At 59.2% G+C, this 57,671-nt stretch carries 43 protein-coding genes (2 of these 43 only partly in view); 25 read left to right on the forward strand and 18 right to left on the reverse strand.

The annotated features are described in order from the left end of the window. On the forward strand, positions 1-257 hold the 3' portion of the coding sequence (bfr, locus tag JUI81_RS16685; RefSeq protein ID WP_019581554.1) for a bacterioferritin. 217 nt of this gene lie to the left of the window's left edge; 257 of the gene's 474 nt are visible here — the last part of the coding sequence; the start codon falls outside the window, past its left edge; the stop codon is at positions 255-257. A 174-nt stretch (positions 258-431) separates the two neighbouring features. Here the strand turns inward: bfr and grxD are convergent, their stop codons facing one another. From grxD to JUI81_RS16700, 3 genes are all read right to left on the reverse strand, one after another. After that, a complete protein-coding gene (grxD, locus tag JUI81_RS16690; RefSeq protein ID WP_007938922.1) occupies positions 432-773 on the reverse strand; it encodes a Grx4 family monothiol glutaredoxin in 342 nt (113 codons plus the stop codon). 97 nt (positions 774-870) lie between these two features. After that, positions 871-2,979 carry a molybdopterin oxidoreductase family protein gene (locus tag JUI81_RS16695; protein ID WP_204124680.1) on the reverse strand — a complete coding sequence of 703 codons (2,109 nt, stop codon included), beginning with the start codon at positions 2,977-2,979 and terminating at the stop codon, positions 871-873. 135 nt (positions 2,980-3,114) lie between these two features. Further along, positions 3,115-3,393 carry a hypothetical protein gene (locus JUI81_RS16700; RefSeq protein WP_007938924.1) on the reverse strand — a complete coding sequence of 93 codons (279 nt, stop codon included), beginning with the start codon at positions 3,391-3,393 and terminating at the stop codon, positions 3,115-3,117. A gap of 406 nt (positions 3,394-3,799) precedes the next feature. On the opposite strand from JUI81_RS16700, the gene argF reads away from it, so the two are divergent. Both argF and JUI81_RS16710 read left to right on the forward strand, forming a co-directional pair. Continuing rightward, on the forward strand, positions 3,800-4,720 hold the full coding sequence (argF, locus tag JUI81_RS16705) for an ornithine carbamoyltransferase (protein ID WP_019581556.1): 921 nt from the start codon (positions 3,800-3,802) through the stop codon (positions 4,718-4,720). Then, positions 4,717-5,826, forward strand: a complete 1,110-nt coding sequence (locus JUI81_RS16710; RefSeq protein WP_019581557.1) for an ABC transporter ATP-binding protein — start codon at positions 4,717-4,719, stop codon at positions 5,824-5,826. Before argF ends, JUI81_RS16710 begins: the two co-directional genes overlap by 4 nt. A gap of 120 nt (positions 5,827-5,946) precedes the next feature. Here the strand turns inward: JUI81_RS16710 and JUI81_RS16715 are convergent, their stop codons facing one another. Both JUI81_RS16715 and ybaK read right to left on the reverse strand, forming a co-directional pair. Continuing rightward, positions 5,947-6,729 (reverse strand): PhzF family phenazine biosynthesis protein, encoded by a 783-nt coding sequence (locus JUI81_RS16715; protein ID WP_019581558.1) that lies wholly within the window; start codon positions 6,727-6,729, stop codon positions 5,947-5,949. Between the two features lie 116 nt (positions 6,730-6,845). Continuing rightward, the gene (gene ybaK / locus JUI81_RS16720; RefSeq protein WP_007938929.1) at positions 6,846-7,316 is read right to left on the reverse strand and encodes a Cys-tRNA(Pro) deacylase; all 471 of its coding nucleotides are present in this window, start codon (positions 7,314-7,316) and stop codon (positions 6,846-6,848) included. A 369-nt stretch (positions 7,317-7,685) separates the two neighbouring features. On the opposite strand from ybaK, the gene JUI81_RS16725 reads away from it, so the two are divergent. The 11 genes from JUI81_RS16725 (at position 7,686) to JUI81_RS16775 (ending at position 20,186) form a co-directional block, all read left to right on the forward strand. Next, a complete protein-coding gene (locus tag JUI81_RS16725; RefSeq protein ID WP_019581559.1) occupies positions 7,686-8,537 on the forward strand; it encodes an MIP/aquaporin family protein in 852 nt (283 codons plus the stop codon). Positions 8,538-8,613: 76 nt separating this feature from the next. After that, complete coding sequence (glpK, locus tag JUI81_RS16730) at positions 8,614-10,119, forward strand: glycerol kinase GlpK (RefSeq protein ID WP_018926616.1); 1,506 nt, start codon at positions 8,614-8,616, stop codon at positions 10,117-10,119. 95 nt (positions 10,120-10,214) lie between these two features. Then, positions 10,215-10,970 carry a DeoR/GlpR family transcriptional regulator gene (locus JUI81_RS16735; RefSeq protein ID WP_007938932.1) on the forward strand — a complete coding sequence of 252 codons (756 nt, stop codon included), beginning with the start codon at positions 10,215-10,217 and terminating at the stop codon, positions 10,968-10,970. 320 nt (positions 10,971-11,290) lie between these two features. Then, positions 11,291-12,829 (forward strand): glycerol-3-phosphate dehydrogenase, encoded by a 1,539-nt coding sequence (gene glpD / locus JUI81_RS16740; protein WP_204124681.1) that lies wholly within the window; start codon positions 11,291-11,293, stop codon positions 12,827-12,829. Between the two features lie 429 nt (positions 12,830-13,258). Next, positions 13,259-14,173 (forward strand): glutamate/aspartate ABC transporter substrate-binding protein, encoded by a 915-nt coding sequence (locus JUI81_RS16745; protein ID WP_204124682.1) that lies wholly within the window; start codon positions 13,259-13,261, stop codon positions 14,171-14,173. A gap of 164 nt (positions 14,174-14,337) precedes the next feature. Then, positions 14,338-15,084 carry an amino acid ABC transporter permease gene (locus JUI81_RS16750; RefSeq protein ID WP_018926619.1) on the forward strand — a complete coding sequence of 249 codons (747 nt, stop codon included), beginning with the start codon at positions 14,338-14,340 and terminating at the stop codon, positions 15,082-15,084. Next, entirely contained in the window at positions 15,084-15,755 is a 672-nt protein-coding gene (locus JUI81_RS16755; protein WP_018926620.1) for an amino acid ABC transporter permease, read from the forward strand. The genes JUI81_RS16750 and JUI81_RS16755 overlap by 1 nt, the downstream gene beginning before the upstream one ends. Continuing rightward, positions 15,752-16,486: an amino acid ABC transporter ATP-binding protein gene (locus tag JUI81_RS16760; RefSeq protein WP_019581562.1), complete on the forward strand. Its 735-nt coding sequence runs from the start codon at positions 15,752-15,754 to the stop codon at positions 16,484-16,486. Before JUI81_RS16755 ends, JUI81_RS16760 begins: the two co-directional genes overlap by 4 nt. Before the next feature lie 135 nt (positions 16,487-16,621). After that, entirely contained in the window at positions 16,622-18,523 is a 1,902-nt protein-coding gene (locus JUI81_RS16765; protein WP_204124683.1) for a sensor histidine kinase, read from the forward strand. Further along, entirely contained in the window at positions 18,520-19,848 is a 1,329-nt protein-coding gene (locus tag JUI81_RS16770; protein ID WP_204124684.1) for a sigma-54 dependent transcriptional regulator, read from the forward strand. The genes JUI81_RS16765 and JUI81_RS16770 overlap by 4 nt, the downstream gene beginning before the upstream one ends. An 8-nt stretch (positions 19,849-19,856) precedes the next feature. Further along, positions 19,857-20,186, forward strand: a complete 330-nt coding sequence (locus JUI81_RS16775; RefSeq protein ID WP_172901245.1) for a GlpM family protein — start codon at positions 19,857-19,859, stop codon at positions 20,184-20,186. A 77-nt stretch (positions 20,187-20,263) separates the two neighbouring features. On the opposite strand, the gene JUI81_RS16780 is transcribed toward JUI81_RS16775, so the two are convergent. The 4 genes from JUI81_RS16780 to metE form a co-directional block, all read right to left on the reverse strand. Beyond that, positions 20,264-21,172 (reverse strand): hypothetical protein, encoded by a 909-nt coding sequence (locus JUI81_RS16780; protein ID WP_019581566.1) that lies wholly within the window; start codon positions 21,170-21,172, stop codon positions 20,264-20,266. Then, positions 21,169-21,864 (reverse strand): hypothetical protein, encoded by a 696-nt coding sequence (locus JUI81_RS16785; RefSeq protein ID WP_105345038.1) that lies wholly within the window; start codon positions 21,862-21,864, stop codon positions 21,169-21,171. The genes JUI81_RS16780 and JUI81_RS16785 overlap by 4 nt, the downstream gene beginning before the upstream one ends. Positions 21,865-22,088: 224 nt before the next feature. Further along, the gene (locus JUI81_RS16790) at positions 22,089-23,123 is read right to left on the reverse strand and encodes an alpha/beta fold hydrolase (RefSeq protein ID WP_204124685.1); all 1,035 of its coding nucleotides are present in this window, start codon (positions 23,121-23,123) and stop codon (positions 22,089-22,091) included. A 247-nt stretch (positions 23,124-23,370) separates the two neighbouring features. Further along, the gene (gene metE, locus JUI81_RS16795) at positions 23,371-25,683 is read right to left on the reverse strand and encodes a 5-methyltetrahydropteroyltriglutamate--homocysteine S-methyltransferase (protein ID WP_204124686.1); all 2,313 of its coding nucleotides are present in this window, start codon (positions 25,681-25,683) and stop codon (positions 23,371-23,373) included. 119 nt (positions 25,684-25,802) lie between these two features. Here metE and metR point away from each other — a divergent pair, with 119 nt between their 5' ends. Further along, positions 25,803-26,720, forward strand: coding sequence for a transcriptional regulator MetR (gene metR, locus JUI81_RS16800; RefSeq protein WP_018926627.1), 918 nt, complete (start codon positions 25,803-25,805; stop codon positions 26,718-26,720). A 9-nt stretch (positions 26,721-26,729) separates the two neighbouring features. Here the strand turns inward: metR and JUI81_RS16805 are convergent, their stop codons facing one another. The 4 genes from JUI81_RS16805 to JUI81_RS16820 all read right to left on the reverse strand — a co-directional run bounded on the left by JUI81_RS16805 (position 26,730) and on the right by JUI81_RS16820 (position 29,920). Beyond that, positions 26,730-27,239, reverse strand: coding sequence for a GNAT family N-acetyltransferase (locus tag JUI81_RS16805; protein WP_028939462.1), 510 nt, complete (start codon positions 27,237-27,239; stop codon positions 26,730-26,732). A 2-nt stretch (positions 27,240-27,241) separates the two neighbouring features. Further along, the gene (locus tag JUI81_RS16810; RefSeq protein ID WP_019581569.1) at positions 27,242-27,880 is read right to left on the reverse strand and encodes a LysE family translocator; all 639 of its coding nucleotides are present in this window, start codon (positions 27,878-27,880) and stop codon (positions 27,242-27,244) included. A gap of 36 nt (positions 27,881-27,916) precedes the next feature. Continuing rightward, positions 27,917-28,351 carry an NUDIX domain-containing protein gene (locus JUI81_RS16815; RefSeq protein WP_019581570.1) on the reverse strand — a complete coding sequence of 145 codons (435 nt, stop codon included), beginning with the start codon at positions 28,349-28,351 and terminating at the stop codon, positions 27,917-27,919. Positions 28,352-28,567: 216 nt separating this feature from the next. Beyond that, on the reverse strand, positions 28,568-29,920 hold the full coding sequence (locus JUI81_RS16820; RefSeq protein ID WP_204124687.1) for an HD domain-containing phosphohydrolase: 1,353 nt from the start codon (positions 29,918-29,920) through the stop codon (positions 28,568-28,570). A gap of 257 nt (positions 29,921-30,177) precedes the next feature. Here JUI81_RS16820 and JUI81_RS16825 point away from each other — a divergent pair, with 257 nt between their 5' ends. From JUI81_RS16825 to JUI81_RS16850, 6 genes are all read left to right on the forward strand, one after another. Beyond that, a complete protein-coding gene (locus tag JUI81_RS16825) occupies positions 30,178-32,484 on the forward strand; it encodes an EAL domain-containing protein (protein ID WP_204124688.1) in 2,307 nt (768 codons plus the stop codon). Continuing rightward, positions 32,481-34,343 (forward strand): bifunctional diguanylate cyclase/phosphodiesterase, encoded by a 1,863-nt coding sequence (locus JUI81_RS16830; protein ID WP_204124689.1) that lies wholly within the window; start codon positions 32,481-32,483, stop codon positions 34,341-34,343. The genes JUI81_RS16825 and JUI81_RS16830 overlap by 4 nt, the downstream gene beginning before the upstream one ends. 44 nt (positions 34,344-34,387) lie before the next feature. Continuing rightward, positions 34,388-35,347, forward strand: a complete 960-nt coding sequence (locus JUI81_RS16835; protein ID WP_019581574.1) for a cytochrome-c peroxidase — start codon at positions 34,388-34,390, stop codon at positions 35,345-35,347. Beyond that, positions 35,344-37,155 carry a DAHL domain-containing protein gene (locus JUI81_RS16840; protein ID WP_204124690.1) on the forward strand — a complete coding sequence of 604 codons (1,812 nt, stop codon included), beginning with the start codon at positions 35,344-35,346 and terminating at the stop codon, positions 37,153-37,155. The genes JUI81_RS16835 and JUI81_RS16840 overlap by 4 nt, the downstream gene beginning before the upstream one ends. Then, a complete protein-coding gene (locus JUI81_RS16845) occupies positions 37,152-38,558 on the forward strand; it encodes an ATP-binding protein (RefSeq protein ID WP_204124691.1) in 1,407 nt (468 codons plus the stop codon). The genes JUI81_RS16840 and JUI81_RS16845 overlap by 4 nt, the downstream gene beginning before the upstream one ends. Before the next feature lie 280 nt (positions 38,559-38,838). Further along, complete coding sequence (locus JUI81_RS16850) at positions 38,839-40,458, forward strand: FMN-binding glutamate synthase family protein (protein WP_204124692.1); 1,620 nt, start codon at positions 38,839-38,841, stop codon at positions 40,456-40,458. On the opposite strand, the gene JUI81_RS16855 is transcribed toward JUI81_RS16850, so the two are convergent. The 3 genes from JUI81_RS16855 to JUI81_RS16865 are packed head-to-tail and all read right to left on the reverse strand — an operon-like array spanning position 40,436 to position 44,473. Then, positions 40,436-42,025 (reverse strand): glycosyltransferase family 39 protein, encoded by a 1,590-nt coding sequence (locus JUI81_RS16855; RefSeq protein ID WP_204124693.1) that lies wholly within the window; start codon positions 42,023-42,025, stop codon positions 40,436-40,438. The two genes, JUI81_RS16850 and JUI81_RS16855, sit on opposite strands and share 23 nt — an antisense overlap. Further along, positions 42,022-43,530, reverse strand: a complete 1,509-nt coding sequence (locus tag JUI81_RS16860; protein WP_204124694.1) for a glucosyltransferase domain-containing protein — start codon at positions 43,528-43,530, stop codon at positions 42,022-42,024. Before JUI81_RS16860 ends, JUI81_RS16855 begins: the two co-directional genes overlap by 4 nt. A 1-nt stretch (position 43,531) precedes the next feature. Next, complete coding sequence (locus JUI81_RS16865; RefSeq protein ID WP_018926640.1) at positions 43,532-44,473, reverse strand: glycosyltransferase family 2 protein; 942 nt, start codon at positions 44,471-44,473, stop codon at positions 43,532-43,534. Positions 44,474-44,730: 257 nt separating this feature from the next. On the opposite strand from JUI81_RS16865, the gene JUI81_RS16870 reads away from it, so the two are divergent. Next, the gene (locus JUI81_RS16870; protein ID WP_204124695.1) at positions 44,731-45,855 is read left to right on the forward strand and encodes an OpgC family protein; all 1,125 of its coding nucleotides are present in this window, start codon (positions 44,731-44,733) and stop codon (positions 45,853-45,855) included. Positions 45,856-45,909: 54 nt separating this feature from the next. Here JUI81_RS16870 and JUI81_RS16875 read toward each other — a convergent pair whose 3' ends face one another. Then, on the reverse strand, positions 45,910-47,331 hold the full coding sequence (locus tag JUI81_RS16875) for an amino acid permease (protein ID WP_204124696.1): 1,422 nt from the start codon (positions 47,329-47,331) through the stop codon (positions 45,910-45,912). Positions 47,332-48,019: 688 nt separating this feature from the next. Between JUI81_RS16875 and JUI81_RS16880 the strand changes: the two genes are divergently transcribed. From JUI81_RS16880 to JUI81_RS16890, 3 genes are all read left to right on the forward strand, one after another. Then, positions 48,020-48,478 carry a transposase gene (locus JUI81_RS16880; protein WP_204124697.1) on the forward strand — a complete coding sequence of 153 codons (459 nt, stop codon included), beginning with the start codon at positions 48,020-48,022 and terminating at the stop codon, positions 48,476-48,478. Positions 48,479-48,812: 334 nt separating this feature from the next. Next, on the forward strand, positions 48,813-51,923 hold the full coding sequence (locus JUI81_RS16885) for a transglycosylase domain-containing protein (RefSeq protein ID WP_096481009.1): 3,111 nt from the start codon (positions 48,813-48,815) through the stop codon (positions 51,921-51,923). A gap of 151 nt (positions 51,924-52,074) precedes the next feature. After that, positions 52,075-57,135, forward strand: coding sequence for an NEL-type E3 ubiquitin ligase domain-containing protein (locus JUI81_RS16890; RefSeq protein ID WP_204124698.1), 5,061 nt, complete (start codon positions 52,075-52,077; stop codon positions 57,133-57,135). A 47-nt stretch (positions 57,136-57,182) separates the two neighbouring features. Here JUI81_RS16890 and JUI81_RS16895 read toward each other — a convergent pair whose 3' ends face one another. Next, positions 57,183-57,671 carry the end of a hypothetical protein gene (locus JUI81_RS16895; protein WP_204124699.1) on the reverse strand. 729 nt of this gene lie beyond the right edge of the window, so only the last 489 of its 1,218 coding nucleotides appear in the window; its start codon lies beyond the right edge, outside the window; it ends in the stop codon at positions 57,183-57,185.

Here is a 57,671-nt window from a genome sequence, read left to right on the forward strand (position 1 = left end):
ACCTGGGCAAGCTGCACATCGGCGAACACACCAAGGAAATGCTTGAGTGCGACTTGAAGATCGAACGCGACGGCCATGCCGACCTGAAAGTCGCTATCGCTCATTGCGAAACCGTCGGCGACTTCGGTAGCCGTGAACTGCTCGAAGACATTCTTGAATCCGAAGAAGAACATATCGACTGGCTGGAAACCCAGCTGGGCCTGATCGATAAAGTCGGCCTCGAGAACTATCTGCAATCGCAGATGGGCGAAGAGTAAGTTCTACGCCGCTAACCCCGACGCAATAAAAAGCCCCGCTCTCTTTACAGAGGCGGGGCTTTTTACGTGCGCTCTTGTAGGAGCGAGGCTCGCCCGCGAAGAACGATGACGCGGTGTATCTGCAGAAGCGCGGCGCCTGCTTCGCGGGCAAGCCTCGCTCCTACAGGTACCGAATCAGGCTTCGGTCTTGGCAGCGGCGGCTTTGGCGGCGGCGTCTTTGATCAGTGCCTGCAACGAACCGTCGGCAGACATTTCAGTCATGATGTCGCTACCACCAACCAGCTCACCGGCAACCCACAGTTGTGGGAAGGTTGGCCAGTTGGCGTACTTTGGCAGGTTGGCGCGGATTTCCGGGTTCTGCAGGATATCCACATAGGCAAACTTTTCACCACAGGCCATCACAGCCTGGGCGGCTTTCGCGGAAAACCCACACTGCGGGGCATTCGGCGAGCCTTTCATGTAAAGCAGAATGGTGTTGTTGGCAATCTGCTCTTTAATCGTTTCGATGATATCCATGGAGCACCTCGGCTGAACTTTCCGACTCAGTGGTCGGCACGGTGGCGCATTGTAACGGAAACCCGAGCGCCATGCTCGGCCTCCCCGACAGACATGTTCACGCCGCCGCCACGGTCACCGGCACGCCGTTCAATGCCGCATTGCCCGACAACTCATCGAGTTGACATTCGTCAGTCAGGTCATTGGCGCTGGAACCTGGCTGGCCACTGGCAATCGTCATCTGCACGCCCGGTCGCGCATGGCCCCAACCGTGGGGCAGGCTGACCACTCCTTTCATCATATCGAGGCTGGCGACCACTTCAACCTCGATCACGCCGACCCGTGAACTGACGCGCACCCGCTGCCCATCGCTGAGCCCGCGGCTGGCCAGGTCGTCCGGGTGCATCAACAGTTGATGGCGCGGCTTGCCCTTCACCAGGCGGTGATAGTTGTGCATCCATGAGTTGTTGCTGCGCACATGGCGGCGACCGATCATCAGCAACTGATCGGCGGCTGGTGCTTGCAACGCCGCAAAGCGCGCCAGATCGGCGAGGATCTCCACAGGCGCCGCCTGGACGCGCTGATTGGCCGTCTTCAGACGAGGCGTCAAATTGGGCTTGAGCGCGCCGAGATCGACACCGTGAGGGTGATCGAACAAGGTCGCCAGCGACAGTTTGTGCTCTGAAGCATCGCCATACAGGCCCATCCGCAGCCCCCGGTCGATCATCTGCGCCGGCGCAATGGTCGGTTTCAGCTCCTTGCCGGTCTTCGCCGCAAAGGCCTTGGCCAGCCCCACGAAGATCTCCCAGTCATGCAGCGCGCCTTGCGGCTTGGCGAGAATCGCCCGGTTGAAACGGGTGACGTTGCGCACCGCGAACATATTGAACGTGGTGTCGTAATGATCGTTTTCCAGCGCCGAAGTCGACGGCAGGATCAGGTCGGCATAACGCGTGGTTTCATTGATGTACAGGTCGACGCTGACCATGAACTCCAGCCCGTCCAGCGCCTGCTCCAGCTGTCGGCCATTGGGCGTGGACAACACCGGATTACCCGCCACGGTGATCAGCGCACGGACCTGCCCTTCCCCTTCGGTGAGCATCTCTTCGGCCAGCGCCGACACCGGCAACTCGCCACCGTATTCAGGACGCCCGGACACGCGGCTTTGCCACAGATTGAAATGGCCGCCCGACGTGGACGCCACCAGGTCCACCGCCGGCTCGGTGCACAACGCACCGCCGACACGATCAAGGTTGCCGGTCACCAGATTGATCAATTGCACCAGCCAATGGCACAAGGTGCCGAAGGCCTGGGTCGAGACGCCCATGCGGCCATAGCAGACCGCCGTCGGGGCTGCCGCGAAGTCCCGCGCCAGTTGACGGATCTGTTCGGCGGGTACTGCGCACAGCGGGCTCATGGCCTCGGCAGTGAAACCTGCGATCGCCTTACGCACTTCATCCAGACCATCGACCGGCAAATGACTGTCGCGGGTCAGGCCTTCAGCGAATAACGTATTGAGCAGCCCGAACAACAGCGCCGCATCGCCGCCGGGGCGCACGAACAGATGCTGATCGGCAATCGCCGCCGTTTCGCTGCGACGCGGATCGACCACCACCACTTTGCCACCCCGGGCCTGAATCGCCTTGAGGCGCTTCTCCACATCCGGCACGGTCATGATGCTGCCGTTGGAGGCCAGCGGATTGCCGCCCAGGATCAACATGAAATCGGTGTGATCGATGTCCGGGATCGGCAATAGCAAGCCGTGGCCGTACATCAAATGACTGGTCAGGTGATGGGGCAACTGATCGACCGACGTCGCGGAAAACCGGTTACGGGTTTTCAACAGGCCGAGGAAGTAATTGCTGTGGGTCATCAACCCGTAGTTGTGCACGCTGGGGTTGCCCTGATAGACCGCCACCGCGTTCTGCCCGTGACGCTCCTGAATCGCCGCCAGGCGTTCGGCTACAAGGCTGAACGCATCTTCCCACTCGATAGGCTGCCACTCGCTACCCACTCGCTGCATCGGCTGACGCAGGCGATCCGGGTCGTTCTGAATGTCTTGCAGGGCCACCGCCTTGGGGCAGATATGCCCACGGCTGAAGCTGTCCTGAGGGTCGCCCTTGATCGAGGTGATCTGCACGCCGCTGCCTTCGACTTCGGTGGTTTCGATGGTCAGGCCGCAGATAGCTTCACACAGGTGGCACGCACGGTGATGGAGAGTCTTGGTCATGGCCAGTCTCTGTTTTGTTCTGGGCGGGCAATGTCGGCCGCGGGAACAAAACTATGGCGCGTGACTTGCCACCGCGCCAGCGACGTTCGTCTTGTGAATCGACGACCATCAGGCAGGCCGATGGCAGCAAGGGGATCAGTTCGGCGGCGCCTGCAACTGGATTTCCTCAATGGTTTCTATCTGCTCGTGGGCGACATGCACGCCGGTGAGTTCGCCGATCAGCCGCCAATGCTCGTCGAGCCCGGCGCTGATGGTGGCCATGCGGTCGATCATGCGCCGGCCAGCCGCCTTCGTGACTTCGTCCTCACTGCGCATCAACTCGAAAGACATCGAGGTCATGGAAGCCGTGAGGTGGGTCAGAGAGCGTGCCGTAAGGCCAAGTAGCTCCATCAATAGCTGTTCTTTCGATTCCATTCCTGAGGCTTCCTGCGTCGCTCGTGCTTTAGTTATAACCCAGCACTTTGCATTAGCAAATGTTTCAGACCAGACACATTGCCCGCCAAAAGCTCGAATGACAGGTCAAAAACCGACTGCCAATATGTCGCCCACGCCCTGTCTGATTGCCAAGCCCGGCGAGCCCAGTGTACAAATGGTGAGCTGCTGTCAGGACACAGGCTTCAAAAGCGCTACCGCGGTCACCCCGTAGCCTCTCTGAAATCCTCTAAACACCGTAGCCTATTGGAAAAACGCGACATTTAATGTCAATATCGCGCCTCCCCCTATTTCGTCGCCCCGTGCGGCTTACGCCGCAGGTCTCGCCCGTTTTTCAGTTAAACAAGGCTTTGAGTATCTGCGGTCTGTTGCAAAAAGGTAGTCAATGATGAGCGCAAGGCACTTTCTCTCCCTGATGGATTGCACGCCCGAAGAGCTGGTCAGCGTGATCCGTCGAGGCGTTGAGCTCAAAGACCTGCGTAACCGCGGCGTACTGTTCGAGCCTTTGAAAAACCGCGTCCTGGGGATGATTTTCGAGAAGTCCTCGACCCGTACCCGTATTTCGTTCGAAGCCGGCATGATCCAGCTCGGTGGCCAGGCGATCTTCCTGTCGCCGCGCGACACTCAGCTGGGCCGTGGCGAACCGATCGGCGACGCCGCCATTGTCATGTCGAGCATGCTCGATGCAGTGATGATCCGTACGTTTTCGCACAGCACCCTGACCGAATTCGCCGCCAATTCGCGAGTCCCGCTGATCAACGGCCTGTCCGATGACCTGCACCCGTGCCAGTTGCTGGCCGACATGCAAACCTTCCTCGAACATCGCGGTTCGATCCAAGGCAAGACCGTGGCCTGGATCGGCGACGGCAACAACATGTGCAACAGCTATATAGAAGCGGCGATCCAGTTCGACTTCCAGTTGCGCATCGCCTGCCCGGAAGGTTACGAACCCAACCCTGAGTTCGTGGCCAAGGCCGGCGATCGGGTAAGCATCGTCCGCGATCCGCAGGAAGCCGTGCGCGGCGCGCACCTGGTGAGCACCGACGTCTGGACCTCCATGGGCCAGGAAGAGGAAACCGCCAAGCGCCTGAAGCTGTTCGCACCGTTCCAGGTCAACCGTGCCCTGCTCGACCTGGCCGCGCCGGACGTGCTGTTCATGCATTGCCTGCCGGCCCACCGTGGCGAGGAAATCAGCCTCGACCTGCTCGACGACCCGCGTTCGGTGGCTTGGGATCAAGCCGAAAACCGTCTGCATGCACAAAAGGCCCTGCTCGAGTTTCTCGTCCCACCTTCGTACCATCACGCATGAGCCAGCCATTACTGCTGAACCTGCGCAATCTGGCCTGTGGTTATCAAAACCAGCGGGTTGTGCAGAACCTCAACCTGCATTTGAATGCCGGCGATATTGGTTGCCTGCTGGGCTCTTCGGGTTGCGGCAAAACCACCACTCTGCGGGCCATTGCCGGTTTCGAACCGGTGCACGAGGGTGAGATCCAGTTGGCGGGCGAGACCATCTCCAGCGCCGGTTTCACCCTCGCCCCGGAGAAACGCCGGATCGGCATGGTGTTCCAGGATTACGCGCTGTTTCCGCATTTGAGCGTGGCCGAGAACATCGCCTTCGGGATCCGCAAGCACCCGCAAAAGGATCGTGTCACCGAAGAATTGCTCGAATTGGTCAACCTGAAAAACCTCGGCAAGCGCTTTCCCCATGAACTGTCCGGTGGCCAGCAGCAGCGGGTTGCACTGGCCCGCGCCCTGGCGCCGGAACCGCAACTGTTGTTGCTCGACGAACCGTTCTCCAACCTCGACGGTGAACTGCGACGCAAACTCAGCCATGAAGTGCGCGACATTCTCAAGGCTCGCGGCACCAGTGCGATTCTGGTGACCCACGATCAGGAAGAAGCCTTCGCGGTCAGCGACCATGTCGGCGTTTTCAAGGAAGGTCGCCTGGAGCAGTGGGATACACCCTACAACCTCTATCACGAACCGCTGACACCGTATGTGGCCAGTTTCATTGGCCAGGGTTACTTCATTCGCGGTCAGTTGAGCAGCCCGGAGTCGGTGCAGACCGAGTTGGGTGAATTGCGCGGCAACCGTGCCTACACCTGGCCGATCGGTGGCGCCGTGGACGTATTGCTGCGTCCGGACGACATCGTCTATGCACCGTCCAGCCCACTGAGGGCGCAGATTGTCGGCAAGAGCTTCCAGGGTGCATCAACGCTGTACCGCTTGCAGTTGCCTACGGGCGCACAGCTGGAGTCGATTTTTCCGAGTCATGCCGATCATCTGGTCGGTGCTGAAGTCGGTATTCGGGTAGCGGCGGAACACCTGGTACTGTTCCAGGCCTCCGGCAGTACAGCGGCGCAGATTCCGACGATCGAGTCCGGGGTTCGGCGCTACGGCGCCGCCAGCTGACACCTGAATCCGTAGGAGCAGGGGGGCGCCTAGCCCTTGCCCACGAAGGCGTCATCCCAGTCAATGATGATGTCGACCGGGATGACGCCTTCGCGGGCAAGCCTCGCCCCTACCAAAAAATTATCCGAGCAATAATTTTCCGCTCGCGACCAGCGTCGCATTCCCGCCAATACTCACCCGATCCCCTTCCAGCTGACAAAACAACTCCCCGCCCCGCGCCGAGCACTGATAAGCCGTCAGATTCGACTTGCTCAAGCGTTTCGACCAGTACGGAATCAGGCTGCAGTGGGTTGAACCGGTCACCGGATCTTCGTTGATGCCGATCGCCGGAGCAAAGTAGCGCGACACAAAGTCATGTTTGTTGCCTTTGGCTGTGACGATGGCGCCCGGCCACGGCAGTTTCGCCAGGGCAATCATGTCCGGCTGACAATCGAGCACCGCCTGCTCGGACTCCAGCACCACGAACAATTCTTTCGAGCCCAGCACATCGACTGCCTCAACGCCCAAGGCGCGCTCGACATCCCGGGTCATCCCCACTTCCGACGGCACGACTGCCGGGAAATCCAGCCACAAGCGCCCACCCTCTCGGGTGACACTCAACGGGCCGGACTTACAGATGAAGTCCAGTCGCTCGACCGGTTCTTTATAGAGTTCAAAGAGCACGTAGGCGCTGGCCAGGGTCGCATGGCCGCACAATGGGACTTCAGTGATCGGGGTAAACCAGCGGATGCGCCAGACAGAACCCTCACGCACCAGGAACGCGGTTTCGGCGAGGTTATGTTCGGCGGCGATTTTTTGCATCAACTCATCGTCAAGCCAGGCATCGAGCCGGTACACCATCGCCGGATTGCCACTGAACGGCCTATCACTGAACGCATCGATCTGATGAAACTCAAGCTCCATGACACTGCTCCTTTTTCCAGGTCGCCGAGCATGAAACCATGGACAACGCTTCACCAGTGACAGAACGAATCAATTTTCACCATACAGCGCCAGGATGAAAACCCAAGCCCCTCTATTCAGGCACGACCGATATCGGCGAACTTCGCCTGGGTGTGTTCGGCCAACACGGCAGGCGCCAGCTCGACTTCCAGACCGCGCCGCCCGGCGCTGACGAAGATGCTGGAAAACGGCTGGGCCGAATGATCGATAAAAGTGCGCAGGCGCTTCTTCTGCCCGAGCGGGCTGATACCGCCCAACAGATACCCCGTCGAACGCTGCGCAGCGGCTGGATCGGCCATTTCGACTTTTTTCACGCCTGCGGCCTGTGCCAGCGCCTTCAAGTCCAGACTTCCGACGACCGGCACCACCGCCACCAATAACTCACCCTTCTCACTCGCCGCCAGCAATGTCTTAAACACCTGCGCGGGGTCCAGGCCCAGTTTTTCCGCGGCCTCCAGACCATAGGACGCTGCCTTCGGATCATGTTCGTAACTGTGCACGCGATGTTCGGCACGAACTTTTTTCAACAAATCCAATGCGGGGGTCATGACAGCTCCAGACTTGGCGGCAGAAGAAAAATACTGCGCAGGATTCTAGGTCATTGATCGATAAAAGGCTCTATTGCGCTGCTATTTCCAAGGCCTGGCCGGGCTTTCGGCCGGTCGTCCACACGCTTCTCGCCAGATGAACGATGCGATCATTCACAGGACTAATAGTTTAAATATGACTGATGGTTCACTTTCGACCTTTGACAGCAGTGCTTCTTGTCTATATTTTTTCGAATGTGAACACTGTACGAATGTCTCACCGCAGCACCCGGCAGTAAGCCGAGCACAGGATGGGGATCCTGCCTCGGTGAAAATCGCGCTTTGACCTCGATGGAAAAGCGCCAGACAACAACAAAAACGAGGTTTTCAATGACAACTGCGTTACAACAACCGTCGCTCTCGAGCCAATGCATGGCCGAGTTTCTGGGTACTGCACTGCTGATCTTTTTCGGTACCGGCTGCGTTGCCGCGCTCAAGGTGGCGGGTGCCAGCTTCGGGCTGTGGGAAATCAGCATCATCTGGGGGGTTGGCGTCAGCATGGCGATTTACCTCACCGCCGGCGTTTCCGGCGCTCACCTCAACCCTGCCGTGAGTATCGCGCTGAGCATTTTCGCTGACTTCGAAAAGCGCAAACTGCCTTTCTATATCTTCTCCCAGGTCGCCGGTGCCTTCTGCGGGGCATTGTTGGTTTACACGCTGTACAGCAACCTGTTCTTCGATTTCGAACAAACTCACCAAATGGTTCGTGGCACCGAAGCCAGCCTTGAATTGGCCTCGGTGTTCTCCACCTTCCCGAACCCTGCCCTGTCCACGGGCCAGGCCTTTCTGGTTGAAGTGATCATCACCGCCATTCTGATGGGCGTGATCATGTCGCTTACCGACGACAACAATGGCCTGCCCAAAGGGCCATTGGCGCCGTTGCTGATCGGTCTGCTGATTGCCGTGATCGGCAGCTCGATGGGCCCGCTGACCGGTTTCGCGATGAACCCGGCCCGCGACTTCGGTCCTAAACTGATGACTTTCTTCGCAGGCTGGGGTGAAATTTCCTTCACTGGCGGACGCGATATCCCGTACTTCCTGATTCCGGTTTTTGCACCGATTGTCGGTGCCTGTCTCGGTGCTGCAGCTTATCGGGGGCTGATTGCCCGTCATCTGCCCAGCGCCATACCTGCTACAAAGGACGCAGCACTGGCCATTGACGGCAAACCAAGAACGTCTTGAAACCGTTGGCGCGTGATCCTGCCCATTTTGATCCCGCGCCTGACTTCACTTCCTTATTTCGTCCAAGGCAATCGACATGACCGACATTCAGAATAAGAACTACATCATTGCCCTCGATCAGGGTACGACCAGCTCCCGCGCGATCATTTTCGATCGCGACGCGAACGTGGTTTGCACCGCCCAGCGTGAATTCGCACAGCATTACCCGCAAGCCGGTTGGGTCGAACACGACCCGATGGAAATCTTCGCCACCCAAAGCGCCGTGATGGTCGAGGCCCTGGCTCAAGCCGGCCTGCATCACGACCAGGTCGCGGCCATCGGCATCACCAACCAGCGCGAAACCACCGTGGTCTGGGACAAGACCACTGGCCGCCCAATCTACAACGCGATCGTCTGGCAGTGCCGCCGCAGCACCGAAATCTGCCAACAGCTCAAGCGCGACGGCCACGAGCAATACATCAGCGACACCACGGGCCTGGTCACCGACCCGTACTTCTCCGGCACCAAGCTCAAGTGGATCCTCGACAATGTCGAAGGCAGCCGTGAGCGGGCGCGCAAGGGTGAACTGCTGTTCGGCACCGTCGACAGCTGGCTGATCTGGAAATTTACCGGTGGCAAGGTGCACGTCACCGACTACACCAACGCCTCGCGCACCATGCTCTTCAACATCCACACGCTGGAGTGGGACGCGAAGATGCTGGACGTCCTCGACATCCCGCGCGAGATGCTGCCGGAAGTTAAGTCCTCGTCCGAAATCTACGGCCACACCAAAAGCGGCATCGCCATTGGCGGTATCGCCGGCGACCAACAGGCCGCCCTGTTCGGCCAAATGTGCGTCGAGCCAGGCCAGGCGAAAAACACCTACGGCACCGGCTGCTTCCTGCTGATGAACACCGGCGACAAAGCAGTGAAGTCCAAACACGGCATGCTGACCACCATCGCTTGCGGCCCGCGTGGCGAAGTGGCCTATGCGCTGGAAGGCGCGGTGTTCAACGGTGGCTCCACCGTGCAGTGGCTGCGTGACGAGTTGAAAATCATCAACGACGCCCACGACACCGAATACTTCGCCAACAAGGTCAAGGACAGCAACGGCGTGTACCTGGTGCCAGCCTTCACCGGCCTGGGTGCTCCGTATTGGGACCCGTATGCCCGTGGCGCGTTGTTCGGCCTGACCCGTGGCGTACGCGTGGATCACATCATTCGTGCCGCGCTTGAGTCGATTGCCTACCAAACCCGCGACGTTCTGGACGCCATGCAGCAGGATTCCGGCGAACGCCTGAAAGCCCTGCGCGTGGACGGCGGTGCAGTGGCGAACAATTTCCTGATGCAATTCCAGGCCGACATCCTCGGCACTCAAGTCGAGCGCCCGAAAATGCGCGAAACCACCGCGTTGGGCGCCGCTTACCTGGCGGGTCTGGCCTGCGGTTTCTGGGGCAGCCTGGACGAGTTGCGCGGCAAGGCGGTGATCGAGCGCGAGTTCGAACCAGCGCTGGACGAAACCGCGAAGGAAAAACTCTACGCCGGCTGGAAAAAAGCCGTCAGCCGCACTCGCGATTGGGAACCGCACGAAGGCGCTGAATAAGCCACCGACCGGACTCGTATCCGGTTGTAACTGGTAGGGAGCGGATTCCTGCGGCATCATGGGCAAATTTTGCACGGCAGCCCAAAGGAAGCCCCATGAATCTGCCTCCCCGTCAGCAGCAAATCCTCGAACTGGTCCGCGAACGCGGCTATGTCAGCATCGAGGAAATGGCCCAGCTGTTCGTCGTTACACCGCAAACCATCCGCCGTGATATCAATCAACTGGCGGAAGTGAATCTGTTGCGTCGCTATCACGGTGGCGCAGCCTACGACTCCAGCGTCGAAAACACCGCCTACGCCATGCGCGCCGATCAGATGCGCGATGAAAAGCAGCGTATCGGCGAAGCCATTGCGGCGCAGATTCCCGATCACGCCTCGCTGTTCATCAATATCGGCACCACCACCGAATCCATTGCTCGGGCGCTGCTCAACCACAGCCACCTGAAAATCATCACCAATAACCTGCATGTGGCCTCGATGCTCAGCGCCAAGGACGACTTCGACGTCCTGCTGACCGGTGGCAACGTACGGCGTGACGGTGGCGTGGTCGGTCAGGCCAGCGTCGACTTCATTAACCAGTTCAAGGTCGACTTCGCCCTGGTCGGCATCAGTGGTATTGATGAAGACGGCAGCTTGCTGGATTTCGACTATCAGGAAGTGCGGGTGTCCCAGGCGATCATCGCCAACGCCCGACAGGTGATTCTCGCGGCGGACTCCAGCAAATTCGGGCGCAACGCCATGATTCGCCTGGGTCCGATCAGCCTGATCGATTGCCTGGTCACCGACCAGCCGCCTTCGCCGGCCCTGGCGCAGTTGTTGAGCCAGCACAAGATTCGGCTGGAGGTCGTGTAAGCACATCCCCCCTGTGGCGAGGGGGCTTGCCCCCCCCGTTCGGCTGCACAGCAGACGCCAATCAGACAACATGTTCTTCCTGAGATACCGCGGTAGCCGGTTTTAGGGCCGCTTCGCAGCCCAGCGGGAGCAAGCTCCCTCGCCACAAAAGCACTCCCAACCATCATTCAATGTTCGAAAATTTTCCTTTAACGGCCCTTCGATCAGTATTTTCAATCGAAGCACGCTGGCTGTGGGCGTCTTTATGGGCTAGTATTTTCGCAAATGAACATTAATGTTCGAATTCAAATATAGAAATCCAAAAAGCCCGAGGCCAGCCGATGCCCACTTCTACCTTGCCTACGCCCCCTCTCGCCGAGGTCTACGATATCGCCGTCATTGGTGGTGGGATCAATGGCGTGGGGATCGCAGCGGATGCCGCCGGTCGCGGCCTTTCGGTGTTCCTTTGCGAAAAGGATGATCTGGCCAGCCACACCTCATCGGCCAGCAGCAAGCTGATCCACGGTGGCCTGCGCTACCTGGAGCACTATGAATTCCGCCTGGTGCGCGAAGCCCTGGCCGAGCGAGAAGTGCTGCTGGCCAAGGCGCCACACATCGTCAAACAGATGCGCTTCGTGCTGCCCCACCGCCCGCACCTGCGTCCGGCCTGGATGATCCGCGCCGGCCTGTTCCTTTATGACCACCTCGGCAAACGGGAAAAACTCGAAGGCTCGAAAAGCCTGAAGTTCGGCCCGGACAGCCCGCTGAAAAGCGAAATCACCAAAGGCTTCGAATATTCCGATTGCTGGGTCGATGACGCACGCCTCGTCGTACTGAACGCCATGGCTGCCCGCGAGAAAGGTGCCCACGTTCATACGCAAACCCGCTGCGTCAGCGCTCGTCGCACCAAGGGCCTGTGGCACATGAACCTGGAACGCGCCGATGGCAGCCTGTTTTCGATCCGCGCCAAGGCACTGGTGAATGCTGCTGGCCCATGGGTCGCCCAGTTCATTCGTGATGACCTGAAGATGGAATCGCCGTACGGCATCCGTCTGATCCAGGGCAGCCACCTGATCGTGCCAAAACTGTACGAAGGCGAACACGCGCACATTCTGCAAAACGAAGATCAGCGCATCGTCTTCACCATTCCGTACCTGAACCACTTCACCCTGATCGGCACCACCGACCGCGAGTACACCGGCGACCCGGCAAAAGTGGCAATCACTGAAGGCGAAACCGATTACCTGCTGAAAGTGGTCAATGCCCACTTCAAGAAACAACTCAGCCGCGCGGACATCCTGCACAGCTACTCCGGCGTTCGTCCGCTGTGCAACGACGAATCCGACAACCCGTCGGCCGTCACCCGCGACTACACCCTGGCGTTGTCGGGTTCTGGCGAAGAAGCGCCGTTGCTGTCGGTGTTCGGCGGCAAGCTGACGACCTACCGCAAACTGGCCGAGTCGGCGCTGGCGCAACTGGCCCCGTACTTCACGCACATCAAGCCAAGCTGGACCGCCAACGCTCCTCTGCCCGGTGGCGAAGACATGACGACTCCGCAGGCATTGAGTTCGCGGATCCGCGACAAGTTCGACTGGATCCCCACCGAGATCGCCCGTCGCTGGTCCACCACTTATGGCAACCGCACCTGGCGCATGCTCGAAGGCGTGGAAAACCTCGGTGACCTGGGTGAACACATCGGCGGCGGCCTCTACACCCGCGAAGTCGACTACCTGTGCAGCGAAGAATGGGCGACCACCGCCGATGACATCCTGTGGCGCCGCAGCAAGCTTGGGCTGTTCACCACTGCGGCGGAACAGCAAAGGCTCAAGGATTATCTGAACAAGCTCGAACAGAACCGCAGCAAAATCGAAGCGGCCTGATCGAATATCCGGTTAAACCAAAGCCCCTGAATCTCACGATTCAGGGGCTTTTTCATACCCGCATTATTGTAGGAGCGAGGCTTGCCCGCGAAGAACGATAAAGCGGTTCAACAGACAGACCGCAGTGCCCCCTCGCGGGCAAGCCACGCTCCTACAGTTGTGCGGGTTAATCCATTCGGTTTTCCGAACGCGACTCCTCGGTCGATTCGGAAAACCGGATCATCCGACAACAAACTCAACGTCACAAAAATTAAAACACTCTTAAAAATCAATAGCTTGCTAGATGATGCATGGTCTGGCACGAGTCATGCTCTACTCTCCCGGACGAATGTTTATTGCGCTACTCCTTCAGGAGCCGCCAGGCATTCGAAGCACCAAAAAAGGCCGATGAACTGGCTCCATAAAAAAAACAATGTCGAGGAAAATTTGATGCGCATCGTTCCCCATCTCCTGGGCGCAGCCATTGCTGCCGCTCTGATTAGCACTCCAGTTTTCGCCGCCGAACTCACCGGCACACTGAAGAAGATCAAAGAGTCCGGCACCATCACCCTCGGGCATCGTGACGCGTCCATTCCGTTTTCCTACATCGCGGACGCTTCCGGCAAACCGGTTGGCTACTCCCACGATGTCCAGCTGAAAATCGTCGAAGCCATCAAGAAAGACCTGGACATGCCCAACCTCCAGGTCAAATACAACCTGGTGACCTCGCAAACCCGTATCCCGCTGGTGCAGAACGGCACCGTGGACGTCGAGTGCGGCTCCACCACCAACAACGTCGAACGTCAGCAACAAGTTGACTTCTCCGTCGGCATCTTCGAAATCGGCACCAAGCTGCTGGCCAAGAAAGACTCGCCCTACAAAGACTTCGCCGACCTCAAAGGCAAGAACGTCGTGACCACCGCCGGCACCACGTCCGAGCGCATCCTCAAGTCGATGAATGCCGACAAGCAGATGGGCATGAACGTGATCTCCGCCAAAGACCACGGCGAATCCTTCCAGATGCTGGAAACCGGCCGTGCCGTGGCCTTCATGATGGACGACGCCTTGCTGGCCGGTGAAATGGCCAAGGCCAAGAAGCCGGATGACTGGGCCGTAACCGGTACACCGCAGTCCTTCGAAATCTACGGCTGCATGGTCCGCAAGGGCGACGCACCATTCAAGAAAGCCGTCGACGACGCAATCATCGCGACCTACAAGTCGGGCGAGATCAACAAGATCTACGAAAAATGGTTCATGCAGCCAATCCCGCCAAAAGGCCTGAACCTGAACTTCCCGATGAGCGACGAGCTCAAGACCCTGATCGCCAATCCGACCGACAAAGCGGCTGACGAAAAGAAATCCTGAGTTCTGACTAACGTTACCCCCTGAGAAGGCCTCTGCCCTTTCAGGGGTTGTCACTCCCTGCTGGCATTTCTGGAAACACTCGAACCGGTGGTTGTCGAGCCGTTCGCGTGTGCCTGACCGTCATCGGGCACTTGTACATCGATCGAATCCGAGGGGAGACCCTAATGAATTACAACTGGGACTGGGGCGTGTTCTTCAAGTCCACCGGCGTGGGCAGCGAAATTTATTTCGACTGGTACCTCTCCGGTTTGGGCTGGACCATCGCCATCGCCGTCGCCGCCTGGATCATCGCGCTGCTGCTGGGCTCGATCCTGGGCGTCATGCGCACGGTGCCGAATCGCATCGTATCGGGCATCGCAACCTGCTACGTCGAACTCTTCCGTAACGTGCCACTGCTGGTGCAGCTGTTCATCTGGTACTTCCTGGTGCCCGACCTGCTGCCGCAAAACCTGCAGGACTGGTACAAGCAGGACCTGAACCCGACCACCTCGGCTTTCCTCAGTGTCGTCGTGTGCCTGGGCCTGTTCACCACGGCCCGGGTTTGCGAACAAGTGCGCACCGGTATCCAGGCGCTGCCCCGCGGCCAGGAATCCGCTGCCCGCGCCATGGGTTTCAAGCTGCCGCAGATCTACTGGAACGTGCTGCTGCCCCAGGCTTACCGGATCATCATTCCGCCGCTTACCTCGGAATTCCTGAACGTGTTCAAGAACTCCTCCGTCGCGTCGCTGATCGGCCTGATGGAGCTGCTGGCGCAGACCAAACAGACCGCCGAGTTCTCCGCCAACCTGTTCGAAGCCTTCACCCTGGCAACGCTGATCTACTTCACCCTGAACATGAGCCTGATGCTGCTGATGCGCGCGGTCGAGAAGAAAGTCGCCGTGCCGGGCCTGATTTCCGTAGGGGGTAAATGATGGAATTCGACTTCTCGGGCATCATTCCGTCCCTGCCGGGTATGTGGAACGGCATGGTCATGACCCTCCAACTGATGGCCCTGGGCGTGAGCGGCGGGATCATCCTCGGCACGGTCCTGGCGTTGATGCGCCTGTCCCACAACAAACTGCTGTCGAACATTGCCGGCGCCTACGTCAACTACTTCCGCTCGATCCCGCTGCTGCTGGTCATCACCTGGTTCTACCTGGCGGTGCCGTTTGTATTGCGCTGGATCACCGGCGAAGACACCCCGATCGGCGCGTTCGCCTCGTGCATCGTCGCGTTCATGATGTTCGAAGCAGCGTACTTCTGCGAAATCGTCCGGGCCGGGGTGCAGTCGATTCCCAAGGGCCAGATGAGTGCCGCCCAGGCCATGGGCATGACGTATGGCCAGATGATGCGGTTGATCATCCTGCCGCAAGCGTTCCGCAAGATGACCCCGCTGCTGTTGCAACAGAGCATCATCCTGTTTCAGGACACCTCGCTGGTCTACGCGGTCGGCCTGGTGGACTTCCTCAATGCCTCGCGTGCCAGTGGCGACATCATCGGCCGCTCCAATGAGTTCCTGATTTTCGCAGGTCTCACGTACTTCATCATCAGCTTTGCCGCCTCGCAGCTGGTCAAGCGTCTGCAAAAAAGGTTCGCCGTATGATCTCTATCAAGAACGTCAACAAGTGGTATGGGGACTTCCAGGTACTGACTGATTGCAGCACCGAGGTCAAAAAAGGCGAGGTGATCGTGGTGTGCGGGCCGTCCGGTTCCGGCAAATCCACCCTGATCAAGTGCGTCAATGCACTGGAACCGTTCCAGAAAGGCGACCTGATCGTCGATGGCACGTCCATCGCCGATCCGAAGACCAACCTGCCGAAACTGCGCTCGCGGGTGGGCATGGTGTTCCAGCATTTCGAACTGTTCCCGCACCTGACCATCACCGAAAACCTGACCATCGCGCAGATCAAGGTGTTGGGCCGCAGCAAGGAAGAAGCCACCAAGAAAGGCCTGCAACTGCTTGAGCGCGTCGGGCTGTCTGCCCATGCGCATAAGCACCCGGGCCAGCTTTCCGGTGGCCAGCAACAGCGTGTGGCGATTGCCCGTGCGCTGGCGATGGACCCGATCGTCATGCTGTTCGACGAACCGACCTCCGCACTGGACCCGGAAATGGTCAACGAAGTGCTGGACGTGATGGTGCAACTGGCCCACGAAGGCATGACCATGATGTGCGTGACCCACGAAATGGGCTTCGCCCGCAAGGTCGCGGACCGGGTGATCTTCATGGACGCCGGCAAGATTATCGAAGACTGCAAGAAAGAAGAGTTCTTCGGCGACATCAACGCCCGTTCCGAGCGTGCGCAGCATTTCCTCGAGAAAATTCTGCAGCACTGAGAAGGAAGACACCGCTCCCCCAATTGTGGGAGCGGGCTTTTGTGGCGAGGGGGCTTGCCCCCTCACCACACAGCAACTCCCACAGGCCCCGTGGGGATATGGATATTGTGTTGTGGTTGACCCAAGGCTTCTGTGATGAAATGCGACTCCACCTTCTATCGCGCAGCGCCGCCATCACTCGCCGTGAAACCCCGTTTGATTCGCCATCTGTTCCTGCCGCCGCTGATCATCGCCCTGATGATTGGATTGGGTTACATCGGCTTCTGGGTCAGTGAACACTACGGCATTCGCAGCCTCAGCGAGAACGGCCAGCGTCAGCTGGAACTGCACGCGCGCGCCGTCGAAAGCGAGATCAGCAAATACACCTACCTGCCCAGCCTGCTGGAACTCGAATCGAGTGTTTCCAAGCTGCTGGCCGACCCGTCGCCGGAACTTCGGCAGACGGTCAACGAATACCTCGAAGGCCTGAACCGGCGCAGCCGCAGTCGGGCCATTTATGTGATGGACACCACCGGCCGCGTACTGGCCACCAGCAACTGGCGCGATGTCGACAGTTATCTGGGCGAAGACCTGTCCTTCCGCGCCTACTTCCAGAGCGCCGTGCGTGGCCAGCCGGGACGTTTCTACGGCATCGGCAGCACCAGCGGCGAACCCGGCTATTACCTGGCTCATGGCCTGGAGGAACATGGCAAGATCACCGGCGTCGCGGTGGTCAAGGTGCGCCTCGAAGCCATGGAAGAACGCTGGCAGCGCGCGCGCCTTGAAGCGTTCGTCAGCGACGAGAACGGCATCATCATTCTCTCCAGCGATCCGGCGCGGCGGCTCAAGTCGGTGCTGCCGTTGAGCGACGACACCAAGGAACGCCTGGCCCGCAGCCTTCAGTACTACTGGTATCCGCTGAATGAACTGCAACCGCTGGCCCGAGAGAAACTGGCTGAAGGCGAGGAGAAACTGACCTTCCCCGCCAACAGCGAACTGATGTCCGATGAAGAGAACATCAGCTACCTGTCGCAAACCCGGCCGCTGAGCGATACCCCGTGGAATTTCACCCTGCTCACGCCCCTGCAAGACCTGCGGCGTGAAGCGATCAATCAGGGGATTCTGGTGGCGGTGGCGTTTGCCCTGGTGGCCTTCCTGCTGATCGCCTGGAACGAGCGCCGCAAAGTGATCGCCACCCGCCTCGCGGCGCGGGAAGCCTTGCAGGAAGCCAACAATCAACTGGAGCGTCGGATTACCGAACGCACCACCGACCTGCGCGCCAGTAACGAACGGCTCAAGGGGCAGATTCGTGAGCGTCGACAGGCTGAAGAAACCTTGCGCCGCGCTCAGGATGAACTGGTCCAGGCCGGCAAACTGGCGGCCATCGGCCAGATGTCCACCAGCATCGCCCACGAATTGAACCAACCGCTGGCAGCCTTGCGGACCTTGTCCGGCAATACCGTGCGCTTTCTGGAGCGCGGTCAGCTGGATGTGGCCAGCACCAATCTCAAGACCATCAATGAACTGATCGACCGCATGGGCCGGATTACCGCCAGCCTGCGTTCTTTCGCCCGGCGTGGCGATGACCAAGGCCAGGCCAGCCTCGGCAAAGGCGTGGACGCCGCCCTGCAATTGCTGGGCAGCCGGATGGAAAGCGTACCGCTGCAACTGCACCGCGATTTCACCGACGTGCAGGTGCAGATCGACCAGACCCGTCTGGAGCAGATCCTCGTCAACCTGATCGGCAATGCGCTCGATGCCATGCAGTCGCAGCCCCAACCGGCGTTGTGGCTCGAAGGCGAGGAATTCGACGGCAAGTATCGCCTGCGGGTGCGCGACAACGGCCACGGCATCGATGCCGAAGCGCGCAAGCATCTGTTCGAACCGTTCTTCACCACCAAGCCCGGCGAACAGGGCCTGGGCCTCGGCCTGACCCTGTCGGCGAGCCTGGCTGCCGCCACGGGCGGGCATCTGGGTGTCGAACACCCGGCCAGCGGTGGTACCACCTTCGTCCTCAGTTTACCGTTGGTAAGCCCTACTCCCGCCGAGCCAATATGAACAACGACCTTAGTGTGCTGATCGTCGAAGACGACCCCCATGTGCTGCTCGGTTGCCAACAGGCGCTGACGCTTGAAGACATTCCCTGCATCGGCGTCGGCAGCGCCGAAGAAGCGCTGGAGCGGGTGGGCGATAACTTCGCTGGCATCGTCATCAGCGACATCCGCCTGCCGGGCATCGATGGCCTGGAACTGCTGACCCTTCTCAAGGCCCGCGATCGCAGCCTGCCGGTGGTGCTGATTACCGGCCACGGCGACATCTCGATGGCCGTCGGCGCGATGCAGAAAGGCGCCTACGACTTCATGGAGAAACCTTTCTCTCCCGAACGCCTGGTGGACGTCGCCCGCCGCGCGCTGGAGCAACGCAGCCTGGCGCGGGAAGTCACCTCGTTACGTCGACAACTGTTCGAGCGTGATTCCCTCGAAGGCCGGATCATCGGTCGCTCGCCGGCCATGCAGAACCTGCGGGAACTGATCGCCAACGTCGCCGACACCTCGGCCAACGTGCTGATCGAAGGCGAGACCGGCACCGGCAAGGAACTGGTTGCACGTTGCCTGCACGACTTCAGCCGCCGGCACAGCAAACAGTTCGTCGCGCTGAACTGCGGTGGCCTGCCGGAGAACCTGTTCGAAAGCGAAATCTTCGGCCACGAGGCCAACGCTTTCACTGGTGCCGGCAAACGGCGGATCGGCAAGATCGAACACGCCGATGGCGGCACGCTGTTCCTCGACGAAGTGGAAAGCATGCCGCTGCCGTTGCAGATCAAACTGCTGCGGGTGCTGCAGGAACGCACCCTCGAACGCCTCGGTTCGAACCAGAGCGTGGCGGTGGATTGCCGGGTGATCGCCGCGACCAAGTCCGATCTGGATGAGTCGAGCAAGGCCGGCGAGTTTCGCAGCGACCTGTATTACCGCCTGAACGTGGTCACCCTGGAACTGCCGCCGCTGCGCGAACGCCGCGAAGACATCCTGCAATTGTTCGAGCACTTTTTGCAGCAGTCATCCCTGCGCTTCGACCGCTCGCTGCCGGAACTGGACAACCAGACCGTGTCGATTCTGATGAGCCACGACTGGCCGGGCAACGTGCGCGAACTGCGCAACGTCGCCGAACGCTTCGCCCTCGGCCTGCCGGCCTTCAAGAAAACCGGCGCCAGCGGCGGCAATCAGGGCCTGGCTTTCGCCGAAGCGGTGGAAGCCTTCGAACGCAACCTGCTCAGTGACGCCTTGCAGCGCAGCGGCGGCAACCTGACCCAAGCCAGCCAGGAACTGGGGATGGCCAAGACCACGCTGTTCGACAAAGTGAAAAAATACGGGCTGAGCCACTGATGGACCTGATTTTCAAAGCAACCCTGGGCGCGGCAGTGGTGGTAATCCTCGCCATGCTGGCCAAGACCAGAAACTATTACATCGCAGGCCTGGTGCCGCTGTTTCCGACCTTTGCGCTGATCGCTCATTACATTGTCGGCAAAGGGCGTTCGCTGGATGACCTGAAGACCACCATCGTGTTTGGCATGTGGTCGATCATTCCGTACTTCGTCTATCTGGCGACCTTGTATGTGATGGTCGACCGGATGCGGCTGGAGGCTTCATTGGCGGTGGCAGCGGTGGCGTGGTTGATGGCGGCGACGGTGCTGGTCAGCGTGTGGGTTCGCCTGCACGGCTAAATTCAAAAAAATCGCGGCCTGCTGCATTTGCATACACCTGCAGGAGCTGCGAAGGCGGCTCCTGCAGGGGTAAGTGGTTACTGCCCGTAAACCTTCTGCAACTGCGTTGGTGTCAACGCATCCTCAAACGGCACCGGCACCGATTTTACCGCCCCATAGAGGTTGCGATAACGCCAATAGTTTCCGTTGTTGGCCAGTTGATAGCCACGCTCGACCACTCGCTGGCCATCAAGGTTATAACGCAAGGTTTCCTGGGCGGTCGCTGGCGGTGTCGGCTGCATCAGGTCAGTGGCCAGAACCCGCATCGATTCATCGATACACTCGTCGAGCACCGCCGTGACCTTCGCCAAATCGAATCCGCCATCGTCAATGCACTGCTTGCCGCAGCGCCGAATCGGCTGGCTGACCACTTCGATCCGCATGCGATACAGCGCCGAACCGGCAATATCCTGGACCTGCACCTGATTGATCAGCACGAAACTGCCGCGATCGGGGGTAAGCATCAGTTTGGGCTCAATCACCAGGTGTGCGGTGACCTGCCCTTCTCCTTGCTTGAACCCGGCCGCTTGCGAAGCCTGTTGATAGCGCTGTTGCAGGCGCTCCTGCAATGGAACGCCTGCAAGCAAGTCGGCCATCGGTCGCGCCTCGTTGAGCGCGGTTTTTTCCGCATCGCGCTGCAAGCTGCCGCTGCCCATCTGGGTGTTGATCAGGCTGGCCACCAGCAAACCGGCAAGCCCGGCACCGTTGCCTGAACTGGCCACCAGATTATGACTCGACGACGCAGCCTTCAAAGCCGCCTGCGAGTCAATCACGGTGCTGGCCCCCACAAAGGATGGCGGCAACTGCACGTCGACCTTAAGCCCGTGGGCCTGGACGTAAGGCAAGGCACTCTGGTCCTTGAAACCGGCCTCAGGAGCCGGTTTTTGCGCACACCCCGTCAGCATCAGCAGGGCCAGCGCACCCGCCACTATGGGCAGGCGCGTCATTGCGCGAACGGGGTGATCATTTGCTGACGGCTATTGTCCATAGCCTGATAGAACGCGTTGGACAAGTTGGTATAGGTCGGCTCGTCCCATTCGCCCTGGGCGGCTTGCGTAGCGACAAAGGGTTTGAACCACAGCAGTTTGTTGTCTGCCAGATCGATCACCATGCCCTGTCCGCCCACCTGCGCCATCGGTACGCTGGTCGGCACAACGCTGTAGTAGCTGCGGGTGGCACCGGTGGCGTAGACATTCACCAGCAGCAGACGATCGACGCCGTAGGCGGCCTTGACCGGCGTCATGTCACGGGTCATGTAGCCTTCGCGGAAACTGGTTTCCTTATACGCATTCAGGTCGACCGGCTCGTTGATCCGCTTGGCTTTGTAACCCTTGGCCTGCAGCTTGGCGACAAGGACATCCGGCAAGGTGTGAAGGTCGCCCACTTGCCATTTTGCGACGTTGTCACTGAGCTTGCTGTTAACGCCCTTGTTGATGGCGTAATCGAGAATCCCCTGATTGCCGGTCAACGCCAGCACCGGCTCCGGCACCACAGTGATCGCCACGCCGATAGTCGGCTCTTTGGCATCCCAGAATTGATGATCCAGCGGTACTGGAGGTTGCACGTGGGCACAGCCAGTGAGGGTCAGGCAGGCGAGCAACGTCAGTGCTGCCCAAGTGCGTAGAGCGTGAAGATTCATGGATCAAGTCCCTATGATTATTAGTGATGTTGCCTATGTCGGCAGCATCGGCAAAAACCGTAGTGGCACATTGATATATTTTTCAACCACCCGAGGGGCCGCTGCACGCAGCAGATCCCTTGTGGGAGCGGGCTTGCTCGCGAAGGCAGTGTGTCAGTCGACATCTGCTTTGACTGATACACCGCCTTCGCGAGCAAACCCGCTCCCACAATTGGATTTGGGTGTTACAGAAGATTGCGTTCGGCCACGGGATCAATCTGCGCCCAGTGCGAAGTATCTTCGCGATGGGCCTGCAAATACGGCAACACCGCCGCCAGCAACGGTGCCTTGAACGCTTCCTGAAAACGATGGGCCAGCCCCGGAATCAACTTCAACTGACTGCCACGAATGTGTGCCGCCAGATGCACACCATGCATCACCGGCAACAACGGATCAGCGGTGCCGTGAACCACCAGCGTCGGCACCCGCAGTTGGTTGAGCAGATCCACACGACTGCGCTCGGCAAGGATCGCCATGATCTGGCGCTTAACGCCTTCCGGGTTAAACGCCCGGTCATAAGACAGCGCAGCTTGATGCAGCAACACCTGACGATCATCACTCACTGACGGGCTGCCCAGCGCCGCCAGCAAATCGGCCTGCTGCTCCAGCGCCACTTCGCGACTTGGCGCGCTACGACGGGCGAGCAACTGCAACAGCGCCGCACTCGGCGCCGGCAAGCCTTCGGCTCCGGAACTGGTCATGATCAGGGTCAGGCTCTCGACCCGTTGCGGTGCCATCGCCGCCATGTGCTGGGCAATCATCCCGCCCATGCTCGCGCCCAACACGTGGAATTGATCGACGTGCAACGCGTCCATCAGGCCAAAGGCATCGTCCGCCATGTCGGTCAGGGTGTAAGGCGCCGACACTGGCAACCCGAGTTTGTAGCGCAGCACTTCGAACGTCAGATTGGCCTCAGCGGGTGCCTGCCGCCAGGTCGACAGGCCGACATCGCGATTGTCATAGCGAATCACCCGAAAACCCTGCTGACACAGCGCGACCACCACCTCGTCCGGCCAGTGAATCAACTGCCCACCCAGGCCCATCACCAGCAACAACGCAGGGTCGGACGCACGGCCGATGCTCTGGTAAGCCAGACTCACCTGATCCAGATCGACATGTTCGGTTGGAACGTTAACGTCGCAACGAGACGCCGCAAGAGACGGAAAATTGAACAACACAGCGATCAGAAAGACCGCTGTGGATAAAAATCGTGCACGCATGAAAAACACCGAAACGCAGAACTCCAGTAGAGCGCGAGTCTGATGAAGTTTGTACAAGCGCGCTGCCACAGTTACGTGACAGTTTGATGAAGAGTGCTGAGCGGTCATCCTCAAGACCGCGTTATCGTTCTTCGCGAGCAAGCCCGCTCCCACATTGGATTTGTGTCGATTACAGATTTTGTGTACGACACCGATCAATGTGGGAGCGGGCTTGCTCGCGAAGGCGCCAGAACAGGCGCCGCAGGGTTTAGGCCAACTGACTGCGCAACTGCCGCGCCGCCGCCACCATGTTCACCAGCGCCGCCTCTGTCTCCGGCCAGGCCCGGGTCTTCAACCCGCAGTCGGGATTCACCCACAACCGCTCTGCCGGAATCCGCTTCACCGCTTTGCTCATCAACTTGACCATCTCGGCGGTGTCCGGCACCCGTGGCGAGTGGATGTCGTAGACGCCCGGGCCGATGTCGTTCGGGTAGTCGAAGGCTTCGAAGGCCTCCAGCAATTCCATGTCCGAGCGCGAGGTTTCGATGGTGATCACGTCGGCGTCCATCGCCGCGATGGACTCGATTACGTCGTTGAATTCGCTGTAACACATGTGCGTGTGGATCTGGGTTTCATCGCGCACCCCGGAGGCGCTCAGGCGGAATGCTTCCACGGCCCAATCGAGGTATTCCTGCCATTGCGCCCGGCGCAGTGGCAGGCCTTCGCGGAATGCGGCTTCGTCGATCTGCACGATCTTGATGCCGGCAGCTTCCAGGTCGACCACTTCATCACGCAGGGCCAATGCCAGCTGCTGGGCCTGGATTTTGCGCGAGACGTCTTCGCGCGGGAACGACCACATCAGCATGGTCACGGGACCGGTGAGCATGCCTTTCATGACCTTGTCGGTCAGGCTCTGGGCATAGGTGATCCAGTCGACGGTCATGGCGTTTGGGCGGCTCAGGTCGCCGTAGATGATCGCCGGTTTGACGCAGCGCGAACCGTAGCTCTGGACCCAGCCAAAACGGGTGAAGACATACCCCTCAAGCTGTTCGGCGAAGTACTCGACCATGTCGTTGCGCTCGGCTTCACCGTGCACCAGCACATCCAGGCCCAGGCGTTCCTGGATTTGCACCGCATGGCGAATTTCGCTGTGCATGGCATCGGTGTAATCGTTGGCCGAGAGTTTGCCTTGCTTGAAGGCCTGACGAGCCAGGCGGATCGAACCGGTTTGCGGGAACGAGCCGATGGTGGTCGTCGGGAATGCCGGCAGCTGCAAGCGCGCACGCTGCTGCTCGATCCGTTTGGCAAACGGCGAATGGCGTTGGCTGTCTGCCGCGCCGATGGCGTTGATGCGGGCCTGAACATCCGCCTTGTGGATACGCGGCGATTGGGCGCGGCTGGCCGCAATGGCGCGGCTTTCAGCCAGGGCGGCTTGCACCTTGGGCGCTTGCGGATCGTTCAGGGCATCGCGCAGCACGGCGATCTCACCGCACTTCTGCACGGCAAACGCCAGCCAGCTTTTCAGTTCGGGGTCGAGTTTGTCTTCACGCGCAAGGTCCACCGGGCTGTGCAGCAGCGAGCAGGAACTGCTGACCCACAAGTTATCGCCGAAGCGCTCCTGGGCAAATTGCAGTTGTGCCAGGGCTTGCTCCAGTTCGCAGCGCCAGACGTTGCGGCCGTTGACCAGCCCCACCGAGAGAATCTTGTAGGTCGGCAGTCGATCCAAAACCTGGCCGAGCTGATCCGGCGAACGCACCGCGTCAATGTGCAAACCTTGTACAGGCAGGCCGACGGCCAGCCCGAGGTTGTCTTCCAGGCCACTGAAGTAGGTGGCCACGAGTTTTTTCAGCGGCGAGTATTGGAGGATGTGGTAAGCGCGTTCGAAGGCGTTTTTCCAGGACTGTGGCAGGTCGAGGGTCAGGATCGGCTCATCGATCTGCACCCACTCCACGCCTTGGGCGGCGAAGCGGCCGAGGATTTCGCCGTAGATCGGCAGCAGGCGTTCCAGCAGGTCGAGCTTGTCGAAGTCGTTGCCTTTGGCTTTGCCCAGCCACAGGTAAGTCAGCGGGCCGATGATCACCGGTTTGACATTGTGGCCGAGGGCCTTGGCTTCTTCGACCTCATCGAACAACTGTTCCCAACTCAGTTTGAATGCTTGGTCTGCACTGAATTCCGGGACCAGGTAGTGGTAATTGGTGTCGAACCACTTGGTCAGTTCCTGGGCGTATTGCGCGGTGCCGTGTTCGCTGCCGCAGCAGGCTGCCGTGGCGCCACGGGCCATGGCGAACAGGGTGTCGAGGGTCGGCAGGCCGCGTTCATCCTTGACGCTGTCGAAACGCTCGGGGATCACACCAAAGGTCAGCGAATGGGTCAGCACCTGGTCGTACCAAGCGAAGTCGCCGACGGGCAGCAGGTCGATGCCAGCGTCTTTTTGCAATTGCCAGTGGGTGGCGCGCAATTGGCGGCCGACGCTTTTCAATGCGTCATGGTCGAGGTCGCCCTTCCAGTAGGCTTCGAGGGCTTTTTTCAGTTCGCGGTCGGCACCGATGCGCGGAAAACCAAGTGTGTGGGCCAGAGCCATGGTGAATTTCTCTCTATAAAGGATGCTGTAAAACATGCTGCTATTGTCGACAGCTCAGCCAACATGAGACAAACTCAACCTTTTCGTGTTGATCACAAGTTTTCCTCATGGAGCCCTCGGTGCTTGAAATCCGTCACCTGAAAACCCTGCACGCCCTGCGCGAAGCCGACAGCCTGGTGGATGCAGCCGACCGCCTGCACCTGACCCAATCGGCGCTGTCCCACCAGTTCAAGGAGCTGGAAGAACGCATGGGCATGCCGCTGTTCGTGCGCAAGACCAAACCGGTGCGCTTCACCAGTGCCGGTTTGCGCCTGCTGCAACTGGCCGACGCCACCCTGCCGTTGCTGCGCAGTGCCGAGCGTGACATTGCACGGCTGGCCGGTGGCACGGCGGGGCGTCTGCACATGGCGATCGAGTGCCACAGTTGCTTCCAGTGGCTGATGCCGACCATCGACCAGTTCCGCGATGCCTGGCCGGAAGTCGAGCTGGACCTGGCCTCGGGCTTCTCCTTCGCCCCGCTGCCGGCGCTGGCCCGAGGCGACCTGGACCTGGTGGTGACCTCCGATCCGCTGGAACTGGTGGGCATCACTTACGTGCCGTTGTTCACCTACGAAGCCATGCTCGCGGTGGCGAACCAACACCGCTTGGCGAGCAAGCCGTACATCGTGCCCGAAGACCTGCTCACGGAAACCTTGATCACCTACCCGGTGGAACGCGATCGGCTGGACATCTTCACCCGCTTCCTGGAACCGGCCGACATCGAACCGGCGCAGGTGCGCACCTCGGAACTGACGGTGATGATGATGCAACTGGTGGCCAGCGGTCGCGGTGTCTGCGGCATGCCCCATTGGGCGCTGCATGAGTACAGTTCACGGGGTTATGTGAAGGCCAAGCGACTGGGGGAGAAAGGCTTGTTTGCGACGTTGTATGCCGGGATCCGCGCCGACATGCTGGATGCGCCGTACATGCGCGACTTTTTGCTGACGGCCAAGGACACGTCGTTTTCGACGCTGGATGGGGTTAGTGCTGTGCGATAGAGCAACCGATCAAGGCTCAGGGGTAATCTCGCGCCACATGTGGATCTTGTCGAAGTAGTCTTCGCCGACCCGCACCGCCAACGGTTCCAGGCCAAACTGCACGAAGCCGCAGCGCTGATACAGCCTGAAGGCGGCTTCGTTGCCGGCGGTGACGGTCAGCTGGATCAGCCTCAGGCCTTGATGACTCTGCGCTTCAGCCAACGCGGCCTGTAACAGTTGATAACCGAGCCCGCGCTGGCGCACCTTGCCGGTCACGTACATGCCAAACAGCGTCGCCTTGTGCCGGGCCTTTTCCCGAGACTCGAAGGCCAGGCCGACGATGCCTGCCAGTTCCCCTTCCTCGAACGCCCCGAGCACCCGGTCCAGCTTGCTGGTCAGGCGCGACTCCCACCACCCCAGCGGCATCGTGGCGCGCTCGCGCACGCTGGAAGTGAACGCCTGGGGATGCGAGTCGTAGGCTTCGAGCATCAGCGCCCGATAATCCAGGGCATGACTGACATCAAGCCGCTGAATCCACATGTTCAGGCCACTCGCCGCTGCTCAAACATCAACCGCACCGCCAGCCCGGACAGGACGAAGCCCATGAAATAGCGCTGCATCGCCAGCCAGTTCGGGTTGTTGACGAACCAGGAGGCGATGCCTGCGGCGAACAGCGCGATCAGCAGGTTGACGCTGAAGCTCACGCTGATTTGGGTCAGGCCGAGGATGATGCTCTGGTTGAACACCGAACCGTGCTCAGGGGAAATGAACTGCGGAAACACCGACAGATAAAACACCGCGATCTTCGGGTTCAGAGCGCTGGTGAGAAAACCCATCGTGATCAATTTGCGTGACGAGTCCGCCGGCAACTGCTGCGCCTCGAACGGCGAACGCGCACCGGGCTTGACCGCCTGCCAGGCCAGCCACAGCAGGTACAACGCACCGGCCCACTTCAGCACCTCGTAGGCCACCGGCACGGCCATGAACACCGCGGTCAAACCCGCTGCGGCGGCGAACAGGTGCACCAGAAATCCCGCGACCACGCCCAGCAATGACGTCACCCCGGCCTTGCGTCCCTGGCAGATGGAACGGGAGATCAGGTAGATCATGTTCGGCCCTGGCGTGAGTACCATCAGCAACGCCGCAGCGGCAAAAATCAGCAAGTCTTGAAGTGGAATCATGGGCATCCTGTCCTTGAAGTCAGAGGGTCTGGGTGATCAGGCGGTTTCGATCAGTGAAGCTCGATAAAACGGCAAGATCAGGTCTCGTGTCAATGGCGCCAGCGTGAGATCGCCGTCGGTGGCCGGGTCGATCCAGCGCACCTCTTCGATTTCCGCCGCCGGGCAAACGTCAGAATCGATGGTCAACTGAAACAGTTCGGCCTGTACGACAAAACCCGGCTCGTTGGCGGCCGGTGCCGAGAATGGCCCCAGGTAGGTGGCGTGCGCCGGATCGATGACCAGTCCCAGTTCCTCCTCCAGCTCACGGGCGAGGGCGTGGACCGGCTGCTCATGGGCCTCGATCTTGCCCCCCGGCTGCATGAACGCCTGGGTGCCGCGCTTGCGCACCAGTAAGGTGCGACCGTCGGGGCCGATCAACAGGGCAGCGGCAATGTGGATGATGCGGGGCGAAGCGGTGGATGAAAGCGTCATGGATCAGGATTGGCCTTGGGCAAAGGCGCAAGGATCACATGAGCGCCGGCTTTTCGTCACGCCGAAAAGCATTGTGGCGAGGGGGCTTGCCCCCGTTGGGCAGCGAAGCAGCCCCAAAATCTCTGATGTATCAACGATCTTGTGAGTGCTACGCACTCAAACGGGGGCAAGCCCCCTCGCCACAGCCCGCTCCCACTGTTGATCAGTGCTGATAGCTCAACTCGTCTCGAGAATCGCCACTTCCTCCGGCACCTTCACAAAAACGCTGTACTTGGCACCTTCCATCGCCTCGAACGCGATCAGTTTCTCCACCAGCGGCCCGTTCAACACCTTGCCGGCATTGAGCAGCAGCATGCCGTTGTCGGCATTCAGGTTGCGCGCCAGGATCATGCCCGCCGCCAGGTCCCGGGTGGTCAGCACCTTGACCGTCGGATCGGCAAGCGTCACATCGCTCAGGTAAGCAGCACAGACCTTAATGAAATCCTCCACCAGTTCCGGGTCATAGAGCCGACCGGCGTACTGGCGGATATACACCAGGGCTTCATCGCTGTTCATCTGCCGTTCGAGGATCAGCCCGCGCTGCAACTCGATGAAATCCACCGCCAGTTTCAGCAACCGTGAACCGAGCGGAATGGCCTCGCCCTTGAGCCGATCGGGAAAACCGCTGCCGTCCCAACGCTCCTGGTGATGCAGGATCAGCCGCGCGGCATCTTTCATCGGGTCGAGCGTCATCAGCAGCGACTCACTCTGCTTCGGATAACCCCGATAGCGCTCGCGGTCATTGTGATGCAGCAGATCCGAAGGCGTGCTCATCATGCTGTCGGTCCAGCTCAATTTACCGATGTTGTAGAGCGCCGCCGCCATGGTCAGGTCTCGACTGGTGGCTTCGTCCAAGTAATGGAGTTTGCAGTACACCCGCACCAGTTCGATGATCTGCCGGTTGGTCTGCTTGGCAGGTGGCAGGCGCAGGTTGGCCAGCAACGAAAACACTTCCGTGCCGGTGACATAGCTGCGCTTGAGCTCTTCGTAAGCCAGGTCCAGCATGTCAGCGGTCTGTTGCAGCTCGCTGGTGCGGGCCGCGACGTGTTTTTCCAGGGTGGTGTTGAGCAGCTTCAGTTTTTCGTTCTGGTCCCACGTCTCCTGCACCAGACGCAACCGCTCACGCTCGGAATACTGATAGGCCAGCGATTGCCGCAGCGTCAGCAGCATTTCCTCATCGTGCCAGGGCTTGCTGATGTAACGATGGATCTGCCCTTCATTGATGGCTTTGATAATGGCCGAGGGGTCGGCATAACCGGTCAACATGATCCGGGTGGTGTCGGGGTAGCGCTGATGGACGTGGGCCAGCAGCGTGGCGCCGTCCATATTGGGCATTCGCGCGTCACTCATCACCAGATCGACCGACCGCTGCTCCATGATTTCCAGGGCCTGGGCACCGCTGGTGGCCAGCAGCACCTCATAGGGCTGGCTGCGTAACAGGCGGCGCAGGCTGTTGAGAATCGACTCCTCATCGTCGACCAGCAGTAACGTGGGTTTATCGGTCACAGTCGTGGGGAGCTGCTCTTCCATGGCGATACCTCAAGTGAAACCAGCCTCTTTATGTCAGGCGCGAAAAAACTTCCTCTGACTTTCCCGAGCCTGAGCTACAGGCTAGATGATTTTCCGACCGACTCCGCAAATGATTCGTTTCAGTCAACCGGGCGAATATCCGACCAGACGACTATGCTCAGGTCACTCGGATCCAAACGATGCCCGCTCCGTCCAGCACTCAGGGAAGGGATACCCTCTATGAGCTCATCGCACCAAACTGCTGTCGGTACAGGCGCATGTCAGTGAATACGCTGCTTGCGCGGACTAATCGTCGGATCCTCATCGTCGACGACACCGCGTCGATCCACGAGGATTTCGCCAAGATTCTCAGCCCGTCATCGATCGAAGACGACAGTCTGGCCAGCGCTGAAAACGCCCTGTTCGGCACCCCCGTGTCGGTATCGTCGCAAGGTTTTATCATCGAATCCGCGTTTCAGGGCCGTGAGGCGCTGGACAAGGTCGAGACCGCGCTGGCGAATGACTCCCCCTACGCGATGGCCTTTATCGACATGCGCATGCCGCCGGGCTGGGACGGCCTGGAAACCATCGAGCGCCTGTGGCAGGTCGATCCCAAGCTGCAAGTGGCGCTCTGCACCGCGTATTCCGACTATTCCTGGGAAGACATCGACGAGCGCCTGGATCTGGGCGATCGCCTGCTGATCCTGAAAAAACCCTTCGATGCCATCGAAATCCGCCAGATGGCCAGCGCATTGACCGCCAAGTGGCAAATGACCGAAGACGCGGCGCTGAAGATGTCCCTGCTGGAGCAAGCGGTCGAGGAGCGCACCCGGGAGCTGTCCGACGCCAACATCATTGTGCAGAACAGCCCGACCATTCTGTATCGGCTGCGGGGCGAACCGTCGTTTCCGTTGATGTATATCTCCCACAACATCACCAAATACGGCCACATCGCGGCGGCCCTGGTGGCTTCGTCCAACTGGGCTCAGGAGCTGATCCATCCCGACGATCAAGAGAAAGTCGACACGGCCATGGCGCGGGTGCTGGACCGCCATGCAGCCGGTGCTTCCATCGAATTCCGGATGCGCACCGGCGACGGTGACTGGCGCTGGGTCGAAAACCGCTACATCCCGGTGCGCGACGATGAAGGCCGCTTGCTGGAAGTCGAAGGCATCATCATCGACATCACCGAACGCAAACTGGCCGAGGAAAAGATCGCCCTGCTGGCCCGCACCGACGGGCTGACCGGGCTGGCCAACCGCGCGACGCTGATCGAGCGCCTGCATCAGGCGTTCGCCGCCGCCCGGCGAGGGGCCACCCCGTTTGCCATGTTTTACCTGGACCTGGATCACTTCAAACGCATCAACGACACCCTGGGCCACCCGGTGGGTGACCTGTTGCTGCAGGAGGTCGCCCGACGGATCAAAACCTGCGTGCGGGAAAACGACGTGGTCGCCCGCCTGGGGGGCGACGAGTTCGCAATACTGCAACTGGACGTCGGCGATCCGACCCAGTCAGCGGCCCTGGCCGCCAAAGTCCGCGATGCACTGGTGCAGCCCTACTCCCTGGCCGGCAATGATGTGCGGGTCTCGGTCAGTATCGGCATCAGCAGCTACACCCAGGTCAGCCTCAGCGCCGACAGCCTGTTGACCCAGGCTGACATGGCGCTGTATCGCTCCAAGGAAAAGGGCCGCAACCAGTACCACTTCCACTCCGAGGAAATCAATCAGGAAGTGGTCGAGCGCATGACCATCGCCAACGACTTGAAAACCGCCATCGAACGCGACGAGCTCGAACTGCGTTACTGGCCGGAAGTAGACCTGAGCAGTGGCAAGATCCTCGGCATGGAAGCGCAGGTCAGCTGGAATCACCCCATACGCGGTTTACTGGAAGCCCCGGCATTCCTGCCCGCGGCGGAAAAGACCGGCATCATCATCGCCCTCGGTCACTGGGTGCTGGAGCGCGCCTGTCGGCAAATGCACCAGTGGCGCGAAGAAGGCATGGCACCACCGGTGGTGGCGATAAAACTGTCCCTAGCCCAGCTCAAGAGTGGTCCCGAGCTGATCTATGACGTGTTGCGCACCACTGCCCGCTGGGATCTGTGCCCATGGGACCTGCGTTTCGACGTCACCGAAGCGACCCTGGCCCAGACCAAGTGGACGCACAACGATATCCTGCCGCGCCTGCATGAGCTGGGGGTGAAGATCGCCATCGATGACTTCGGCACCGAATACTCTTCGTTCGACTACCTCAGGACTTACCAGGTCAATCACCTGAAACTCGCTCAGGCGTTCATCGACACCGCCGCCCACGACGCGGCCAGCGCCACCACCTTGCGGGCCATTATCAATTTCGCCCGCGACGTCGGGATCGGCATCATCGCCGAAGGTGTCGAAACCCAGGAGCAACGCACTTCGCTGATGGCCACCGGCTCACCGATGAACGCCCAGGGCTACTACTTCAGCCAAGCGGTCAGCAGCCAGCAGGCCGCCGAACTGTTGAAGGCCGGGAGCATCGTGCACGCGAATCACAATCCCGGAGCAAGGCCGGGCGATTCGCAGCGTGCCACGGAGGACAAGGAATGAAAACTCCGTTCATCCAGGCCAACCGGCGCATTCTGATCATCGATGACACGCCCTCGATCCATGAGGATTTCCGCAAGATTCTGGGCGCCGATACCGACGATGAACTCACCCTCGCCGGCACTGAAGCCGCGCTGTTCGACACCCCACAAACGACTCGGCTGGTCTTCCAGCTCGACTCCGCCTATCAGGGCCAGGAAGCACTCAAACTGGTCAAGCGGGCCCAGGCAGAAGGTCGCCCTTATGCCATGGCGTTCACCGACATGCGCATGCCGCCTGGCTGGGATGGCCTGGAAACCATCGAACGGCTCTGGAAAGCCGATCCTAACCTGCAAATCGCGTTGTGCACGGCGTTCTCCGATTACACCTGGGAAGCCATGGCCGAACGGCTGGAATTCGGCGATCAATTGCTGGTGTTGAAAAAACCTTTCGACAGCCTGGAAATCCGCCAGATGGCCAGCGCCCTGACCTGGAAGTGGCAGATGGCGCAGGACGCGGCGATGAAAGTGCTGAGCCTGGAGCAAACCATCGAAGCCCGGGTCCACGAACTGCTCAAGGTGTCTCATCTGTTGCAGTACGACGTGTTGACCGAGCTGCCCAACAGCACCTTGCTGGGTGACCGGCTGAACCAGTCCCTGGCCTTGTCCAGACGCCATGACAAACAACTGGCGGTGATGTTTCTGGGGCTCGACCGCTTCAAGCGCATCAACAATGCGTTGGGCCACCCGACCGGTGACGAGATGCTCAAGCGTGTCGGGCAAAGCCTGGTGGCCTGCGTGCGCGCCTCCGACTCGGTGTTTCGCTACGGCTCCGACGAATTTGTGGTGATCCTGGCCGACATCCACCACCCCCAACAGACCAAGGGCATCGCCGAAAAACTGTTGAACGCCATACGTGCGCCCCAGCACGTCGCCGGACATGACCTGAGCGTGACGGCCAGCCTGGGCATCAGCATCTATCCCGATGACGGTTTCGATGCCATCGCTCTGATCAAGAAAGCCGAAACCGCGATGCGCAACGTCAAGGAAAGCGGCCCCAACGATTTCAGCTTTTTCATCGATGAGATGAACCAGCGCGCGCGGGAACAGCAGACCATCGAGTCGGGGATTCGCCTGGCACTGGAGCGGAACGAGTTTGTCCTGCACTACCAACCGAAACTCGACCTGGACAGCGGCAAGGTGGTCGGCGCCGAGGCGTTGATCCGCTGGCAAAAACCGGGGCAAGGCTGGATCTACCCGACAGACTTCATCGGTGTGGCCGAAGACAGCGGCTTGATCGTGCCATTGAGCAAATGGGTGCTGGCCCAGGCCTGTCGGCAAGCCCGTACCTGGCAGGCAAATGGCCTGCCGAATCTGTGCATGTCGGTGAACGTGTCGGCCATCGATTTCCGCCAGCGGGATTTTGTCGAAGGCATCGAACAGATACTCCAGCAAACCGGTATGGACCCCGCGTTGCTGGAGCTGGAGATCACCGAGGGCGTATTGATGCAGAACGTCGATGCCACGATGGTCGCGCTGAATCGGCTCAAGGCTTTGGGTGTACGGCTGGCCATCGATGACTTCGGCACCGGCTATTCCAGCCTGAGTTACTTGCAACGGTTTCCCATCGATGTACTGAAAATCGACCAATCGTTCATTCGTGGCCTGGGCCGTGACAGCAACGACGCGGCTCTGGTCGGCGCCATCATCAGCCTGGGCAAAAGCCTCAATCTGACGGTCATTGCCGAAGGGGTGGAAACCCTCGAACAACTGAATTTTCTCAAGGCGCTCCATTGCGAGGAAGGCCAGGGTTACTACTTCAGCAAAGCCGTGGAGCCGGACGCCTTCGTGCAATACCTGACCGCCGTAAAGCCCATCTCCTGAACGATGTGCAACAACACACAGGCCCTGAGCCAAGGAATCACAAGATGTCACGTTCCTTCTGCTACTTGCTCCTTGCGCCTCTACTCGGTTGTTGTCTGATAGCCAGTGGCGCACCGCTGGACGAACCGCTCAAACCCTTGCCCGCAGTGCCCGAGCAGAATCCCTCGCAAGTCGAACTCGGTCGCCGGTTGTTCAACGAACCACGGCTGTCGGTCAACAACAGCCTGTCCTGCGCCAGTTGCCATCGTCTGGAAATCGGCGGCGCCGACGACAAGGCATTGTCCACTGGCTTCAAGGGCGATCCCTTGACGATCAATACCCCGAGCGTGTTCAACGCAAGCCTGAACTTCCGGCAATTCTGGAATGGCCGCGCCGATTCTCTGGAAACCCAAGCCCACGAAGTGGTACAGAGTCCCAGTGAAATGGGCAGTCATTGGGAGCATGTGGTCCAGATGCTGTCCGCCGACCCGGATTACAAAAGCGCTTTCACCAAGGCCTACCCGGACGGCGTCACCATGAACAATGTGCAAAGTGCCCTGGCCACGTATGAGCGCACGCTGATCAGCGCCAACTCGCGTTTCGACCAATACCTGTCGGGCAATACCGACATTCTCACGACTGACGAGAAGTACGGTTACCAACGCTTCAAGGACTACGGCTGCATTGCCTGCCATCAGGGGGTGAACATCGGCGGCAACATGTTCCAGAAATTCGGGGTCATGGGTGATTACTTTCAGGCTCGTGGCAACCCCACCGAAGCCGATCTGGGCCGCTATCTGGTCACCAAGGCCGAAGAGGACCGCAACGTGTTCAAGGTGCCGAGCCTGCGCAATGTCGCCGTGACCGCGCCGTACTTTCACGACGGCTCGGCTAAAACCCTCGAAGAGGCGGTAGACGTGATGTTCAAGTTTCAGCTCGGCCGTGTGCCCTCCGACAAGGATAAGGACCTGATCATCAAATTCCTCAAGACCTTGACCGGTGAATGGGGAGGCAAACCTTTATGAAAACGTTCCCCCGCCGCAACCTGGCGCTGCTCGCTGCCGTGGCCGTGCTGCTGGCCTCGACGCTGTTGTTCCTGTACCTCAAGTCCAGCTCGAACGAGACGTCGACCTACGCCGAATCCCGGGATTTGATCGGTCGGATCAAACAGTTGAATGCGCAATGGGAAACCGAGATTCTCAAGTCCAGGATCGCCATCAGTCACAATTACGATCCGTTGGTGGCACCGCTGAGCGAGATGACGCGCCTGTGGCAGCGGTTCGAGAGCATGGAGTCCAATCACGGCCGCAACGACACGCCGACCTGGCGTGCCAGTCATGAGGCATACCTTGCCGCCATCCAGGAAAAAACCCGCTTGGTGGAGCAGTTCAAATCCCACAACGCGGTGCTGCGCAACTCACTGGCGTTCCTGCCCACGGCCGAAGACGACATCCAGGAACCGCTTGCCCAACTGCCCGATGAACACAAACTGCAACTGCAGAACATTGCCACCGACACCTACGACTTGCTGCTCAGCAGCCTGGAGTTCGCCCAGGTCACCTCCGACGATAAAGCGGCCGAGATTCTGGTGGGGCTGAACAAACTGGGGGTGAACAAGCAGCGATTGCCGGAGCAGTTTCACAGCCCGATCGATATTTTGAGCAACCACATCGCGCTGATCCTGCGTGAACAACCGGTGGTCAATCGGTTACTGGAAAACATCGAGGCCATTCCCGTGGCCGAACGACTGGACGACATTACCGGCCTGCTGAACGAAGACCAGCAGCAAACCGATGCCATCGACCAGCGCTACCACTTCTACATGCTGGTGTTTTCGACGCTGCTGGTGCTGGTGCTGGTGTACCTGGCAATCCGCCTGATGCGCAGCTTCGGGGAGACTCAGCGGGTCAACAAAGAACTGCAAACCGCCAACGAAGTCCTCGAACAACGGGTCGAAGAGCGCACTCGCGAACTCAAGGATACCCAGAGCGAATTGCTCGACACCGCGCGTCAGGCCGGCATGGCCGAAATCGCCACCAACGTGCTGCACAACGTCGGCAACGTGCTCAACAGCGTGAACATCTCGGCCGATCTGGTCAGCCGCCGGCTGCGTAGCAGCAAGGCCCAGGGGCTGGGCAAGGCGATGCAGCTGATCAACGAGCATCAAAGCGACCTCGGCACTTTTCTGACCCAGAACGAAAAAGGAAAACTACTGCCAGGCTATTTGAATCAACTGGTGGAGGCGATTGCCCTCGAACAGCAAGGCATGACCGAGGAACTCGCGCAGTTGAGCAAAAGCGTCGATCACATCAAAGACATCGTCGCCACCCAGCAGTCCTACGCGGGGGCCAACAACCTGGTGGAGCCGCTGTACATCAGCGAATTGCTCGAGGACGCCCTGCGCATGAACGCAGGCGCCTTGACCCGGCATCACGTCACGGTGGTCAAGGAGTACGGCGACGTACCGCAAGTGATGGGCGACAAGCACCGCTTGTTGCTGATCCTGATCAACCTGATCAGCAACGCCAAATACGCCATGTCCGACCTCAGCAACCGAGCCCGACAGATCACCCTTGGGGTAAAAGTCGTCGAGGACACGATCCTGCAAATCAGCGTCAAGGATGACGGCGAAGGCATTGCGCCGGAAAACATGACGCGGATCTTTGCCCACGGTTTCACCACCCGCAAGGAAGGCCACGGCTTCGGCCTGCACAGCTGCGCGCTGGCCGCGATCGAAATGAACGGCCACCTCACCGCCCACAGCGACGGGCCGGGCAAGGGCTCCCTGTTCACCTTGCAGATCCCGTTGAACCCCGTCATGGAGGAAGCATGAGCGACCTATCGAACCGCCGCATTCTGCTGATCGACGACACCCCGTCCATCCATGATGACTTTCGCAAAATCCTCACCCCAACCTCGGCCAAACATGCAGAACTGGACGAAATGGAGGCCGCGCTGTTCGGCAGCGAAGTGAAATCCACTCAACTTCTGTTCGAGCTGGATTCGGCGTATGGCGGTCAGGAGGGCCTGGGCAAACTCGTCCAGGCCTTACAGGAAGACCGCCCCTACGCCCTGGCCTTTGTCGACATGCGCATGCCCGAGGGCTGGGACGGTGCACAAACCATCGAACACCTGTGGCAAGAAGACCCGAACCTGCAAGTGGTGGTGTGTACCGCCTATTCCGACTATTCGTGGGATGAACTGCTGGAGCGCCTGCACGCCCACGACCGCCTGCTGATTCTGAAAAAACCGTTCGACAATATCGAAGTCCAGCAGATGGCCAACACCCTGCTCACCAAATGGGACATGACCGAACGGGCATCTATCCAGATGAGCCATCTGGAGCATCTGGTGGATCAGCGCACGGCCCAGTTCAAACAGGCCAGCGAAGCATTGCAGCGGGAAATCGACGAGCGAAAACAACTGGAAAGCCAACTGGTGCAGTCGGAAAAACTCGCCTCGCTGGGGCAACTGGCGGCGGGCGTCGCCCATGAAATCAATAACCCCATCGGCTTCATTTCCTCCAACCTCGGCGCCCTCGATGGCTATTTCAAACAGCTGCAGACCATGCTCGATGCTTATCGGGAGGCGGAGGCTGTCATTACCTCAGGCGAAGTCCTCGAACGTCTCGGCCAGTTGCGTGAAAAGGTCGAGCTGGAGTTTCTGCGCGAAGACATTCCGCTGCTGATCAAGGAGTCCAAGGACGGTATCAACCGGGTCGGGCAGATCGTCAAAGACCTGAAGGACTTCTCCCGCGTCGACTCCAATCAGGAATGGCAGTGGACCAACCTGCAACAGGGCATCGAGTCGACGCTGAACATCGTCGCCAATGAACTCAAGTACAAGGCCGATGTGGTGAAGGAGTATCAAACGCTGCCTGACATCGAATGCCTGCCGTCGCAGATCAATCAGGTGATCATGAACCTGATCGTCAACGCGTCTCAGGCCATGGGGCCGGAACGGGGCACCATCACCCTGCGTACCGGGCTTGAAGGTGAAACGGTGTCGATCGAAGTCGCGGACACCGGATCAGGCATCGAACCGGAATGCCTGCAGAAAATATTCGACCCGTTCTACACCACCAAACCGGTGGGCCAGGGGACAGGGCTCGGGTTGTCACTGTCCTATGGCATCGTGAAAAAACACCGGGGCGATATTTCGGTACGCAGCGAAGTCGGCGTGGGTACCACGTTTCGGGTCGAGCTGCCGGTGCGCCAATCGAAAGTGGCTGTCTGACCAGCCGAACAAGGGATCAAATCTCAATCCAGGCTGTTTTCGTTTATTCTCCAGGCGCAGAATGCCTGACGCTCTGTGCTAACACAGGAGATCTCTGTGGCGAGGGAGCTTGCTCCCGCTGGATCGCGAAGCGATCCCAAAACAGGCAATGCGTTCAGTCAGACAAATCCCGTCAGCAGGTTTTGCGACTGCTGCGCAGCCGAGCGGGAGCAAGCTCCCTCGCCACAAAAGCCTGTATACCACGGTCCTACATGACCGAGTCCGAACCCAAGGAAACCGTATGAGCCTGTCACTCCTGAGCCGCTACGCCTTCTTTGCCGTCTGTGTGATATTCACCCTCGCCAGCCTGCCCTTCCTGGCATACGACTGGCTCTGGCCGATCGCCGCCGTCACCGGCGTCCTCAGCCTGGTGGGCCTGTTCGACCTGCTGCAAAGCCCCCATGCGGTGCGCCGCAACTACCCGATCCTGGGCAATATCCGTTATCTGGTGGAGGGCATTCGCCCGGAAATCCGCCAGTACCTGCTCGAATCCGACAGCGATGCCCTGCCCTTCTCCCGGGCCCAGCGTTCGCTGGTGTACTCGCGGGCCAAGAACGAGAGCGCCGACAAACCCTTCGGCACGCTGATCGACGTGTATCAGTCGGGTTTCGAATTCATCGGCCATTCGATGCGCCCGGCGCCGTTGAGCGACCCGAGCAGTTTCCGGGTAATGGTCGGCGGCCCGCAGTGCACCCAGCCGTACTCGGCGTCGGTGTTCAACATCTCGGCCATGAGCTTCGGCTCCCTCAGCGCCAACGCCATTCGCGCGTTGAACCAGGGCGCCAAACTCGGCAATTTCGCCCATGACACCGGCGAAGGCAGCATCAGCCCCTATCACCGGGAAAACGGCGGCGACCTGACCTGGGAACTGGGCAGCGGCTACTTCGGCTGCCGCACCGCCGATGGGCGCTTCGACCCGGAACGCTTCGCCGCCCAGGCACAGAACCCGCAAGTGCGGATGATCGAAATCAAAATGAGCCAAGGCGCCAAACCCGGCCACGGCGGCATTCTGCCCAAACACAAAGTCACCCAGGAAATCGCCGAAACCCGTGGCATCCCGATGGGCGAAGACTGCATTTCGCCGTCGCGCCACAGCGCGTTTTCCACGCCGATCGAAATGATGCACTTCATCGCGCAACTGCGTGAACTGTCCGGCGGCAAACCGGTGGGCTTCAAGTTCTGCCTAGGCCACCCGTGGGAATTCATGGGCATCGCCAAGGCCATGCTGGAAACCGGCATCCTCCCGGACTTCATCGTGGTCGACGGCAAGGAAGGTGGGACCGGCGCCGCTCCCGTGGAATTCACCGACCACATCGGCGTACCGATGCGTGAAGGCCTGTTGTTCGTGCACAACACCCTGGTGGGCCTGAACCTGCGGGACAAGATCAAACTCGGCGCCAGCGGCAAAATCGTCAGCGCCTTCGACATCGCCAGCGTCCTGGCCATCGGCGCCGACTGGGCCAACTCGGCGCGCGGCTTCATGTTCGCCATCGGCTGCATCCAGTCGCAAAGCTGCCACACCAACAAATGCCCGACCGGCGTCGCCACCCAGGACACCCTGCGCCAGCGCGCGCTGGTCGTTCCGGACAAGGCCCAGCGCGTGTACAACTTCCATCGCAATACACTGAAGGCCCTGGCCGAAATGCTCGCCGCCGCGGGCCTCGAGCATCCTTCACAGCTGTCGGCCAAGCATCTGGTGCGACGCATGTCGGCGACCGAGATCAAGCTGTTTTCGCAGTTGCATGTGTTCCTCAAGCCAGGCGAGTTGCTCACCGGGGAAGTGAACGGCGAGTTTTATTCGCGGATGTGGCAGATGGCACGGGCGGATAGTTTTGAGCCTAATGATGCGGCTGCTGCATAGCGTGTGTTTGCGCGCCAATCTCAGCGGTTGGCGCGTCCTCCACGATGAACAAACGAGCCTCACTGCCCCCTTCCCTTAGCGTCAGCACCTGTTTCCAATGTTTCGGAAACAAAGCGTCATGCTCAGGACGAGCAATGCCCGTCACCCACCAGACTCTCCTGGCATTGAGTTTCAGGGTCGAAAAATCATTGAAGAAAATCGAGTGCAGGTGACGGGGAATGAGTGCCCAGCCACCGTATTCGGCGGTTCCCCACAAGGTGCCGGTCGCTGTTTTGAAGACGTATAGCCTCGGCTGGATGCCTGTCGAGTTGTAGTACATGAACGGCAAGTACCAATACAGGTTATCCACAACGATTTCGTCATCCGGATGGGCTTCACGGCCGAGACCGGCGACGACGGCATCCAGCTTCGCGTCTCTGCGAATAGTGGTGCCGTTCATCTCATCCGTTTGTGCGTAAATCGCCGACAGCCCGTGCACTTCCACCAACACAATAAAAACCATGGCGACAGCAGCTAGGACAGCGTGGCGTTGGCTCAATGCGTCCAGTGCGAGCGCGACGATAAGGGGCAACGCAGCGGCGGCGAATACCAGGTACCTGGCATTGAAAACCGGCACGATCAGCGACACCAGAAACACGGTCAGCGCCGGCACAAAGAAATAACTCACCAGCAAGACGCTGAAAGGTCGTTCATTACGTGCTTTGAGCAGTACCGCAGCGGCGCAAACAATGATCAAGACCAAGGGTGTCACGCGCCATAAGTCACTGGTCGAACCCTCCATCACCACCAGTTGCCAAACGAAGGTCAGCACCGTCGGCCAGGTGAGTGGCGGTATCCATTCGAGCCCATCCATTCGCAGCAATTGACTGATGAGAGGCGGTGCCCACGGCAGGTACAACACGACGATTGCACTGTTGGCCAAAATCCACGCACGTACCGATACCGTGCCCTGGACCTTGCGCACTCGCCACCAAAAAAGCCAATGCACCAACACGCACAATGCGGCGAAGTAGTGCGTGTAAAAAGCCGCCGTCATCAGCAGCACGTAAACGACCGGATAACGCTTTTGATCCGGCGCCTTGACCCAGCACACCAGCGCCACAGTCGCCCCCATCAGCCAAAACCCCAGCAAGGTATACATTCGCACTTCCTGGCTGTAGCGCACCGATATCGGCAGCAACGCCAACAACAATGCTGCGATCCATGTCGCCCTTCGCGTCGCCAACAGGCTCATCAATTTAATGCCCAGCAACAGCGTGCCGACATCAGCCAGTGCGCTCAGGGAACGCGCAGACAACACACCATGACCGAACAGCACCATCCAGTAATGCAGCAAGACATAGTAAAGCGGCGGATGAACATCCCGAGCCGTTGTGGCCCAGATGTACGCAGGCGAGCCCTCGGCCAGCAGTATGCTGTAAGCCTCGTCGTACCAGATGACCGGCACGGTGATAGCGTGAAATCTCGCCAACAATGCGATCGCCAGCACCCCCAGCAAACCCGCACCGTCGGCAACCCCGGATGGCAAGCGTTTGAGATAGATCGCAGGAGCGCTCACCGTTTTCACCACGCAAGCGTGGCGATCGGCGTTGGCTCTTTCATCACGATGAAACCGTAGTCACCCAACAGATAGAGGCTGTAGAACTTGTTATCCACCAGCGGTGGATAACCCTGATAACCCATCAGCGTCGCGTTGCGTCGCTCCCGCTCCGCGACCACGTTGGTGATGCCCGCTTTCGGCAGGTTTTCCGCCAGCATGTAGAAGTTGATGTTCAGCAAATAATGCAAAACCGGCATCTGCTTGAACGAGCCTGCAGCCTCCACCAGCCAGTGATCGGAATAACTCACCGACATGTATATGCGCTTGGCCTCGCGCAGTTGCCGATGGGATGCAATGTCATGCCCCAGGGAAAACAACGCGCTGGAGGCAAAGGTGTTCTGCACCGACAGCACGCGGCCATAGGCGTAGGACAGCGAAAGCATGGCCAGCAACGGAACCACCAACAGCAGCGTCAGCCGCTCATGAATACGTGCCAGTGCCAGATGGCTTAAATAGAACAGCAGCACCAACAGCACTGCGAACCCCATCAAGGTTCTGGCGCCTTCATTGAAATCCCGGAAAAACAACACAGCCCCCGACACTAGAAAAATAACGGTCGGCACGGACAGCACACATGCCAGGCCCATCAGCACTTTTCTCAACGCCGTGTCCTGGCGTGCCACCACGTTCCGGGCCAGCCGTACGCTGCCCGCGATGGCACACAACAGCAGCACGGCGAACACCCAGGTGAATCCACCGTGAAACAGCAGCACGACTTTTTCCAGCACGCGGCCGATGTTGATTTCCAGTTGCAGCCAGGGTGCCGCCGCCCAGTTCAGGAACAAGACACGGTTCTGATTCATGTACGGATAAGCGGTGACGCTGTAGATCAACCCGCCGAGCACCACCTGCGCGAGTTTCCAACCGATCAACTCGCACCATTGCGGCCAGGCCCATTTATCGTTCGCGCCCCTGAGCAGTTCGAGGCAACACAGGCCCAGAAACACATTAATACTCACCTGATAGAGCCCCAGCCCCAGGGCAATCAGGAAGGCCGGCACCAGCCATTGCAGGATGCGCGAAGGATGACGAAACGTGATCGCATAGATCACCGCCACCAGGCTCAAGGCATTAGTCGGTCCGTCGTATTGATACGACAGGTTCTGCAGGAAGAACGGGTTGTACCAGAGCGGCAACACCACCAGGCAGCAGGATAGCGTCGGCTGCGGGTAGTAATGAAAGGTCAGGCTGGTCAACGCAAAAGTCATGGCCAGGGAGGCGATCAACAGCGGCAACGGAAAGATGTTCGGCGCGGCATCGCTGAAGGTCAGCACGTTGTAGAACAGCTCGGTGAACAACCGCCCCTGCCCCACCCAGTCCGTTCCGGCGGACAGCGAACGCCAGTTGTCATCGATGTAGGGATAGTCGGCGAGGATCAGCGGAATGACATAGATCAGCGTCGCGAGTTGAAAAAACAGCCAGACCCGACGACGGCCGATTTCGCCGCTGAAAAAATCGCCCAGTCTGCCCATGCTAAAGCCCGACCCGGTCTTTGCCGCCGATGACGTCTTTGATCACATACCGGGGCCGATGCTTGGCTTCGATGTAGATGCGACCGACATACTCTCCAAGAATGCCGATGCCGATCAGTTGCACACCGCCGAGAAACAATATGGCCGTCATCAACGAGGGGTAACCGGGGACGCTGTTGCCGAAGAAAATCTTGTCCAGCACCATGTACACCGCATACAGCACCGCGAAGATTGAAATGCCGCCGCCGATGTAAGTCCACAACTGCAAGGGTACGGTGCTGAACGAGGTAATGCCTTCCAGCGCCAGGTTCCACAGCTTCCAGCCATTGAATTTGCTGCGTCCCGCCACCCGCTGGGCCCGCTCGTACTCCACCACCACGGTGGTGAAACCGGCCCACGATAGAACGCCTTTCATGAACAACTGATGCTCGGGGAGTGCGCGAATCACATTGACCACCTTGCGGTCCATGAGGCGGAAATCCCCGACGTTCTCTTCGATACGGGTGTAGGAAATCCTGTTCAGCAGGTGGTAGAACATTGCCGCACTGTGGCGTTTCAAATAACTGTCGCTGGCACGATCCCGGCGCTTGGCGAGTACCACATCGGCACCCTTTTGCCACTCGGCAATCAACCTCGGGATGACGCTGATCGGGTCCTGCAGGTCCACGTCCATGGGGATCACCGCATCGCCGGTGGCGTACTCCAGCCCGGCAAACAACGCCGGCTCCTTGCCGAAGTTGCGCGAGAAATTGATCAGCAATACCTGTTCATCGACCTGAGCCAGCGCTTTGGCCTGCTCAGCCGTCTGGTCGGTACTGCCGTCGTTGATGAACACGATCTCGACTTCATAAGGGTCAAGTTTCAACTCACGACGCACCGCTTGGTGGAACAGACTGATCGCCTGCTCTTCGTTGAATACCGGGACAATCAGCGAAACCTTCACGTTTCACACTCCTGAGAACCGAAGTGTAGATGCTCGCCAGATGCCATCATGGGGAGTTCTGGTGCGCGGACAGTCCGGCAGACCGACGGCCACGCCGTTCTATCCGTTCGCTATAAGCATCTGAGACATTCGGTAATATCCAGCCTTTTGCAATTGCCTGTGAATAACGGCACCCTGCGCGCCGCCAATGTGCGGCGCACCCTCTTTTGCGGCGCCGGCAACTCCTTATTCAACAGCCCGTTCAAGAGCCCGCCTTCATGACGTCTGGACGCGATCACCGAATCGACTTTTTCCGCGGCCTGGCCCTGATCTTTATCTTCTGGGACCACGTGCCGCAGAACCCGCTCGCGCAGTTCACGGTGCGTAACTTCGGCTTCAGCGATGCGGCGGAGATTTTCGTGTTCCTGGCCGGTTACGCGGCCGTGCTGGCCTACGGCAAGATCGCCCGGCGCGACGGGCTCATGGTCGCTACGGTGAAAATCCTGCGACGCGCCTGGGTGCTTTATGTAGTGCACATCTTTTTGCTGGCGCTGCTGATGGGGATCGTGTTTTTCGCCAACAGCCACGTGGAAACCCGCGATCTGGTGCAGGAAATGGGCTTGCAGTATTTCCTGAGCAATCCGCAGCAGGCGTTGATGGATGAATTGCTGCTGCGCTTCAAACCGAACCTGATGGACCCGTTGCCGCTGTACATTCTGTTGCTGCTCGGCCTGCCGCTGGTACTGCCGATGCTGCTGCGCAAGGCTGAATACGTGGTGGGGCTGTCGGTGGTGTTGTACCTGCTGGCGCCATGGTTGCAGTGGAACCTGGCGGGCACCGACGGGGGGGTGTGGTTTTTCAATCCGATGGCCTGGCAGCTGCTGTTTATTCTCGGGGGCGCGGCGGCGATTCACCGGCAAAGGCCTCGGGCGCCGCAACCTCGACCGCTGACTCGACAGCCGGTTTTCATCGCGGCTCTGACCTATCTGGTAATGACCGGGATGATCGCGCTGTCGTGGAAATGGCCGACCGTGCATGACGAGTTCATGCCCCAATGGCTCGGCGAATGGCTCTATCCGATCAGCAAGACCAACCTCTCACCGGCGCGTCTGCTGCACTTCCTCGCCCTCGCCTACGTCACCGCCAGGTTGTTGCCGGACACGGGCTGGACGCAACACTGGCTGGCGCGACAAAGCTGTCGCATGGGCCGATATTCTCTGGAGGTGTTTTGTTTTGGTGTGTTGCTGGCGCCGTTGGCGGACATGCTCAATGCCTTGGGCGGGAACGTATTGGCGATGCAGCTATTCAGCGCAATGTTGGGGGTCGGGTTGATGGCATTGCTGGGGGTTTGGCTGGATTTCAATAAGCGGTTGAATGTGCCGATACCCGTGGCAGCCGTTTAAATGCAAAAGCCCCGATCATTCTGACCGGGGCTTTTGCATGGCTGGCGTTACAACTTACGAAGCCGAACGCACCGCGCCTTGCGCCACATTGGTCGGCTGCAACTTGAACATGTAGAACAACACCGTCAGCAGTACCAGGAACGCCGGGCCCACATACAGCGCCACTCGGGTGTCCGGGAAGTACGCCATCAGGCCGACCACCAGCACCAGGAAGGCCAGCGCCAGATACGAACTGATCGGGTACAGCCACATGCGGTATTTCAGGCCGGCACGCTCGCTGGCACTCAGGCCTTTGCGGAACTTGAGCTGGGCCAGCAGGATCATCACCCAGGTCCAGATCGCGCCGAAGGTGGCTATCGCGGTAACCCAGACGAAAACCTTCTCAGGCACCATGTAGTTGAGCAGCACACCCAGCAACAACGCGCCGATCGACAACAGCAACGCACGACGGGGCACACCGCCGTTCGAGGTTTTGGCGAAACCGGCCGGGGCCTGGCCGTTCTGCGCCAGGCTGTAGAGCATGCGCCCGGTGCTGAAGATGCCGCCGTTGCAGGACGACAACGCCGCGGTGATCACCACGAAGTTGATGATGCCGGCGGCGGTCTTGATGCCCAGACGCTCGAAGGTCATCACGAACGGGCTGCCCTGGGTGCCGATGGCGTTCCATGGGTAGATCGACAGAATCACGAACAAGGCGCCGACGTAGAACAGCAGAATCCGCCAAAACACCGAGCCGATCGCATTGGGGATGGTCTTCTGTGGGTTCTTCGCTTCACCGGCGGTCAGGCCGATCATCTCGACGCCGAGGTAGGCGAACATCACCATTTGCAGGGACATCAACACGCCTTGCACGCCATTGGGCATGAAGCCGCCGTGGGCCCACAGATTGGAAATCCCCAGGGCGACGCCGTCGTTGCCGAAGCCGAACGCGATCACGCCGATACCGCCGACCACCATCGCAATGATGGTGACGATCTTGATCAGGGCGAACCAGAATTCGAACTCACCGAAGGCTTTCACCGCGATCAGGTTGATCGAGCCCATGCTGACCAACGCGGCAAGTGCCCAGATCCAGCGCGGCACGTCGGGGAACCAGACGCCCATGTACACCGCCACTGCGGTGATTTCCGCGACGCAGGTCACCAGCCACAGGAACCAGTAGTTCCAGCCGGTCAGAAAACCCGCCAAAGGCCCGAGGTAATCCTGGGCATAACGGCTGAACGAGCCGGCGACCGGATTGTGCACGGCCATCTCGCCGAGGGCACGCATGATCACCAGGATCGCCAGACCGCCGATGATGTAGGAGAGCATGATGGCCGGGCCGGCCATTTCGATGGCTTTGGCCGAGCCCAGGAACAGGCCGACGCCGATACAGGCACCGAGTGCCATCAGGCGAATATGCCGTTCGCCCAGTTCGCGTTTAAGCGGGCCGCCCTGAGCGGTCTCGCCGTGAGGCAGGTGATTGCCGACTGGCATAGGGGTGCAACCTCGTCTTGTTATTGGATATGACCACCGAGTGTCGAAGCGCCGACCGATAGGCCAGTGCCTGGTGAAACCGGGCCTGTCTTGTGGACAGACACGTCTTGTAGGACAAAACCTCCAAGATCAGCGGGGCGTGCAGTATAAAAAGCTAACGACAGGTGTTTTCACTATATAAAACACAATATTCAGCGATAACTAACGGGTAATTCCCGCAGAACGGAGTGGCATTACCTGGCTTATGCAGGTTTTTTCGCCACTGAAACCGCACGGAGTATTGCACAGCAATGGTGCATCGTCATGCCCCTACCTAGGCAGCATTTACCTCGTTGATGCGTCTAGCTCAACCATTTCAGACGACACCTCCTGTGAATAGGAGGTTTCCTGTGGCGAGGGGGCTTGCCCCCGTTGGACTGCGCAGCAGTCCCAAAAACCAGCAGCACTTGATTTTTTCAGACACACCGCATGTACAGGATTCACGACTGCTGCGCAGCCGAACGGGGGCAAGCCCCCTCGCCACAGGAATCCTCCTCACCAAAGTAAGCCCCCTCACCACAATAGGTTTCTTGCTGCAGTGAATCCTTCACAGGAATCAGAATCTTCACTCAGCATTTGCAGAACCGAAACAGACAATCGGGCACTAGCGTGGAAGGGTCACCTGACTATTACGCAAGGAAGCAATGGATTGCCTACTCAACCAAACTCTCATCGCCTGCGCTTTGGCAGAGCCTCTGAAAACGGCCGCGCTTACCTCATCACCGCAGTTATTCACGAGCGCCAACCCATATTCTCTGACTGGCGATTGGGGCGTCTGCTTGTCGCAGAACTGCGCCGAGCTCACGATGCGGGTTTAGTGAATTCAATTGCCTGGGTTGTGATGCCCGATCATTTTCATTGGCTAATGCAACTGCAGGGCAACAATCTGGGCAATGTTGTCGGCTCTACCAAGTCACGCTGCACCCTGGCAGTGAACAAAATGAATAGTCGGTGTGGTCCGCTATGGCAAAGCGGCTACCACGACCGGGCAATCCGCGATGGAGAAGAACTCCTGCCATTCGCTCGTTACATTGTTGCCAATCCTTTAAGAGCGGGGCTGGTCAAGAAAATTGGCGATTACCCGCTATGGGATGCCTGCTGGCTATAAATATCTGTGAGGGATTTCTGTGACGAGGGGGGCTGTTGTGGCGAGGGGGCTTGCCCCCGTTGGACTGCGCAGCAGTCCCCAAAAAACAGCAGCACTGAATTTTTCAGGCACGCCGCATTTAAAGGGCTCACGGCTGCTGCGCAGCCGAACGGGGGCAAGCCCCCTCACCACAGTAAGTCCCTGTCCACAGTAAGTCCCTGTCCACAGTAAGCTCCCTTGCCACAGGTAATGATGCGCATCTGATATTTGGTTGTTCACAATTTTTTCACCAATGCCAACCACCGTCTAAGCTTCAAACAAGTCCGATCAATCTGCGTGAATGGATCAGTCGACTATGGGCGCTTTGTGGCAAACCGATTCGAGTGACACTGTGGTTCCGACTGAACGTGTGGATGAAGCGCCTTTACCTGAAAAACCCCGTCGTTCACGGCACGGCTGGGGGGCGTTCTGGTTGCTGCTGCTGATTATCCTGATTGTCCTGGGCCTGGCCGCAGCCAAGGAAATGCGCACCTCCAAGTTCCAAGCCCGGGAAATCAGCAAATATGCCGCCTCGCTGAAATATGAACTGCAACCCGGCCCCAGCGACGCGATTCGCTACCCTGGCGAAGGCCCGTTCGATCAGCGTCTGGGCTACAGCTCCCTGGATGAATTTCTGCCGCGCCTGCTCAAACGCGATTACGTGATAGCGGCGCAAACCCGCTTTTCGCCTGCGCTGATGAAGTACAGCGACAAGGGCTTTTTCATTCCCTATACCGAGAAAATCCAGGCCGGGCTGTCGATCACCGATTGCCGTGCGGCCCCGCTGTACCAGTTCAAATATCCACAACAACTTTATTCAAGTTTTGCCGCGATCCCGCCGGTGGTGGTCAATAGCTTGCTGTTCATCGAAAACCGCTTTCTGCTCGATCCGCGCCAGCCCCTGGCCAACCCCGCCGTGGACTGGCCGCGGTTCGGCATGGCGGCGTGGTCCCAGGTGGCCAAGCTGTTGCGTCTGCCCGGCCAATCGGCGGGCGGCAGTACACTGGCGACACAGCTTGAGAAATATCGACACTCACCCGACGGCTTGACCGTGTCGGGCGCGGAAAAAATCCGCCAAATGATTTCCGCCAGCGTGCGGGCCTATCAGACGGGGCCGGAAACCCTTCAGGTACGGCAAAATGTGATTCGCGATTACCTCAACAGTGTTCCGCTGTCCGCGGTACCGGGCCACGGTGAAGTGCATGGCATGGCCGAAGGTCTGCGTGTGTGGTACGGCGCCGACTTCAACAAGGCCAACGAACGGCTGGCCAGCACCGACACCGATCAGAAAAGCCTGGCGGAGAAAGGCCTGGCCCTGCGTGAAATGCTGTCGCTGATGATTGCTCAACGCCGCCCTTCCCACTACTTGACCAAGGGCCGCGATGAATTGGCCAGCCTGACCGACAGCCATATTCGCCTGCTGTCACAAAATGGCGTGATCGATGCGCCGCTCGCGGCGGCGGCACTGGCCAGCCAAGTGACCTATCGCGACTGGCAGACCCAGCCCACCATCCAACCGATCGAAACCAACAAAGGCATCAGTGTCGCGCGCAGTCGGCTGGGCAGTTTGCTCAACCGTCCGCTGTATGACCTCGACCGCCTCGACCTTTCCGCCACCAGCACCCTGCAAGGCGAGCTGCAAACCCAGGCCACCGCGTACCTCAAGCACCTGGCCGACCCAGCTTATGCAGCGGAAATCGGCCTGATCGGCGAACGCCTGCTCACCCCCACCAGCACCACGCAGGTGCGCTACAGCTTCACCCTGTTCGAACTGACCCCGGATGGTTCGCGGGTACGGGTGCAGACTGACAGCACCGACCAGCCGTTCGACATCAATGAAGGCAGCAAGCTGGAACTGGGCTCCACCGCAAAAATGCGCGTGCTCACCACCTACCTGCAGATCATCTCCGAATTGCACGATCGCTACGCAGGCATGACCGTTGCCGAACTGAAGAAAACCGAAGTCGCCGAACAGGATCGCCTGAGCAGTTGGGCCGTCGAGTACATGATTCAGAACACGGACCGCAGCTTGCCAAAAATGCTCGGCGCCGCCCTGGATCGCAAATATTCCGCCAGCCCCGGCGAGGCCTTTTTCACCGGCGGCGGGCTGCACACGTTCGTTAACTTCCGCAAGGAAGACAACGGCCGCATGCCGACCCTGCGCGATGCCATTCGTGAGTCGATCAACCTGCCGTTCATCCGGCTGATGCGTGATTTGGTGCGTTACAGTACCTACGCGGGCCCCAACAGCAGCGCCGAATTGCTCAAGGACGACCGCGACCCGCGGCGTCAGGAATACCTGGCCCAGTTCGCCGACCGCGAAGGCACCACATTCCTGTTGCGATTCTGGAAGAAGTACCAGAACAAGGACACCCAAACCCGCCTCGAGACCTTTCTCGACAGCATGCACCCGACCCCGATCCGCATGGCCGCCGTGCATCGCTATCTGTTCCCGCAGGCCGACCAGGAAAGTTTCAACACCTTCGTACGGTCGCACCTCAAAGGCGCCAAGCTCACGGAAAAACTCACCGACGAACGCCTCGAACGCCTGTACCTGAGTTACGGCCCGGGCACCTACGACCTACCGGATCAAGGTTTCATCGCCAAGGTCCACCCGCTGGATCTGTGGCTGATGGGCTATTTGCTGAACAACCCCGACGCCAAGTTCAGTCAGATCGTCAAAGCCAGCGAATTCGAACGCCAGGAGGTTTACAGCTGGCTGTTCAAAAGCAAACACAAGGGCGCCCGTGACAGCCGTATCCGCACGATGCTGGAGATCGAGGCATTCCTTGATATTCATCAACGCTGGCAGAAAGTCGGCTATCCGTTCGATCACCTGGTGCCCTCGCTGGCCACCGCCATCGGCAGCTCCGGCGACCGCCCCGCGGCGCTGGCAGAGCTGATCGGCACCATCCTCAACGATGGTGTGCGCCTGCCAACGCTGCGTATCGACAGCCTGCATTTCGCAGCCGATACGCCCTATGAAACCCAACTGATCAACAATCCGGTCGTCGGCAAACGCGTGATGCCTTCCGAGGTGGCAACCGCCATGCGCGAGGCCTTGTCGCAAGTGGTGGATGCCGGCACGGCCAAACGCGTGGCAGGCAGTTTCAAACTGGCCGACGGTACCCCGTTGGCCATGGGCGGCAAAACCGGGACCGGCGACAACCGCATCGAAGCCATCGGTCCAGGTGGCCGGATTCTGAGTTCGAAATCGATCAACCGCACTGCAACGTTCGTGTTCTACATCGGCGATAACCATTTCGGCACCTTGACCGCCTACGTGCCGGGGCGCACAGCCGAAGCCTTCAAATTTACTTCGGCGTTGCCGGTGCAAGTGCTCAAGGGCATGGCACCGATTCTGATGCCTTACCTGCAACCGGGGAGTCATACAGGATGCCTGCCTGTTGAAGTCGCCCGACACTGATCACGGGTGGTAATTAATTATTTTCGGCATTGATAATCTCAATGCGTCGGCAAGTATCCACACGTATTCAAGAACAGTAATTCAGACTTTTACTTTGAGCCTTGGGAGTTAGGCTGGTGACTCTCATGGATATTCAAGGTTTTATAAAAACATGTCTGAAATACAAGGAAGTATATTGGGTGATTCATTACCGGAAACTGCCGATTTAAATGGCCGCCATTACGATTTTATCCAAAACCGGATCCACCCCATCTTCAAAAGCGCCTCTTTGCAAAGGGCTCAGGAGCTAAGCCTCACTCAAACGGCAATCGGGCAATGGATAAAGACCGCCACAGACATCGATCACACCCGATTACAAGAGTCCAATATCAAACTCTGGTCCGCTCAAAACAGGGTAGAACGGGCTCTTGAAGAGTTACAAAACATTTATAAATTCGCCGAACCGTTACTGACCGACGCGTTGTTGGAACAATACGGTGTCGACGTTGATGTAAAGACAACCTGCCTGCATCTTTACTTACCCAGAGAACGCCCTTGGTATGTCGTTGACCTCTCAGGCGGTGTGGTGACCCGTACGGTCTCATTGTTGGACGCCGCCCTGCACAACTTCGCGCTGACCGAAACCTGCGAATCGGGCTCGGACTTTATCAGTCAACCCGATGCGCGCGGGCACTTCGACATTCGGCCGATCAAACACAAAATGTCCATCGCACAATTTCAGACCTTATGTCGTGAATTGGACATCGGCGCCCGCTACACCCGATACCTCGAAGAACAGTTGCTGCCCAGTGACGGCCTTGCTCAGGACATGTTGAAACTCAACATCGTCAATTACGAGAAAGCCGCGTTCAAAGCGGCTGCTCAACAGGCGGTGATGACCGATGACATTGACGCCGACGCCCGCGATTTGATCCTGAAGATGCTTGATGGTCAGCGCAACCTCACCCGTAAAGGCCGGGTGATGCACTTCGCTGAATTGTCCATTATGGATAGCCAGTTGACCGGGATCGTACTGATCACACCGGACCTGGGTCGAACCCGCGATGTCGTACCAATATTTGCTTACGTCCCGCAAGACCCGGAGCATCCACTGAAAGAGTACCCGTCGACTATCGCATTCATGAATGAACTGACTCGCCAACTGCGTGATGACGCTGTCATATCGTCTACCGGAATGACTTATCGCCAGTACTTCAGCCGGTTCGTAAACCACTCCGAGCGCGGGCATTTTTTCGGCGGGTTGGCGCAACGCCTGTTCGAGGTTAAATGGCATCAAAAAGAGCCACTGGACCAACGCCCGAGCTGGCGGGAAGAGCCGGTCAGCCCCCCCAATCTACAGTTCAGCACCGCACCTATGCGCGGTGAGTTATGGAAGCACCTCTATCAGCAGAAGCTGAACAAGATCCTCAATGATGCGCGACACATCGCGGTGTCCACCGCCGATACCGATCGCAATGCCCGATGGGCCTGGTGGGAGAACTTCAAGAAAATTGTCTCGGACATCTTCAACGTCGCACTGATGGTCGTCACGCCATTCGTTCCGGGGCTGGGTGAATTGATGATGGTCTACACCGCCTATCAGATGGCCAGCGATGTCATCGAAGGCATCGTCGACATGACGTTGGGGCTATGGACCGAAGCCGCCGAGCATATCGTCGGCGTGGTGACGGATGCCATTCAACTGGCGGCGTTTGCTGCCGGCGTGAAGATTGGCGAGGTCGCTCGCTTGAAACTATCACCGCTGATCGAAGGCATGAAACCGGTGGCACTGCCCAACGGCCAGCCGCGCTTGTGGCATCCCGACCTCAAGCCCTACGAGCAGCCGGACATCGAGTTACCGGCCGACTCCGTGCCTGACGCATTGGGTCTGCATACCCACGAAGGTCAGAAGATTCTGCTGCTGGACAACAAACATTACGCCGTGCAAAACGACCCGAAAACGGGCACCTATTGTGTCAAACACCCCCATCGCGGCGAGGCCTATTTACCCGAGCTGAAACACAATGGCTTCGGCGCCTGGACACATGAAGCGGAAAACCCGCAAGGTTGGGACCACCCGACACTGATGCGGCGTCTCGGTCACCGCGTCGACGGTTTCAACGATGCGCAGCTGGAGCAGATTCGCATTGCCAGCGGCACCGAAGCGGCTGCATTACGCCAAATGTACGTCGAAAACATCGCACCGCCGCCGTTGCTCACCGACGGTCTTGATCGCGCAGACATCCAGCAGCAAACCGAGCAGGCTATTGATGACATTCGCTACGGACGGCCTATCGATCCCGCTTCTTACTGGTTCGAACCGCTGGCGACTTACCTTGAAGGCTGGCCCTCGGACAAGGCTCTGAAAGTTTACGCAAACACCGACCTGACAGGTCGGTTCCGCACCTACGGTAATGCCCAGGCGAGCAACGAACAGACGCTCGCCACCAGTCTGTCCCGTCTCATGCAGGGTGACCTGCCAAAGCAGCTCATCGAGTTTCTGAGCGAGGAAGAACTTCAAGCGCTGCTCCGCCCGGATGTCGCCAAGGAAGAACAGCTCCAGGCGCTGCGCAATCAACTGGCTGACGAGGCAGACCGCCTCAGGCCCGATATCTTCAATCAGCGCTATCAAGTTGCACAAGCGAGCGCCAACCCGCAGGTCCAACGACTGCGCGACGTGGCTCCAGAGCTACCGACCCGAGCGGCAACGGTACTGCTCAACAGTGCCAGCGGCGCTGAGCTCGAACGCATGACACAGGACAAACGCCTGCCACTGAACCTGAAAAACCAGGCGCGTGAAGCGGCCTTCGAAACCCGGGCCAACCACGCCTATGAAGGTTTCACCGATGAGGCGCGCTGGGTGCCAGAGACTGAGCGACTGGTGCTGAATGCGCTCAGGATTCACACCGACGTATTCGGCGATTTGCGTATCGACGTCCGCCAGGGCACCAACATCGGGCCGCTACGATGCAGCGTCGGAGCAGAAGACGCGTCGCTCATCCGGGTATTGATCAAGGACGCCGGGGCACGGTACGAAGTGTGGGACGCCGGCAACCACAAATTGCACGAAGCCGACGACTTTTACGAATCGGTACTCAACGCTCTGCCGGCCGGCAAACGCCGGCAACTGGGATATCGAACCGGCCAGGGAGCCTTGTTCAGACAATGGGTGCTGGTCAAAACCGAAGCCCCCGCCGAGCGCCGGATCGCGCTGGCTGAGCCGCCGATTCGTCCGGTCGGCGACCCAGACACCTTGCTGCTATTGCGTGGCCCCGGCTTTTCCACACAAAGAGCCACCCTGGCGGAACGGGTGCAGGGCATTTACCCGCACTTGAACGAGCGCGAGCTCAGCACCTTTGTCCGCTCACTGGGTGAAGAACCTCAGGCGCGCCAGACCCTCGATCGACTTGACCGCGAACTGTACGATCTTCAAGTCACACTCAACAAATGGCGGCGTCGCCAACCTGAAACCTGGGGCCCGGATCGGGACGGGTTCGTGAGTGGTGGCGGGTTGCACATTTGCAAGCGGCTCATCGCCTGTTTCCAAAGAAAATCGAAGGCTTTTGGCGAGCGCAGCGCCACACTCGAAGGCGGGTATGTGCTGGACCTTTCAACGGAGTTCAACACGCTCGATCTGGAGCTGTGGTGGAGTGAGCTGCCTGATCTCAAGTACTACCTCGACCAGGTCAGTACGCTGAATCTGGACCGCACCGGTTTTTCCACCAGCGCTACAGGGCTGTTGAAGGATTTCCCTAATCTTCGGCAACTAAGTGCCCGAGGCTGCGGATTGGAAAAGCTGCCGGTAACGATTGGCAAAATGCATTTCCTTCGCACGCTGCGTTTGATGAACAACCGGATCCGGCTAACCCGCTCGGCCGTCGAGCAACTGCGGCATTTGACGCACATGGAAACGCTCAGGCTCGATGACAACCCACAGTTGGGTCTGTTGCCGAACGTCGAACGCATGCCGAAACTGAAGATTCTGAGTTTGAGCAACACCGGCGCAACTGCCTGGCCTGACGGCCTGTTCGCAAAGCATCGCCCGCGGGGGTTTTATCTGGACCTGATGCAAAACCCGTTGCGCGACATCCCATCGGTCGTTCCCGGCTCGGACGCCGCGCGCCTCGTGGCACGCACGCGACTGTTTCCGACCGATCTTTCGGACACCAACCAGATTGTCTATATGGACTACCGGAAGTCAGTCGGCATCAGCCCGGATCATCTGTACTTGGCCATCGCCGATCGTGCGATCGATCAGTGGCCCATGTCCGACGATTCCCAATGGTGGAGCGACAAGGCCGCAGGCGTGGGCATCTTCAGGGTCGAAGCCTGGCACGACCTGATGACCGAGCCACACTCTCGAGGGTTCTTCCGCTTGATCCAGAAGCAGACCGAATCGGCCGACTACCGCGCCGGTGGCGAGCGGCGCAAACAACTGAGTGATCGCGTATGGCGAATGATCGAGGCCATCGACCTGGACACGACATTGCGCAAAGAATTGTTCGAGATGGCGACCGCACCGACCACCTGCGCCGACGCCGGTGCCCAGGTATTCAACAATATGGGCATCAAAGTCCTGGTCAGCGAGGCCTATGCCCAGTCGACATCGGCCGCGATCCTGGAAAGCAAACTGGTGACCCTGGCCAAAGGCGCCGCGCGTCTCGAACGGGTGGATGACATCGCCCGGGCGGATTTCGCCAGCCGAAAAGGTAATCCCGATGAAGTCCAAGTGTTCCTCGCTTACGAGACCGGCCTTGCCCAGCGTCTCGGCTTACCCTGGCAATCGGAGAGCATGCTCTATCGACCCGTGGCCGGCGTAAGTGCCGAAATGCTCGATACGGCCTTCGATACCGTGATGTCGATGGAAGACGGCGACGGTTTGATCAATCACATGATCGAGCAGTCGTTCTGGGAAAAATACCTGCATGACATGTATCCCGCGGAGTTCAGGCGCAATGCCCGGACGTATGAAATCAGAACCGATCAATTGGATGAATTGCGCGAGGCCCAGCGTTCCTGGGCGAATTCCAAAGAACGGGTGATAGCGCAAAGACAGGCACTCAAGAAGCGACTGCTGGAGCTTGCCAATCAACTGAACGTCCAGGAAGACCGTGTGCTCACCGATGAAGAAATGACCGACGAGGTCTACGGTGGATTGCTGAATGACATCGGCTACGAGGAGAAACAGCTGAGCAGGCGGTTGACCCGACAGGCGCTGCTCAACGCCGGGTAACCGCCAGTGCCCTGAAGGCAAACAAACGCCTTCAGGGCGTGCTGCGCTTATCCGATATCCGAATCCCAAACCACGGTGAAGCTTCCGGAATATTTGGACGCTTCGCCCGGCTTCAACATGTAGTTCACGTAATAGGGTGCAATCTCGAAATGCAGGATGCCCGGCGCACGATCCAGGTAAAAACCGGGTTTGAATTCTTGTGCATTCACGTGCCCGACATGCAGCGGCCGACGCTTGACCGGTTGCCCGTTGGTATCCGTCAAGCCGTTCGGCAAGCTGATGCTGAGTTGCACCACCGCCGCGCGTTGCGAAACGGGGTCGCGAATCATGCAATCGAACAATCCCGGAATGTTGCACTCCAGATGCATTTTGAAGCGGGTCGATGAAGAGATGTTGAACGTCTGATCACGAAACAACCGGGTCGGTTTACGCCCCTGAGCCAGCCAGGACTGCCAGCCACCTTCCGGGACCAGCTCCACACGATCACCGCCAGGAGGTATATCCACTTTCAAGGTGTGTTCAACCGTCAGGGTGAA

Source organism: Pseudomonas sp. 008, assembly GCF_016861935.1.
Lineage (GTDB): Bacteria > Pseudomonadota > Gammaproteobacteria > Pseudomonadales > Pseudomonadaceae > Aquipseudomonas.

Excerpts from the sequence above, each read along its gene's own strand:
- JUI81_RS16710 (WP_019581557.1), top strand. The coding sequence starts at position 4,717 with ATGAGCCAGCCATTACTGCTGAACCTGCGCAATCTGGCCTGTGGTTAT.
- JUI81_RS16860 (WP_204124694.1), bottom strand. The coding sequence starts at position 43,530 with ATGGGCAGACTGGGCGATTTTTTCAGCGGCGAAATCGGCCGTCGTCGG.
- JUI81_RS16735 (WP_007938932.1), top strand. The coding sequence starts at position 10,215 with ATGAATCTGCCTCCCCGTCAGCAGCAAATCCTCGAACTGGTCCGCGAA.
- JUI81_RS16835 (WP_019581574.1), top strand. The coding sequence starts at position 34,388 with ATGTCACGTTCCTTCTGCTACTTGCTCCTTGCGCCTCTACTCGGTTGT.
- JUI81_RS16725 (WP_019581559.1), top strand. The coding sequence starts at position 7,686 with ATGACAACTGCGTTACAACAACCGTCGCTCTCGAGCCAATGCATGGCC.
- JUI81_RS16745 (WP_204124682.1), top strand. The coding sequence starts at position 13,259 with ATGCGCATCGTTCCCCATCTCCTGGGCGCAGCCATTGCTGCCGCTCTG.
- JUI81_RS16850 (WP_204124692.1), top strand. The coding sequence starts at position 38,839 with ATGAGCCTGTCACTCCTGAGCCGCTACGCCTTCTTTGCCGTCTGTGTG.
- JUI81_RS16695 (WP_204124680.1), bottom strand. The coding sequence starts at position 2,979 with ATGACCAAGACTCTCCATCACCGTGCGTGCCACCTGTGTGAAGCTATC.
- glpD (WP_204124681.1), top strand. The coding sequence starts at position 11,291 with ATGCCCACTTCTACCTTGCCTACGCCCCCTCTCGCCGAGGTCTACGAT.
- JUI81_RS16815 (WP_019581570.1), bottom strand. The coding sequence starts at position 28,351 with ATGACGCTTTCATCCACCGCTTCGCCCCGCATCATCCACATTGCCGCT.
- JUI81_RS16785 (WP_105345038.1), bottom strand. The coding sequence starts at position 21,864 with ATGAATCTTCACGCTCTACGCACTTGGGCAGCACTGACGTTGCTCGCC.
- JUI81_RS16790 (WP_204124685.1), bottom strand. The coding sequence starts at position 23,123 with ATGCGTGCACGATTTTTATCCACAGCGGTCTTTCTGATCGCTGTGTTG.
- JUI81_RS16840 (WP_204124690.1), top strand. The coding sequence starts at position 35,344 with ATGAAAACGTTCCCCCGCCGCAACCTGGCGCTGCTCGCTGCCGTGGCC.
- JUI81_RS16830 (WP_204124689.1), top strand. The coding sequence starts at position 32,481 with ATGAAAACTCCGTTCATCCAGGCCAACCGGCGCATTCTGATCATCGAT.
- JUI81_RS16820 (WP_204124687.1), bottom strand. The coding sequence starts at position 29,920 with ATGGAAGAGCAGCTCCCCACGACTGTGACCGATAAACCCACGTTACTG.
- JUI81_RS16810 (WP_019581569.1), bottom strand. The coding sequence starts at position 27,880 with ATGATTCCACTTCAAGACTTGCTGATTTTTGCCGCTGCGGCGTTGCTG.
- JUI81_RS16765 (WP_204124683.1), top strand. The coding sequence starts at position 16,622 with ATGAAATGCGACTCCACCTTCTATCGCGCAGCGCCGCCATCACTCGCC.
- ybaK (WP_007938929.1), bottom strand. The coding sequence starts at position 7,316 with ATGACCCCCGCATTGGATTTGTTGAAAAAAGTTCGTGCCGAACATCGC.
- JUI81_RS16755 (WP_018926620.1), top strand. The coding sequence starts at position 15,084 with ATGGAATTCGACTTCTCGGGCATCATTCCGTCCCTGCCGGGTATGTGG.
- JUI81_RS16750 (WP_018926619.1), top strand. The coding sequence starts at position 14,338 with ATGAATTACAACTGGGACTGGGGCGTGTTCTTCAAGTCCACCGGCGTG.
- JUI81_RS16875 (WP_204124696.1), bottom strand. The coding sequence starts at position 47,331 with ATGCCAGTCGGCAATCACCTGCCTCACGGCGAGACCGCTCAGGGCGGC.
- metE (WP_204124686.1), bottom strand. The coding sequence starts at position 25,683 with ATGGCTCTGGCCCACACACTTGGTTTTCCGCGCATCGGTGCCGACCGC.
- JUI81_RS16845 (WP_204124691.1), top strand. The coding sequence starts at position 37,152 with ATGAGCGACCTATCGAACCGCCGCATTCTGCTGATCGACGACACCCCG.
- argF (WP_019581556.1), top strand. The coding sequence starts at position 3,800 with ATGAGCGCAAGGCACTTTCTCTCCCTGATGGATTGCACGCCCGAAGAG.
- JUI81_RS16870 (WP_204124695.1), top strand. The coding sequence starts at position 44,731 with ATGACGTCTGGACGCGATCACCGAATCGACTTTTTCCGCGGCCTGGCC.
- JUI81_RS16760 (WP_019581562.1), top strand. The coding sequence starts at position 15,752 with ATGATCTCTATCAAGAACGTCAACAAGTGGTATGGGGACTTCCAGGTA.
- JUI81_RS16780 (WP_019581566.1), bottom strand. The coding sequence starts at position 21,172 with ATGACGCGCCTGCCCATAGTGGCGGGTGCGCTGGCCCTGCTGATGCTG.
- JUI81_RS16885 (WP_096481009.1), top strand. The coding sequence starts at position 48,813 with ATGGGCGCTTTGTGGCAAACCGATTCGAGTGACACTGTGGTTCCGACT.
- JUI81_RS16770 (WP_204124684.1), top strand. The coding sequence starts at position 18,520 with ATGAACAACGACCTTAGTGTGCTGATCGTCGAAGACGACCCCCATGTG.
- JUI81_RS16825 (WP_204124688.1), top strand. The coding sequence starts at position 30,178 with ATGTCAGTGAATACGCTGCTTGCGCGGACTAATCGTCGGATCCTCATC.
- glpK (WP_018926616.1), top strand. The coding sequence starts at position 8,614 with ATGACCGACATTCAGAATAAGAACTACATCATTGCCCTCGATCAGGGT.
- JUI81_RS16890 (WP_204124698.1), top strand. The coding sequence starts at position 52,075 with ATGTCTGAAATACAAGGAAGTATATTGGGTGATTCATTACCGGAAACT.
- JUI81_RS16715 (WP_019581558.1), bottom strand. The coding sequence starts at position 6,729 with ATGGAGCTTGAGTTTCATCAGATCGATGCGTTCAGTGATAGGCCGTTC.
- JUI81_RS16700 (WP_007938924.1), bottom strand. The coding sequence starts at position 3,393 with ATGGAATCGAAAGAACAGCTATTGATGGAGCTACTTGGCCTTACGGCA.
- JUI81_RS16805 (WP_028939462.1), bottom strand. The coding sequence starts at position 27,239 with ATGTGGATTCAGCGGCTTGATGTCAGTCATGCCCTGGATTATCGGGCG.
- grxD (WP_007938922.1), bottom strand. The coding sequence starts at position 773 with ATGGATATCATCGAAACGATTAAAGAGCAGATTGCCAACAACACCATT.